Source organism: Kribbella sp. NPDC050470, assembly GCF_044458365.1.
In the GTDB taxonomy this organism is placed as follows: Bacteria; Actinomycetota; Actinomycetes; order Propionibacteriales; family Kribbellaceae; genus Kribbella.
In genome coordinates this window covers 337,575-395,245 of the sequence record NZ_JBITHV010000004.1, presented here as the reverse complement: position 1 = coordinate 395,245, position 57,671 = coordinate 337,575, and the positions used below count along the sequence as shown (strand labels likewise).

The following is a 57,671-nucleotide window of genomic DNA, read 5'->3' as shown; positions in this document are numbered from 1 at the left end:
AGCGCGCCGTACGCGAGCCGCTTGCCCCGGCTGCCGGTCCGCTTGATCCGGCGCAACGCGATCCCGGCCAGCACCACGGCGATCGGGACCAGCCCGGGCAGGCTGGTCACCAGCGCGGCCACGGCGTAGCGGTCCTGGCGCTGCTGTGCGGGAGTCGGTACACCCGCGAGCCAGGACTCGGCCGGCGGCAAGGATGGCCGGGCAGGCTGGATCGGGGGCGGTTGCGTCATGCAGTTCCGTTCGGGCAGGGCGCCGAGCGGTCTGCCCGGACACCCAGACATCGGACCGGCCGGTCTCGGTGTTACAGCCGCTGCCCGCTAACCGGACGCAGGTGTCACCCTTCGAACAGCGCGATCGTCATCGCCTCGAGAGCCAGCAAGGGTGCGACGTTGGTCTCGATCGCCTCTCGGCAGGCGGCCAGCGCGTCGATCCTTCGAATCGTCTGCTCCGGGGTGGTTCTGCCCGCGTATTGCTCGATGTTCGATCGGAGCTCGGCGTTGATCAACTCGGCGCCGGCCCGGGTCTGAACCATCAGAACGTCGCGGTACAAGGCCATCAGGTCAACCAGTGACCGGTCGAGCACGTCGCGTTCCCACCGCTTGGCCCGGGCCTTCTGCTGATCCTCGAGTTCCTTCAGCGCGGCGTTCGCTTCCCGGGGCTTGGCGCCCTTCGTGCCGACTCCGAGTGCCTGCTCGAGTGCGGCGCGTTCCTTCTCGTCGACCTTCGCCGCACTGGCCTTCGCCTCGTCCTTCGCCGCCTCGACCAGCTGTTGTGCGGCCTTCAGACAGGCGCCGAGGTCGCGGAGCGCGAACGGGACCTCCAGCACCTTCGTCCGCCGAGCCCGCACCTCCTCGTCGCGCGCCAGCGCCCGGGCCCGGCCGATGTGACCCTGCGCGGCCCGCGCGGCGAACCCGGCCAGCTCCGGATCGACGCCGTGCTTGCCGATCAGCATGTTCGCCACCGCGTCCACCGGCGGTGTGCGCAGCACCAGCAACCGGCAGCGTGACCGGATCGTCGGTACGACGTCCTCGACGGTCGGCGCGCACAGCACCCAGACCGTCCGTGGTGCGGGCTCCTCGATGCTTTTCAGCAGCGCGTCGGCGGCCTGCTCGGTCAGCCGGTCCGCGTCCTCGACGACCATCACCTGCCAGCGGCCCTGGGTCGGGCTCATCGCGGCCCGGCGGATCAGCTCGCGGATCTCGCTGACCCGGATCGACAGCAGCTCGGTGCGGATCAGCGACACGTCCGGGTGCGCGCCGGTGAGCGCCGTACGGCACTCGTTGCACTCGCCGCAGCCCTGGTTCTCGCACTGCAGCGCGGCCGCGAACGCCCGGCCCGCGTTCGACCGCCCGGACCCGGGCGGCCCGGTGATCAACCAGGCATGAGTCATCCCCGCGACCGCGGCACCCGTCTCCCCGCGCATGCCGGCCTCTGCACCCGCCACGGCCTTCTGCAGTACGGCGACCGCCGGCTCCTGCCCGACCAGGTCGTCCCAAACGGTCATGGGGCCTCCCGGCCTGGACTGAGGAGCGGAGGGAGCGAAGCGACTGGAGGGACGAGGGAAGGCCGGGAGTTACAGCCCCATGACCACGCCGGCGCCGGAGGCCCGGCCAAAAGCACCGTCATAGATCCACCTTCGGGAGCATGGGTTGGACACGGGCGCGGATCTGGGCGGCGATTTCGTCGCGGTCCTGGGTGGCGTCGACGACCAGGTAGTGCTGCGGCTCGGCCGCGGCCAGCTCGAGGAAGGCGTTGCGCACCCGCAGGTGGAAGTCGTGCGACTGGGCCTCGATCCGGTCCCGCTCGGTGAACCGGTCGAGCCCGCTCTTCGGCGGCAGGTCGAGCAGGATGGTCAGGTTCGGCCGGAGGTCGTCGGTCGCCCAGCGGTTGACCCGCTCGACGTCGGTCAGGTCGAGGTCCCGCCCGGATCCCTGGTAGGCCAGCGCGGAGTCGACGTACCGATCGGTGATGACGACGGCTCCGGCCTTCAGCGCGGGCTTGATCACCGAGTCCACGTGCTCGGCCTTGTCGGCGGCGTACAGCAGCGCCTCGGCGCGATGCGAGATGTCACCGGTGGCCGGGTCGAGCACGATCTGCCGCAGGGTCTTGCCGAGGTCGGTGGCGCCCGGCTCGCGGGTGAGCAGCACCTGCTGGCCCTGCTCCTTCAGCCAGCCGACCAGCAGCGCCGACTGGGTCGACTTGCCGGCGCCCTCGCCGCCTTCCATCGCGATGAACAGGCCGGTGGTCGGGTAGACACCGGGGGTCTTGCCGAAGCTTCGCCGCACGTCGCGCCAGAACGGGACACCCGGTCGGTCGTCCATCTGCCGCCAGGCGATCAGGCCGATCACGCCGGCCAGGATGGCCGCGATCAGCATCGTGAGCGCGGCGCCGTTGTACGTCCACGACTGCCCGCCGATGGACCAGGTACGGCGACCGATCGCGCCGGCGGCGAACGGGGCGATGGCCAGGGTGACTGCGAGGACGGTCCGGACCGCGGACTGAACGAACGCGAAGGTCCGGCCGCGGACCGCGTCCGGGACCTCGAGACCGAGCAGCGTGTAGCCGGAGACCCAGGATGCGCCGGCGCAGAAGCCGAGCAGGATCGCGATCATGGTGGCGATCTCGATCTGCTGGATCAGCGCCAGCCCGGCCAGGCAGATCCCGGAGCCGACCAGGCCGGCCGCGAACAACCGGCGCCGGGACAGGCCGGAGAACAGCCGGGGCGCGAACCCCATGCCGAGGGCCAGACCGCCGAACACCGCGCCGAACAGGACGCCGTACCCGGGATCGCCGGCCTTGAGGTCCTCGACGTAGGTGCGGCCGAGGCCGATCACGACCGCGCCGGCCGCGAACGCTCCGGAGATGCCGACCACCAGACCGCGGACGACCGGCGTCTTGGTGACGTAGGACCAGCCCTCGACCATCGTCCGCCACAGCGTCGGATGTTCCTCGTGCTCGTGGATGGCCCGGCCGATCTCGGACACCGACACGATCGCCAGCGCGGACACCACGAACGTTGCGGCGTTGACGTAAACGGCCAGATCGATGGCGAACTCGCCGAGCCCACGGGCGGCCAGGGTGATCGCGGTGAAGATCACGGCGGCCGGCAGCGCAGTGCCGTAGGTCGTGATCAGGCTGATCTGGTTGGCCGCCTCGAGGCGGTGCCGGGGCACCAGGTTCGGCACGCTGGCGTCCTTGGCCGGGCCCCAGACCAGGCTGACGATCTCGATCAGCACGGTCGCGACCAGCAGCCAGGTGAGCGTGCCGACGATCGGGATGGTGACGAAGAACGCGGCCCGGATCAGGTCGCCGAGGATCATCGTCCAGCGCCGGTCCAGCCGGTCCGCGACCCAGCCGGCCACCGGCCCCATCACCAGCGCGGGCAGCACCCGGAGGAACAGCACGCCGCCGATGGCGAAGTTCGCCGCCTGGTAGTCGTCACCGGCGAACGACTTCGCCATCGCGGTCAGCGCGAGCAGCCCGATCCAGTCGCCGAGGCTGGACAGCCCGAAGGCGATCCAGAGCCGCCGGAACGCCCGGATCCGCAGCACCGCGCGCACGTCATGCGCCGGTGCTGGATCAGTCATCGGGTCATAAACCTCCGGCACACCGCAAGACTAGTCGGCGGCATGGACAGCCTTGCGCAGTGCCGTCGCCAGCGCGTCCAGCGCGGCCTTCAGCTCGACCAGCGGCAGGAATCCGAACCCGAGCCGGAACACCCGCGACTCGTCGCCGAACCAGTCACCGTCGGCCAGCCGGACACTCAGCTCGGCAGTGGCTGCGCGGAACGCGTCGAGCGAGACGGCTGGTCGCACCCGGATGCAGCAGAGCGCGCCGGCGTCCGGCCGGACCCACTCGACCAGGTCCTGGTTCGCACGGACCCACTCGTCCGTCACGGCCAGCGAGTCCGCCAGCCAGCGACGCCGTACGCCGAGAATCTCGTCCTCCCGCTCGAATACCTTCACGGCCAGCGCCTCGGTGACCGGGGCACCGGTCACCACGGTGTTGAACTTCGCGTTCACGACCTGGTCGACGAGTTCGTCGTCGGTGCTGACCAGCCAGCCGACGCGCAGGCCGGCCGCGCCGTGACACTTCGACAGCGAGGCGACGACGACGACCTTGGACCCCAGGTGTACGGCGGTCTCCGCGATCGGATCGTCGCCGTACGCAGCCGTCCGATAGGTCTCGTCGACCATCAGGTAGGCATCCGGGCAGATCTCGCTCATCACGGCCACGATCTGCTGCAGCGTCTCGCGCGAAACCTCAACACCTGAAGGGTTCTGCGGAGTCGCGAGGCTGACCAGCTTGGTGTCGGGGGTGAGGTGGGCGCGGACGTGGTCCACGGTCAGTCGGTAGCCGTCGTCGAAGGACACAGGGATCTCGCGGACGTCGGCGCCCACGGACTCGTAGGAGTTGCGGGCCAACGGGAACAGCGGCGCGGTCGTCACGACCTGACCGCCGCCCTCCGCGACCAGATAGGCGAGCAGGAAGATCGCATGCATCCCGCCCACGGTGGTGACGACCTGGTCGGGACGTACGCCGTGGCGCTCGGCGAGCGCGGTCCGCAGCCGCAGGTCGCCGGACGCGGTGCCGTAGCCGAGCTCGAGGTCGCCGAGCTCCGGGGTCAGCAGGTCCGCCAGCCGCAGGTCAGGTCCATAGCTCTCGCCCAGGTCGTAAGTGGGCGTCACTTCGGTCAGGGACGCGATGTCGTTGCGAAGAAAGGTGGCCATACCGCCATCGTCCGAGCCCGGGTCTGGTCACCCCAGAGCCAATCCGGCACAATTGGTTCGCGAATGAGACCAATCGAGGTATGTGACCGTCTGGGCCGCTGGTCGTCCGGCCGCGGGCCGCTGTACGTGCTGCTCGCAGCCCGGATGCGCAGGCTGATCGACGACGGCGAGCTACCGCCGGGCGCGCTGCTGCCGCCGGATCGTGCGCTGGCGTCCGCGCTCGCAGTCGGCCGTACGACGGTGGTCGCGGCGTACGAGCTGTTGCGGTCCGAGGGCCGGATCACTCGGCGCCAGGGCAGCGGGACCCGGGTGGCGGGGAGTCAGTCGCCGGCGACGATCGAGGATGCGCCGGTCGACCCGATCTTCCTGGACTCGCTGGAGGCGCGGGACGACGACGTACTGCTCGCGATCTGCGCTGCGCCCGGCGATCCGCCTCCGCAGCTGGCCGAGGCGTACGAGCGGATCGTGCCGGCGCTGCGGGCGATCAGCGGGGACATCGGGTACTACCCATACGGTCACCCGGTCCTCCGGGAGGCGATCGCAGATCGGTACGGCGATCGCGGCGTACCGACATCTCCGGACCAGATCCTGGTGACGAACGGCGGCCAGCAGGCGCTGTCGCTGTTGGCGCATGCACTCGTGTCGCCCGGGGACCAGGTGCTGGTGGAGGCGCCGACGTACCCGGGTGCGTTGGAAGCGTTCCGCGAGGAAGCCGCCGTACTGCGTGGGCTGCCGGTCGGCCTGGTGGGGTTCGAGGCGGCGATGCGTGAGCGTCGTCCGGGGTTGGCTTATGTGATCCCGACGTACCAGAACCCGACCGGGTCGGTGCTGTCGCCGCTGGTCCGGGAGCGGCTGGCGCGGGCGGCCGCGGCAGCCGACGTACCGCTGATCGAGGACGAGGTGCCGGCCGACCTCGGCTTCCCGGGTACGGCGCCGCCGGCGCCGATGGCGGCGTACAGCGAGACCGTGATCTCGATCGGGTCGCTCAGCAAAAGCGTCTGGGGCGGCCTGCGGATCGGCTGGATCCGCGCCTCCGCCCCACTCGTCAACCGCCTCGCCCGCCTCCGCGCCGTCCACGACCTGGGCGGCAACGTCCCCGCCCAACTAGCCGCCGCCCACCTGGTCGCCCAACTGGACACCCTTGGCCTGGCCGACGAGCTCAAGCACCGCCACGACCACCTCAAGTCCCTCCTGGCCGAACACCTCCCCAGCTGGCAGATCCCAACCATCCAAGGCGGCCAGTGCCTCTGGGCCCGGCTCCCGCACGGCGACGGCAACTCCTTCGCCCAAACAGCCCTCCGCCACGGCCTGGCCATCCTCCCCGGCTCCGGCCTGGACGTCACCGGCGCGAGCGACCCCTACGTCCGCCTCCACTTCCGAGCCCGCCCCGAAGAACTGACCGAAGCGGTCCGCCGCCTGACCACCGCCTGGCAGTCCTACAACCCTCCACTCAACCGAGTACACCCCCGCCCAGCCATCGCGATCTGAGTGCGCGGGCGGGATCATCTGCCGCATGGACGATGTGGAGCAGTACTCGGACGAGAGCAGCGAGGGGTTGCAGCAGGCGACGACCGACCTCATCGGGGCGCTGCGAACCTACGCTGACGCGCTGCTCAGGCTCCGCGGCGGCGCAGCCGAGGCAGAGGAGTTGTTTGCTCGAAACGCGGCGATCGAGAGTGTGGTGGAGGCGTGGAACGAGGCTGTGTTCGAGCACACCGGGACGGCGCCGTTGCTCCTGGAGGTCATCGAGGAGCTCGACGAGGAGGCTGACGAGGAGCCGGTGGGTGGGGCGCTGAGCGTCATCACCCGGGTGGATCTGACACTCGAAAGTCCGGAAGCCTTGCTGGCGGCAGGGCGGGCCGCTTATCTCCGGCTGTGGCCGGATGAGACGGACGAGGATGCCGAGGTCGCGGTGGACGGGCCGGTGCAGGCGGTCTACACGATGGCGAATGAGGCGGGCGATCCCTGGCCGACCATGCCGGGGGCGGGCGTGCGCCGGGCGGTGCGGGCGTATGTCGTGCCCGAGAATCCCGACGACGTGGCCGTGGTCGAGGACGACCTGGACATGTTGCGGGAGGTCGTCCCGCCGCCGGGAACGCTGGTGTTCAGCGAAGCGTGGAGCTGATGCCCGGGTCGTGGATCGGCGCCGGAGCACCGATCCACGACCCGTATGGTCAGCTGGTGGTGAAGCGCACCGACAGGGTCGCCGGGGCGGTCTTCAGCTTGTCGCGGTCGGGGAGTTGGGGGCCGCAAGCGGCCGTGCCCACGCCGGTCTGGGCGATGTCCAGGGTCACGTAGGTGGTGTCACCGGGGACCAGGTCCGCGGTGTGCTTGGCGGTCTCGAGGTCGTGGCTGGTCCAGTCGCGGACGGTGAGGCCGAAGAGAGTGCCCACCGCCTCGAGGCGCAGACCGTCGAGGGTCGCCCAGCGAGTGTCGATGCGGTGGCCGTTCTCCTGCGGGCGGACGTACGGCGTCTGCAGCTCGGCGACCGTGGCCGAGTACTTGCCGACCGCGGCGGCCTCGCGGGTGTCGACGTACGCCTCGTTCGGGCCGGTGCCGAACCACTCGACCCGCTCCACCTTCGGCAGCTCGAAGGTGATGCCGAGCCGCGGCAGCACCTCCGGGAACTGACCCTCGGGTACGACGTTCAGGTCCAGAACGACGCCGCCGTCGACCGCGGTCCAGCGCCAGGTGCTGACCAGACCCCACTGCAGCTGCGGCGGCGCCGTACGGGTGACGACCTCCCAGGCCCCGTCGCGCTCGCCCTGCGAGACGATCCGGTGCTGCACGCGGTGCAGACCTTCCTCGCGCCAGGCGTTCGACCCCGGGGATGGCGTCGTTGTCGATCGGCGCACGCCAGACGTCCAGCCGAGCGTTCTGCACGCCCGCGACGCTGATCCCGCTCACACCGGCGACGCCGTCGGCCGGCGCACCACCGGTGACCGGCTCCACCGAAGCAGGCTCGTCCAGCCGGACCTGGCCCCACGCGATCCGGTGACCGGCCTCGGCCCACGCCGTCGCCGAAGCCAGCGACGCGGTGACCGTCACCCAGGTCTCCGGCTTCGAGCCATCCACCGCCGGCAGCTGCACTGTGGCCGTCGCACCGGGGGCGATCGCCGGCACCGACAGCTCACCGGCATCGACCTGCGATCCCTCGACCTCGACGACGTACGTGAAGGTCAGGTGGCTGGTGTCGAGCACCTCGTAGCGGTTCGTGATCGACACTCCACCGTTGCCATCAGCCACGATGCGGAGCGGCTCGATCACCTTGACGTACTCGAGCATGCCAGGCGACGGCGTCCGGTCCGGGAACAGCAGGCCGTCGCAGACGAAGTTGCCGTCGTGGATGGTCTCGCCGAAGTCACCGCCGTACGCGTAGACCTCGCGGCCGTCGATGGTGGTCCGGAGGCCGTGGTCGATCCACTCCCAGATGAAGCCGCCCTGGCAGCGCGGGTACTTGTCGAACACCTCGCGGTAGTCGAGCAGGCCGCCCGGCCCGTTGCCCATCGCGTGGCCGTACTCGCACAGGATGAACGGCAGGTTCCGGTACAGCTCCGGGTCCGCGCCGATCTCCGCGCAACCGGCCGGGTCGGTGTACATCCGGGAGTAGATGTCGACCCACTCGGCCTCGGTGTCGCGCTCGTAGTGCACCGGCCGGGACGGGTCGAGCTCCTTGGCCAGGTCGTACATCGCCTTCAGGTTGTCGCCCATCCCGCACTCGTTGCCGAGCGACCAGATGATGATCGCGGGGTGGTTCTTGTCCCGGTGCACGGTGCGCTCGATCCGGGACACCAGGTCGTCGTGGAACCGCGGGTCCATCACCGGGTTCGGCAGCTTCGGCGGCTGCGGCTCGTACCCGAACCCGTGCGTCTCCAGGTCGCACTCGTCGATCACGTACAGGCCGTACTCGTCGCACAGCGACAGGAAGTGCGGGTGCGGCGGGTAGTGGCTGGTGCGGACCGCGTTGATCCCGGCCCGCTTCATCAGCAGTACGTCGTCCAGCATGTCCTGCTCGGTGAGCGCCCGGCCGCGGTCGGGGTGGAACTCGTGCCGGTTGACCCCGTTGAACAGCACCCGGTTGCCGTTGACCGTGAGCACGCCGTCGGCGATCGCGACCGTCCGGAAGCCGATCCGCAGCCGCACCTCAACACCGTCGGTCCGGACCACCCCGTCGTACAGCCGCGGGCTCTCGGCCGACCACGGCTCGACCGCAGCGGTCACCTCGGTGCCGGTCGCGGTCTCGATCCCCAACTCGGGTACGACGAGAGTCCCGGCGACGTCGGAGTCGACCTTCAGCGTGCCGGTCCCGTCGGCGTAGGACGCGTGCACGAAGACGTCGGTGGGGGCGGTCGGCTTCAGCGCCAGCAGGTTGACCTCGCGGAAGATCCCGGACAGCCACCACATGTCCTGGTCCTCGACGTAGCTGCCGGCCGACCACTGGTGCACCCGGACCGCGATCCGGGCCTCCTTGCCGGGGGCAACCACGTCGGTCAGGTCGAACTCGGACGGCAGCCGGGAGCCGGACGACCAGCCGACCAACTCGCCGTTGACGTGCACCGCGAACCGCGAGTCGACACCCTCGAACCGCAGCACCACCCGCGCGCCGGCCCAGTCCGCCGGGACCGTGACGGTCCGGACGTAGTCACCGGTCGGGTTGTCGGTCGGCACGAACGGCGGCTCGAGCGGGAACGGGTAGACGACGTTCGTGTAGGCCGGGGCGCCGTACCCGCTGAGCTGCCAGTGACCCGGGACCGCGATGGTGTCCCAGCCGGTGGTGTCCGGGTCCTTCAGGTCGTCGGGGGCGTCGGCCACGCTCGGGGAAAGCCGGAAGCTCCACTCGCCGGTCAGCGGGAGCTTGGCCGAGTCGTCGTCGAGCCAGGCACGCGGAGGAAGCACGTTGGCGCCGGGAGCAAAGTCCTCGACATAACTGTGGTCATGGGTCACAGGCATCGAGCCTAAGCCCAAGCTGTTCACGAATCCACACTGATCAACAGATATGGACAGGACGGTGACCGGATCAGGTCAGGACTGGCACGCCTTGCACACGCCGATCAGGGCGACCTGCTCGGGGGCCAGCTGGAAGCCCAGCTCGCGCTGGACCTTGCGGCGGGCGGAGTCGAGGATGTCGCCCGGGGCGTCGTACACCGTGCCGCACTCCGAGCAGCGCAGGTGCAGGTGGCGCGGAGCCAGATCACCGGCCAAGTGGTACGTCGTCCCGGCCCGACCGAGGTGGACGTGCGTGACCAGGCCGAACTCACCCAGCGCGTCCAGCGCCCGGTAGACGGTGGCGCGGTGGATGCCGGGGCGCAACTGCTCGGCGCGCTCGCCGATCTGCTCGGCGCTCAGGTGCTCCTCGGTGCCCGCGAGCACCTCCACCACCGCGAGCCGGGCCGGCGTGACCCGCTCGCCCCGGTCCCGCAGCCGCTGCGCGGTGACTTCGACAGCACTGGTCACGTCGGCCCTCTCTCAGGACTACAAGCAGCCTCAGGACTTCTTGGCGGCCGTCTTCTTGGCGGTGGTCTTCTTCGCCGCGGCCTTCTTGGTGGTCGCCTTCTTCGCGGCCGTCTTCTTCGTCGTGCTCTTCTTGGCGGTGGACTTCTTGGCCGCCTTCTTCACCGGACCACGGGCCCGCTTGTCCGCCAGCAGCTCGGCCGCGCGCAGCAGCGAGATGGTCTCGACCGAGTCGTCCTTGCGCAGGGTCGCGTTCGTCTCGCCATCGGTGACGTACGGGCCGAAGCGACCCTCCTTCACCACCACCGGCTTGCCGGACTCCGGGTCCTCGCCCAGCTCCTTGAGCGGCGGCGCCGCGGCCCGGCGGCCGCGCTGCTTCGGCTCGGAGTAGATCTTCAGGGCCTCGTCGAGGGTGATGTCGAACATCTGCTCCTCGGACGACAGCGACCGCGAGTCGGTGCCCTTCTTCAGGTACGGCCCGTAGCGGCCGTTCTGCGCGGTGATCTCGTCACCGCTGTCCGGGTCCTTGCCGACCACCCGCGGGAGCGACAACAGCTTCATCGCGTCGTCGAGGCTGACGCTGTCCAGCGTCATCGACTTGAGCAGCGACCCGGTCCGCGGCTTGGCGCTCTTCGGCGCGTCCTCCGGCAGCACCTCGGTCACGTACGGACCGAACCGGCCGGCCTTCGCGACCACCTTCAGGCCGCTGTCGGGCGCCGTACCGAGCTCGTGCTCGACGCCGGACGGCTGGCTGAGCAGCTCGTGGGCCTTGTCGACGGTCAGCTCGTCCGGCGGCAGGTCCTCGGGCACGTTGGCGCGCCGCTCGTCCTTGTCCTCGACGTACGGCCCGTAGCGGCCGACCCGGACCACGATCCCGCTGTCGTCACCGCCGACACCGAAGGTGGACATCTCCCGGGCGTCGATGTCGCCGAGGTCGTTCACCATCGAGTGCAGGCCCTCGAGGTCGTCGTCGCCGAAGTAGAACCGGGACAGGACGCCCTCGCGCTGCAGGTCCCCGGCGGCGACCTCGTCGAGCACGTCCTCCATGGTCGCGGTGAACGCGTAGTCCACCAGCCGGGTGAAGTGCTCCTCGAGCAGCCGGACGACGGCGAACGCCAGCCAGGCCGGCACCAGCGCGGAGCCCTTCTTGTACACGTACCGGCGGGCCTGGATGGTGCCGATGATCGACGCGTACGTCGACGGCCGGCCGATCTCGCGCTCTTCGAGCTCCCGGATCAGCGTCGCCTCGGTGTAGCGGGCCGGCGGCTTCGTCTCATGCCCCGACGCCAGCACCTCGACTGCGGGCAGCACGTCGCCCTCGGCCACGTCGGGCAGCCGGGTCTCCTGGTCGTCGGTCCCGGCGGACGGGTCGTCCGCGCCCTCGACGTACGCCTTGAGGAAGCCGTGGAAGGTGATCACCCGGCCGGACGAGGTGAACTCGCACAGCTCGCCCGACGAGGCGGTCGCGTCGATCTTGATCGACACGCTGCGGCCCTCGGCGTCCTTCATCTGGGACGCGATGGTGCGCATCCAGATCAGCTCGTAGAGCCGGTACTCGGCACCGCTCAGCCCGGTCTGCGCCGGGGTCTGGAAAACCTCGCCGGCCGGCCGGATCGCCTCGTGCGCCTCCTGCGCGTTCTTCACCTTGGAGGTGTAGACGCGCGGCTTGTCCGGCAGGTACGACGCGCCGTACAGCTCCCGGACCTGGGCCCGGGCGGCGGTGATCGCGGTGTCCGACAGCGTCACGCTGTCGGTACGCATGTAGGTGATGTTGCCGTTCTCGTACAGCCGCTGGGCGATCTGCATCGTCTGCGAGGCGGACATGCCGAGCTTGCGGCCGGCCTCCTGCTGCAGCGTGGTGGTCCGGAACGGCGCGTACGGCTTGCGGGTGTACGGCTTGGACTCGATCGACCGGACGGTGAACTGCGAGTCGCGCAGCGCGCCGGCCAGCGCGGTCGCGGTCTCCTCGTTCAGGTGGACCGTGTTCTGGCCCTTCAGCTCACCGCTCGAGCTGAAGTCGCGGCCCTGGGCGACCCGACGGCTGTCCACCGAGACCAGCCGGGACGGGAACTGCCGCGGCGTCCGGCCCTCGCCGGCGTCGAGCGTGGCGTCCAGGTCCCAGTACGACGCGCTGCGGAACGCGATCCGCTCGCGCTCACGGTCGACCACCATCCGGATCGCGACCGACTGCACCCGGCCCGCCGACAGCTTCGGCATGACCTTCTTCCACAGCACCGGCGAGACCTCGTAGCCGTACAGCCGGTCCAGGATCCGGCGCGCCTCCTGGGCGTCGACCAGGGACTCGTTGATGTCGCGGGCGCTGCCGACCGCGTCCTGGATCGCCTTCGGGGTGATCTCGTGGAACACCATCCGCTTGACCGGGACCTTCGGCTTCAGCTCGTCCAGCAGGTGCCAGGCGATCGCCTCGCCCTCGCGGTCCTCATCGGTGGCCAGGTAGAGCTCGTCGGCGGACTTGAGCAGGTCCTTCAGCTTACGGATCTGGGCCTTCTTGTCGGCCGGGACGACGTACAGCGGGTCGAAGTGGTCCTCGACGTTCACGCCGAGCCGGGCCCAGGGCAGGCCCTTGTACTTCGCCGGGATCTCGTCCGCCCCGCTGGGCAGGTCGCGGATGTGACCGAAGCTGGACTCCACCACGTACCCGGACCCCAGGAAACCGGCGATCATCCGCGCCTTCTTCGGCGACTCGACGATCACCAGCCTGCTTGCCGATGTCTTCGTCCCTGCTGCCCCTGCCACTGCGCTCCTTGCCTTAGCACTCTCTCGCCCTGCCGACAACGCCCGAGATCAGGCGTCTGTTCCCCCGGACACAGACCGACCCCGCCCGAGGACAGGGTACGGCCGACGGCAACGCATTTCTCAACGCACGGTAACCGGTCGCGCCGCTCGTACACCTCACAGGGTTTCAGAAAGGTCCGACAACCCCGCTCACCGCGCGTCGCAGCACGACCACCGAGCGGCAGAACCCCGCCCCTCACGTCGTGACGAGGGTACGCCGTCCCGCGGGCGGCAGCGGTGGTAGGAGTCACAACGTGGTCAGCGGGCGAAGTGGACCTCCGGGAATTTCGGCGAGTCGCCGCGGAGCAGCAGCTCGGGCCGGCCGCGCAGGTTCTGGTCGAAGAAGGCGGCGATGTACTGCCGCTGGGCGTGCACGCTGCGGTCCGGCTGGACCGCGCCGACCAGGGCAGTCATCACCGAGGTGATGATCTCGTCCTCGCCGTAGATCTCCCGGAACAGCTGGTCGAAGACGAACTGGAAGTCGGTGAACGCCTTCTGCTTCGCGCCGGTCAGGCCGAGGTTCAGCTTCCAGCCGCGCTGCTCCTCCCAGAACCGGGCCCACGACTTGTCGTAGTACTCCTTCCCGGCGTCGGTGCGCTGGCTGGTGTCCGAGCCGAACAGCAGGAACGGCTGGTCGAGCCCCTTCCGGGCCACCTCGCCGAGCGGACCCTTGGCCGGGTCGTCCTGGAGGGTGCCGTCCAGGTCGAGGCCGGCCGCGAACCGGCGGTCCTCGAGCAGCGTGTTCGCGGTCGCGTAGCCGCCGAGCGAGAAGCCGAACATGCCGATCCGCTGCAGGTCGAGGCCGCCGGCGAGGCCTGGCGGCAGGTTCTTGCTGTCCATGTCCGGGTTGTCGCCACGGACGATCCGCTCGAGCTGGTCCAGGACGAAGCGCGAGTCCGCCGTCCGGGTCTCGACCGCCTTGCGGGTGAACTCCGGATCCGGCAGCTGGCTGGCCGGCACACCGGGCAGGAACCGCCCGCCCGGGAACTCGGTCGGCGTCTCGTGGGTGTGGTCCATGGTGACGACGACGTACCCGCGACTGGCCAGGTCCTCGACCTGGGCGGTGTTCACGAACCGGCTGTACTGGTAGCCGGGAGAGAACAGTACGACGGGGTGCGGGATCGGCTGCATCGGCGCGTCCACGCGGGAGTGCGTCTCGGTGTTGGCGAAGTCGAACGAGCCGGTCGGCACCGCCAGGCCGTACTCCCCGGTCCAGGCCTCGTCGACCTCGACGGCGGTCCGCTTCGGCATGTACCTGGCCAGCGGGGCGGCGGCGGCCACCGAGCCGGGGTACCAGAGGCTGACCACCAGTTCGCGTTTGCCGCTGGGCATGGTCGGGTCCGGGCGGGACTGGTCGATCAAGTGCAGGGCGGTCGTGCCGAGCGCCTTCCGGCCGGTCGGCGCGGGCAGCCGGAACGTCACGGGGTGGAAGTTGGGGTCGTCCTGGGCGGTGAAGCGGTCCGGGTCGAGGGGGTAGGCCTGGGCGAGGGCCGGGCTGGTCAGCGCGACACCGAGGCCGAGACCGCCGGCCAGCACCGCACGTCGGCTCAAGGTTCGACTGTTCGCCATGCGAAACATCGTCATGGCCCGGGTTCACCCCGCGATGGCGACGGCGTCTCAACTTCATGACGGCCGAGCTGATGACAAGGCGCAGTCCGTGCGCTTCAATGAGCGCACTCTTGTTCATAGATGCGTGAAGTGAGGCACTCGTGAGCATCTTTGTCCGCATGAAACGTTCAGTCACCGCCCTTGCTCTGATAGCGGGCGCGCTGGTGGCTGTCAGCGCGCAGGCGCAGGCCCAACCCACCGCCGACACCACGCTGGGTGACGTCACCGGGTTCTCCGCCGACCAGGCGACGTACACGCTCAGCGCCGGCGCCGCGAAGGTGCGGGTGGCGTTCCTGAAGGACGACGTGTTCCGGCTGTGGCTGGCGTCGGACGGAAACTTCACGGATCCCGCCAACACCCCGCCGACCGACCCGAACGCGCCCGCGTCGAACATCGTCGTCAAGACCGACTACGGCACCCCACGCACCTCCTGGCGCGATCGCGGCAGTTACTACTCGATGACGACCGGGAAAATCGAGGTCCGCGCGCAGAAGTCACCGCTGCGGTTCTCGGTGCACCGGTCGAACGGCCAACTGGTCTGGGCCGAGACGGCGCCGCTGGCGTGGAACGACACCTCCACGACGCAGTCGCTGGGCCGCGGGCCGAGTGAGCAGTTCCTCGGCGGCGGCATGCAGAACGGTCGGTTCTCGCACCGCGACGAGACCATCAGGATCTCCCGCGACTTCAACTGGGAGGACGGCGGCAACCCGAACGCCTCTCCCTACTACATGAGCACCGCGGGGTACGGCGTACTGCGGAACACGTTCAGCCCGGGCAGCTACAGCTTCACCGAGCCCGTCGTCACCAAGCACGACGAGCAGCGGTTCGACGCCTACTACTTCATCGGCGACCTCAAGACCTCGCTGGATCGCTACACCGAGCTGACCGGCCGGCCGTTCATGCCACCGATCTACGGGCTCGAGTACGGCGACTCCGACTGCTACAACCGCGGTCATTACGCGAAGGACCCGGACACCAGCAACGACTGGAAGGTGCACCCGGACAAGGTGACCACGCTGGACGCGGTGAAGATCGCCCAGCGGTTCAAGGACGAGGACATGCCCGGCGGCTGGATGCTCGTCAACGACGACTACGGCTGCGGGTACTCCGATGACACCGACTTCGAGCAGGTCGACGGCACCTGGTGGGGCAAGCGCGAGATCCCGCCGCTCAAGCAGACCGGTGACGAACTCCGGCAGCGCAACATCCAGATGGGTCTGTGGACGCAGTCGTCCCTGGACCGGCAGCCGGCCGAGGTCGGCGAGGCAGGCGTCCGGGTTCGGAAGCTGGACGTCGCCTGGGTCGGTCCGGGCTATCGGCATGCGCTGAGCGCGTGCGACACCGCGCACAGCGGTATCGAGCAGTACAGCAACGCCCGCGGCTTCGCCTGGATGGTGGAGGGCTGGGCCGGCGCACAGCGGTGTGCAGTGCAGTGGACCGGTGACCACAGCGGTTCGCTGGACGCGATCAGGTGGCAGGTCCCGGCGATCCACGGCTCCGGCAACTCCGGTATCGCCTACACCGCGGGCGACGTGGACGGCATCTTCGGCGGCTCGCCCACGTCGTACGTCCGGGACATGCAGTGGAAGGTCTTCAACCCGGCCTTCATGACGATGTCCGGCTGGGCCACCCCGGCCTTCAAGCAGCCGTGGGCGTACGGCGACCCCTACACGTCGATCAACCGCAAGTACCTGAAGCTGCGTGAGCGCCTGCTGCCGTACTTCTACACGTACGCCGCCGAGGCGCACCGGACCGGCGCACCGCTGAACCGGTCGCTGGTCCTAGAGTACCCGGACGACCCGAAGACCTGGGACGACACCACCAAGTACGAGTTCCTGGCCGGCAAGGAGTTCCTGGTCGCACCGATGTGGGGTGCGGACGAGGTGAAGAACGGCATCTACCTGCCGAAGGGCAACTGGGTCGACTACTGGACCGGCCGTGTCTACCAGGGCCCGACCACGGTGAACGGGTACAACGCACCGCTCGACACGCTTCCGCTGTTCGTGAAGGCGGGCGCCGTCGTACCGATGTGGAAGGCGGGCATCAACACCGCGGCCGAGCAGGGCTTCGGCGACCCGCTGACGGTCGACATCTACCCGCAGGGCAAGTCGTCGTTCAGCCTGTTCGAGGACGACCGGGTCACGCGGTCCGGGAAGTCCGCTACGCAGGTGTTCACTGTGGACGCGCCGACGCAGGACCGCGGTGACGTGACGGTCAAGATCGGCGCCAGCGTCGGCACCTACACGGGCAAGCCCGCGTCTCGCCCGTACGAGCTGACCGTCCACACCGGCACCGCGCCGCGTGAGGTGCGCGTGGACGGCCGCAAGGTGAGCGGCTGGACGTATGAGAACGGCGTCGTGCAGGTGAAGACCGCACCGATCTCCACCTCCCGCGCTGCAGTGGTGCAGCTCATCGGTACGTCGTCGGTCGGCGGCCCCGATGTCGCGAACACCTTCGGCACGCCGGAGCTGACGTCGCCGTCGCTGTGGAACGCTCCCGGCCAGGCCACCGAGGTGACCGCGACCTTCCACAACGGCAGCAAGGAGACGATGCGGAACGTCCGCCTGGATGTGCAGGTCCCGAGCGGTTGGACGGTCACCGGTCAGAAGGACTTCGCCAGTGTCGAGCGCGGCAAGACCGTGACGACCAAGCTGCAGGTCACGCCCGGCGCCGACGTGCAGCCTGCGGCGTTCACGCTGAAGCTGGTGGCGACCTACCTTGCCGAGGGGAAGAGCTACTCCAACAGTGCGGCGGCGACTGCTCAACTGCCGTACGCGTCGTTGTCTCAGGCAGCCAATGTGGTCGGCATCAGCGACGCGTCGACGTACGCCCAAGGGAATTTCGACGGGTCGGGCAACAGCTTCAACGGTGAGGCGCTCGCGGCGGCCGGTTACACACCCGGCGCGACGGTGACTGTGCAGGACGCGCAGTTCACCTGGCCGTCCGGTGCGCCCGGAACGCCGAACCTGGTGAAGAACCAGCCGGCGCCGATCCTGGTCTCCGGCACCGGCTCGCACCTCGCCCTGTTGGGAGCTGGAGCCAGCCTCAACGCCCGTGGGGCCGTCACGATCATCTACACGGACGGCTCGCAGTCGCAGGCGACGTTCCAACTGCCGAACTGGTGCTGCCAGGACCCGGCCACGGGCGGCGCCAAGCTCGCGGTGTCGGTGAAGGGCCGCTACACGCAGGCGGGCCTGAGCAACACCACGACCGACTACCGGGTCTTCTACACCGCCGTACCGCTCGAGCCGGGCAAGACGGTCAAGGCGATCAAGCTGCCGGGTGGTGGACTCGGCTTCTTCGCCGCCACGATCGCCGACAAGCCGTTGCCGCCGGCACCGACCGGTGAGAAGTGGGTCAGCGACCTGGAGTTCCTGGACTCGACCAATGGCTGGGGCCCGGTCGAACGGGACCGCAGCAACGGCGAGGACGGGGCTGCCGACGGCAACCCGATCACCCTCGACGGGGTGCAGTACGCGAAGGGCCTGGGCACGCACGCGCCGTCCACGGTCAGCGTGCGGATCGGCGGGAACTGCACGACGTACACCGCGAAGGTCGGCGTGGACGACGAGATGGAGGACCGCGGCAAGGTCAGCTTCAAGGTCCTCGTCGACGGAGTCGCGAAGTACACCTCCGACCTCCTCACCGGCACGTCCCCGACCGCCAACGTCTCCGTCGACATCACCGCCGGCCAGACACTCACCCTCCAGGTAACCGACGGCGGCGACGGCATCACCAGCGACCACGCCGACTGGGCCGAAGCCAAGGTGACCTGCAACCCGTAGGAAATCGAAGGAAAAACCTGGTACGGGCGTGGACGCTGCAACTGGCGTCCACGCCCTTCCGCACGCGGCATCCCGCACTGCTTCGGGCAGCTTGGAAGCCGAGGTGGAGTACCCATCCATAATGGCTGTATGGGTGAACTGACGGGGGACGACTTGGAGGCGTTGCGGCAGGCGTTTGTGGCTGCTGGGTACACGGTTGATGGGGTGGCTGCACGGCTTGGGGCTCAGGCCAGTGATGCGCTGGGGCGGAATGAGACGACTCTTGCGGGGCGGCGGACTGGGTCCGGTGATGCGCTCGACACGATGATCCGGTTGTTCCTGCTGCAGCGCGCCGTACCGGAATCCCTTGTCGCGCAGGCGTTTCCGGGAATCGATTTAGTTGCTCTGGGCATCATTGATACTGCCGGGAAGGCTGTGCTGGACATCCGGCCGTATGCCGAGGATGGGCGGGAGTGGTGGGTGGTTGCGGACCTCACGCCTGGGCTGGACGGGCGGCGGGAGGCGATGCGGTCCGACTACGTGCTCGGGATCGCGCCGGCCAGTTTGAGCCTCATCCACCTGACGGTCCCGATCAAGGCCGAGCGGGCGCTCGACATCGGCACCGGGTGCGGGATCCAGTCGCTGCACCTGGCCGACCGGGTCAACCAGGTCGTCGCCACCGACGTGAATCCGCGGGCGCTGCAGCTGGCGCGGTGGACGGCCGCGCTGAACCGGGTCGACCTCGACATCCGGTCGGGCAGCCTGTTCGAACCGGTCCGTGGCGAGCGGTTCGACCTGATCGTGAGCAACCCGCCGTACGTGATCTCACCGGGCGACGGGCGGCTGACGTACCGGGAGACCGGGTTCGCCGGTGACTCCGTGGTCGAGCAGCTGGTGCGACAGGCGCCGTACCACTTGACCGAGGGTGGCTGGTGCCAGCTGCTGGCCAACTGGACCTGCGTGCGTGGCGAGGACTGGCGGGACCGGATCGCCGGTTGGACGGGCGACCGGTCCGCGTGGGCGGTGCAGCGCGAGCAACTCGACCCGTCCGAGTACGTCGAGCTGTGGCTGCGGGACGCGGGTCTGCACGGGTCCCCGGAGTACACGGACCGGTACGACGCATGGCTGCGCTGGCTGGAGGACCAGAGCGTCGAGGCGATCGGCATGGGCTGGATCACCCTGCACAACGTGGCTGGCAAGCTCGAGGCCGAGGAGTGGCCGTACGAGATCGAGCGACCGATCGGTCCGCACGTACTGCGCCGGTTCGAACGCTCGGAGGGACTGCCTGACGACCTGACCGGGTTGCATCTGGTGGTGGCGGACGACGTCGTCCAGGAGACGAGTGGGCAGCCGGGAGCTGAGGATCCCGCGTCGATCGTGCTCCGCCGGCAACGTGGCATGCGGCGAGCGGAACAAGCGGACACCGTGCTGGCCGGGTTCGTTGGCGCGTGCGACGGGGACTTGAGCGTCGGCCAGATCCTGGCCGCGCTGGCGGACCTGTTGGGGCAGCCGCTGGAGGACGTGCTCCGGGAGTACCTCCCGCAGGTCAGACGCCTTGTGGTGGAAGGGTTCCTGGACTACTAGGTCCGGCGTCGGCGCTTGTCGGCGTACATGCGCTGGTCGGCCTTGGTGAGTAGGTCGCCGACCGGCGTACCGTCGGTGCTGCTCGCCTGCCCGATGCTGAGCCGCAGCATGCCGAACCACGGCTCGTCCGCCGACGCTGCGACCCGGTCGGCCGCGACCTTGATCCGCTCCACCAGCTCTCGCGCGCCACGCTCGTCCGGCTTGTCCAGTACGACGACGAACTCGTCTCCACCGGCTCGCACCACCACGTCCTCGGCCCGGCACTGCTCGGTCAACAGCTGCCCGACCCGTCGCAGTACGTCGTCGCCGCTGGCATGCCCGTAGCTGTCGTTGATCACCTTGAGGTTGTCCACGTCGATGGCGATCACCGCCACCGAACGACTGGCGTCGTGCGCGACCGACATGCGCTCGTCCAGCGCTCTGCGGTTGCCTACACCGGTCAGCGGATCCTCACGTGCCGCCCGCCACTCCGCGTCGTGCCGGATCGAGAGCTCGTGGTTGGCCAGTGCGGAGCGTACGGCGTACAGACCGCGCAGCCGCTCGGCCCACCAGCCTCTGGTGATGGCACGCGCGTACTGCAGCCCGGTGACCGCTCCGATGTCGCCTGACTCCGCCACGATCTGCACAGCGGTATGCCGGACCAGCGCCTCGACCGGCGGATCCGATGTCGGCGGCAGATCGCTCCCGGCCCGCTGTGCGGCCTCTGCGGCGTCCTCCAGCCGGCCGATTGCTGCGTACGCCTTCGCCAGGTAGCTGCCTGCGATCGCGGCCAGCTCCAAGTCGCCCAGCTTCGCCAGCTGGTCCCGGCAGTCCTTGAGGATCGCCACTGCCTCGGCGGCGTCGGTGCCGTCGTTGCTCGCGGCCAGCCACATCCGCCCGGCGATCGGCCAGTACCCGAGCAGGTCGTCCCGGACGATCACCTTGACCGCTTCACCCGCCCACTGGTGCGCGTCCCGCCGGCGCTCGCGGATCTCCGCGTCGTACGACGTGTCACCCAGCCGCTCGAGCTCGTGCGCCCAGCGTAGGTTCGACTCGGCCAGGTTGAGCCGGTTGATGGCCGGCGCCTCGGCGAGGCCGAGCGGGTCGTGGTCACCCTCGGCCGCGAGCTCGAAGTGCGGGATGCACAACTCGTACAGGCGGAGCAGGTCGTAGGCGTACCCGAGGCCGGTGTGCGCCCAGCCGGCCAGGCCGAGGTCGCGGGTCCGGGACAGCGCGTTCTCGGCCGCGACCAGGTCGGCGACCGAGTCACCGCCCTCGCCGGTGCGGATCAGCGTAACGATCCGGATCGCGATCGCGTTCGCCTCCCAGCCGGGCTCGTCGATCGCGCGGGCCGTCCGGATACAGGCGTCGACCGCGTCCAGCGCCTCGCCGGCGTCGGTGGCGTGGTGCGCTGCGACGGCCCGCACGTACTCGGCGGCAGCCCGCTCCGGGCTCGGCTCGGACCCCAGCTCGGCCAGCAACCGGTGCAGCTCGGTCGCCGCCTCGGCCGGGTTGCCCGACTGGGCCCGCGTCATCGCCGTCGCGATCCGCGCGGTCACCCCCGACGTGTCGCGCACCTCACAACCCCCTGTCGCCTCACCGCCTGCGGCGCTTGTCGTCGTACAGCCGACGGTCCGCCGTGGCGATCAGCTGATCGACCGCGACTCCTTCGGCTGTTGCGGCGTACCCAATGCTCAGCCCCAGCCGACCGAGCCAGGGCTTCGACGTCGACGCCGCGATCGCCGCGGCCGCCGTACGGATCCGCATCGCCAGCTGGGCGCCGCCCTTGGCGTCCGGCTGGTCCAGCACCACGATGAACTCGTCGCCACCCGATCGAATCACGGCATCGGTCGCTCGCGCCTGTTCTACCAGGAGATTTGCCACAACCTGCAGCAATTCGTCCCCGCAGGCGTGCCCGTACGTGTCGTTGACAACCTTCAAGTCGTCGACATCGATCGCCAGCACTGTCACCGCGCGGCCCGAGTCCCGGGCCGCGGTCAGCCGCTCGTCCAGTGCCCGGCGGTTGCCGATCCCGGTCAGCGGATCATGCCGCGCCGCGTGCCACTCCGCGTCGTGCCGCTGCGACAGGTCATGCGTGGCAAGCGCATGCCGTACGGCGTTCAGCGCTCGCTGGCGCTCCTTCCACCAGCCGCGCGCCACCGAACGCGCATACTCCAACCCTGCAACGGGTCCCGGCCCGCCCGTGCTGGCCGCGAGCTCCGCCCGGGTCTGCAGCACCAGCACGTGGGTCGCCGGATCCGCCAACGGAATAAGGTCGTCCGCGGCCCGGTCGGCTGCCGCCTTCGCCGCATCGTGCTTGCCGTCGGCCTCGAGCGCCTTGGCCAGGTAGGTGCCCGCGATCGCCAGCCGCTCGGTCTCACCCAGCTTGCTGATCTCGTCCCGGCACTCCGTCAGCTCGGCCACCGCCTGCGCCGGATCGTCGGTTGTGGCAGCCGCCGCCAGCCACAATCGGGCGCTCAGCCGCCAGAAGTCCTGGTTCTCGTCGTCGACGATCACCCGCTCCGCCGCCCGCGCCCAGTACGCCGCCGACGCGCGCCGCTCCAGGATCTCCTGCTGGTACGACGGATCGCCCAGCCGCTCGAGCTCGTGCGCCCACCGCAGGTACGTCTCGGCCAGGTTCAGCCTGTCGATCGCCAGCGACTCGGCCAGCTCGAAGACGTCCGCGTCCAGCTGGGTGGCGAGCTCGTAATGCGGAATGCACAGTTCGTAAAGGCGCAGGACGTCGTACGCGTAGCCGAGGCCGGTGTGCGCCCAGGCGGTCAGGCCGTCGTCCCTGGTCCTCTTCAGGGCGTGCTCGGCGGCGACCAGATCCTTCACCGTGTCCCCGCCGCGGCCGCTGCGGGCGAGGTTGATGATCCGGATCGGCAGCGCATTCGCTTCCCAGCCCGGCTCGTCGATCGCCTTCGCGGCGGCGATACATGCGTCGACAGCCTTCAGTGCCTCGTCCGCGTCACTCGCGTGATGAGCAGTGACGCCGCGAACGTACTCCGCCGCGGCCAGGTGGTAACTCGGCACACCACCGAGCTCCGCCCGGACCGCCTCAATCTCGGCAGCCGCAGTCGCGTGCCCACCCGTCTGGGCCAACGTCATCGCGGCGGCGATCCGGGCGGTCAGCGCGCCCCCGGTCGCCATCTCGCCACTACCCATAACCCCGCCGGCGGCCTTTCCCTCACCAACCCGCACCTCGGGCCGGACCGCCCATTGTGACCACCCACCCCCACATCTGTCACGACCCGAACCCGCCACGACCACCTAGTGCCACGACTCGCTCACCCCCGCACCGCCCGGGGACTTCCCCACGCGGCACTACGCCCGCTCCTACGTCGCGTGCTCGCCACCGCTCCCACCCGCCCGGCCTTCCCGAGCGGACTGCCGCCCAACGTGCCGGCTGCCGCCGGCGAACACGCGTGCTATCGCCCGCTTCGCTTGAAAGCAGCTGGCCGGATGCGGTCCCGGCAAAGCGAGTTGTGGTCGCAGGGGAATGACGGTTCTCCTGTCTGATGTGTGAGTCGGCTTGGTGCCTCAGTTCGCCACCCATGGCAGTCGAGCGCACCGCACCCATGCCACCCCGACCACCCGCGAACGGGATCCCGATGCCGCGGACCGCCAGGCCATCACAATCACCACCCACCACCCGGCACCCCGCCTGGCACCGCCGACACCAGCCGATTGTGATGGCCCGGCGGTCCGCCCTCGACGCCTACAACCCCAACACCCAACGGCGTGCGCCCGCTCCACGCGCCCACAGATCCGTCACATGAGGCGGAATGACCCAGGAGCGGCGCTCCGGCGTCGTGGCGCTCGCCACCGCTCCCGACCACCCATGAACTTGTGAGCTACCGCGCGGTTCGCTGAAAGGCGGCTGGCCTCCGCCGGGATGTAGCCGTAGGGCCCGCCTCGCAGCGAGACGTGACCTCAGCCAGCCCAGGTGACGTCGTAGATTCGGAGCCCCTCGCGATCGTGGTCGACGTAGAACGACAGCAGGCCGAAATCACCAAATGTGCACTGCCGGAAGGCCGGCACATCTCGGTCGAGGCTCTGACTGTCCCACGGCGCGCCGACCAATTTGCCAACACGATCAACCAACGCGTCGAACGCCGACGGAGGCAGACCGTGTAGCTGGGCCAATGCGGACGCGTGGAAGTCCACGCGATAGTTCATTGCCTGTCTGACCAGCCTGGGATCACTTGCTCAGCCGGGACGAACTCTTCGTCCCGTCCCTCCCGAGCCGCCTGCATGGCCTCGTCATAGCGCGGATCGGAGTACGCGACTGCCCGAAGCCTCCAGAGGTGCAAGACGTCTCGCAACTGCTGGAAGCGCCACACCTCGTGTGCCGCGTCGAGGGCACCGTGATACTCCTCCAGAAACTGCGCATGCCACTTCGCCGGCAGCAGGCGAAGAATCTCGCTGGGGTCCTCCGGCGACCCGTGCATAGGCTGCGCAGTCATGTCGCAAGACTACCGGAGCGATCCCCCGGGTCCGAGTTATCCACAGGGCCAACGGCCCGCAGCCAGGCCGCAGAGTGCTTGAGCCGGGCGGCGAGACGATTTGAGGCGATCCCTCTTGTGTGTCAGCCGGCGATTTTCGGGAATTGCGGGTCTCCGAAAACGACGTCGGTGAAGGGCGGGCAGGCTTCAGCGCCCACACCGTTGCGTTGCAAATCCACCAGGTACTACGGTCCCGGCTACGGTTTGCAGACGGCCAGCGGAAGGAGCCACCCGTGCTGAGGCAAGTCGCGGAGGGCGTGCTGATCCACCAGAGCGAGTTGCTCGCGAACAACACCGTCGTCGTACAAGGCAAGAACGGCGTGCTCCTCGTCGACGCCGGGATCACGGGCACTGAGATGACTTGCCTCGCGAACGACCTGTCGGAGCTGGGCCAGCCCGTGGTGGCAGGCTTCTCGACACACCCCGACTGGGATCACGTGCTCTGGCACGCCGCGCTCGGCGAAGCGCCGCGTTACGGTACCGCTGGCTGCGCGGCCTTTATGCGAGATCTGCGCTCGAACGCGGACTGGAAGGAACGCGCTGCCGGCGGATTACCCCCGGAAATCGCCGATGACACACCACTGGACCTGTTCGGCCTCATCACCGCTCTGCCCGCTGAAACTTCGCAGATTCCCTGGGATGGCCCTGTAGTCCGGATTATCGAGCATCCGGCACATGCCCAGGGTCATGCCGCGCTGTTCGTCGAGGAGAGCAGGGTCCTCGTCGCCGGCGACATGCTTTCCGACCTCTTCGTTCCGATGCCCGACTTCGAGGGCGCCGCGGACCCGATCGGGGACTACCTCGCCGGTCTGCAACTGCTCGAGGCCGTGGCGGACGACGCCGATTTCGTCGTACCGGGTCACGGGACCGTCGGTGGAGCAGGTCAAGCACGCGCACGGATCGAACTGGACCGCGCGTACATGCACGCCCTGCGCGACGGCGGCGCCTTCGACGACCCGCGGATCGGCCCAACAGCCAAGGAAGGCTGGGAATGGGTCAGCGACATCCACGAAGGCAACGTGCACCAACTAGCCAACAGCCGCAGCGAACACGACCAAACCCCCAGCTAACAACCCGCTCCAACGAACTAACTCCGACGCAAGACCGCGCACACCACCGAAACACCTAGAGCTGCCGTCGCCCAGTGCTGCGCGCTAAACAAGATCTAGGCCAGCCAGCGCCACCACACCGCCCCGGGACGCCGACACGCGCACGCCCCCGAAGGCGGCCAAGGGACTGCCGCCGCGCAGCGGTGTCCTTTCCGCGAACTGGAGGTCGGCCGGCGCCGATCACGCCCAGCCGGGAGCCGGGCTCGCGCGCACCGCCGAAGGCGGCCAAGGGACTGCCGCCGCGGAGCGGTGATCTTGGGGGTCGGCGCGTGGTGGGGCGTGGCGTGGGGAGCGGCTGTCGCCCTAGAGTGAACGTTCGATCGCCGAGGGTTCCTGGGGGCTTAGCGATGAGGCATGACGGGCCGGCCGCGGAATCGAGGCGTGCCGGTGAGCGGATGGCGCTCGAGCAGGAGTGGCACGAGGTGCTCGCGGAGATCCGCGCACTGGACGGGTTCGCCGACTTCCTCCGGCCACCGCGACTGGACAGGCTCCGACTGGCGGCGACAAGCGGGCCAGTAGTGATGGTGAACGTCAGCCAATGGCGCTCCGACGCACTGATCGTCACCCCCGACGGAGTCCTGCCGCCTCTCGAACTACCAGAGGCCTCAAAGCAAGACACCACCGAATGGGCCGCCCAGTACCTCGAAGCCGTACACCGCTTCCAGACAGCCGAGCAGCAGACATACGAGGCACAGCGCCGGTTCCGCGAGGGAGACCAGTCGCCGGCGGCGTTCCAGGAGTTCCACGCGGCGGCGCAGCGCCTGCACGCCGAGCGGCTCCTGATGGAGCGTGTCGTCACCGAGGTCCTCGACTGGTTGTGGACGGCGATCGCCGACCCGGTACTGACCCGCCTAGGCTTCACCGAAACCCCACCGGACGACGCCTGGCCGCGGCTGTGGTGGTGCCCGACCGGCCTGCTCACCGCCCTCCCCCTGCACGCCGCAGGCCGGCACGGCGACCGGCAGTCGGTGCTCGACCGCGTCATCCCGTCGTACACACCCACCCTCCGAGCGTTGCTCGAGGCAACAAACAGGCCCAAGCCGTCACCAACCCCGGAGATCCTCGTCGTCGCCGTGCCGAACGCGCCCGGTCAGACCCCGCTCCCCAACGTCGACCGCGAGGTCGACCTGCTGGCCAGCCTGTTCCCGAGCGACCGGAGCACAGTCCTGTACGGCGCAGAAGCCACGACCACCCGGGTCCGCGAGGAGCTCGGCCGGCATCACTGGGCCCACTTCAGCTGTCACGGCCACCAGGACCTGACTGACCCGTCGAACGGCGGACTTCTGCTGCACGACGGCACGCTGACCGTCCAGAGCATCAGCAGCCGCACGTACCAGGGCGAGTTCGCGTTCCTGTCCGCCTGCAAGACCGCGACCGGTGGACTCGACCTCGCCGACGAAGTGATCACCCTCGCCGCGGCGCTCCACTACGCCGGTTACCGCCAGGTCGTCGCGACCCTCTGGTCCGTGTACGACCCAACCGCGGCCGACGTGGTCGACAGCGTCTACAGGGAGCTCTGCGCCGACGGGCAGTCCACCGACGGTACGGCGGCAGCCCTGCATCGCGTCGTACGGCGCCTGCGCGACCAGCACCCCGCGAGTCCGAGCGTATGGACTCCCTTCGTCCACCTCGGCCCGTGACGACCAAGGAGACCCTGACGATGAACGACGTTCGCCCCGGCGGACCGGTGCCGTACCGCGAGGTGAGCGAACCCGGGTACGCCGAGCAGGCGGCCGAGACGTTCGTGATCGAGACCTTCGGCGTCGGCATGTCCCTGCTCGGCGGGGTCTGCCCGCGGTGCCAGGCGGCGATCGAGGTGCCGTTGGTCGACGGTGTCTTCCGGGCCCTGTCTGCCACTGAGCGCGCCGAGGGCGGCCACCACGCAGTGCCGGTCATCTGCACCTGCTCGGAAACGCATCCCGGTCGGCCGGACGATCGCGTCGGCTGTGGCGCGTACTGGATCTTCAACCTCCCGGCCAACGCGTGAGCACCCCAGCACCAGGCCGACCGGCGCCGGGCCAACCGACACCAGGTCAAGCGCCGCCAGGTCAACCGACACCGGGCCGGCCAGCGACCCCGGCCGACCTGCGACGCGCCCAGCAGGTCGACCTGATGCGCCGCACCGAACTCCCAAGAGTCCGGGCAGCCGCCACCCAATGGCGCAACGGCCTAGCCGGCCTCCTGATCGCCCTGATCGGGTTCAGCCTCATCAAGGGCCGTTCAGACATCACCGAACTGACCCCGCTGGCCGCAGCGATGGTCGGCGTCCTCCTGCTGCTCGCCCTACTCGCCGGCGCGGCCGCAGCGCTCTACCTGCTCCGAGCCTCGAACGGCCGCCCCGCTGTCGTCCCCGTCGCCGAACTAGCGCCCGGCCCCATCGCGGAGCACCGCGAAGCCCAAGAGTCCGCGCGAGCGCTACGCCGCGGGATCGCGTTGAGCCTGGTCTGCGCGGCGCTGCTGGTGGCTGCCGTCGCGAGCACCTGGTACGGCCCGGCCCGGAACCGGCCCAAGGTCGAGATCACGACCGACAGCCGGACCATGTGCGGCTCGGTGCTCCGGATCGACGCCGGCCGGATGACGATCCAGACGCAAGCCGGAGAGATCACCGTCGAGCTGAGCAGGCTCACGTCTGTGGAGGCGGTGGACTCATGTCCCGCGAACTGATCGAGTCGCTGTACGGCCGGGTCGAGCACTGGAAGCAGGATCCGCGCGCCCGGTCGGTGTTCGGCCCGGCCGCCGACGCGGAAGTGGCGCGCCTGTTCGAGACCCCGGGCTTCGCCGAGAACCTGGAAGGCCGACATGCAGCCGGGATGCTGTTCTGGTGCCGGTTCCTCGCCTCCGGGTCGACCGACCAGGACACGTTCCGGACGGCGGTCGGGCTGCTCGAGCCGATCGTGTTCGCACAGCCGAACGCCGTACCGGACCAGGTGCGAGAGGTCGTGCAGGCCAGGGAAAGCACCACGGCTGCGTCCGACGAGGCCATCGACCTGTTCGAGCAGTACCAGCAGACCGGCGAGCTCGCGCAGCTGGACCGCGCGATCGAGCTGATGGCCGGCGCTGTGAACATGGTCCCCGCAGGCGCAGCGGCGGCCGTCACGTTCCGCTTCAACGTCGGCAGCTTCTGCTGGGCCCGCTACCGCCATCTCGGAGATCCGGACGACCTCGCCACCGCGGTCGAGCAGTTCACGACAGCCACCGACAGCGCCCACGACGGACAGCTCGCTGGGGCCGCGCCGTCGCTCTATGACCACGCCAGTCAGCTCCTCAGCGCGTATGAGGCGAGCAACGTGCTGGACTTCCTGCTGTACGCGATCCAGGTCCAACGGTGCTCGGCTGAGCTCGCGACCACGAACAAGTCGTCGTACGGCGCCTTCCTTGCCGACCTGGTCCAGCTGGCCTACGAGCGCACGGCCCGACTCGAGATGCTCGACGACGCAGTGACGGCAGCGGAGTGGGCGCTGTCCTTCGACCCGGCGAACCCCTGGCCGCAACGCAGCCTCGCGCTCTCCCTCGTGCACCGCGCCACCACGAGCAACGATGCCGAAGCCGCGGACCGGGCCGTCGACCTCGCCCGGCGCGCGGCTGCCACGGACGGCGAGAGTAGAACACTCCAGGTGCTAGGTACGGCGCTGCGCACTCGCCACCTGCTCACCGGCGACCACGCCGCGATCACCGAGGCCGTCGCCGTACTGCGGCAAGCGGCCGACGCCACCGATCCCGCGGATCCGGACCACGTCCGCCGGCTGATGGCCCTCGCCGACATCCTCCGGGCCGCGGCCGACAACCCAGAGCTCGCGGCGGAAGCGGTGACCATCGCCCGTCGGGTCGTCGAGATCTCCGCGCCGTCGGATCCGGAGTACCCGATGCGCCGGGCGATCGTCGTCATGGCGCTGCTGAAGCAGCACGAACTCACCGGCGATCCCGCAGTACTCACCGAGGCCGTCGCGGAGGGCCGCAGCGCACAGCGCGCCATGGCCGTGACCGAGCCGACCTACCCAGCCGTGGTCCGGTCGCTGGCCGCGGCGCTGGTCCACGGTCCGGTCGGTGACGACACGATCGAGCTGACCGGCGAGGCGATCGCGCTCGTCCGCGACTGCCTCGCGCAACTCCCGGAGTCGCACCCGGAGAACGCGAACCTGCAGAACGATCTCGCAAGCCTGCACGCCTTCGACGGCCACTGCCGGCTGCGTCGCTTCCTCCGGACCACCGACGATTCCGAGCTCGACCGGATCATCGAGGCGAGCGAGCACGGCATGGCGGTAGAACCGACCGCTCTCACCGACTTCTGCTCGGCGTTGCGGCTCAGGTTCGAGGCGGGCGGCGAGCGGGCCGATCTGGATCGGTCGATCGCGGCGGGTCTGCAGGCTGTCGACGTCCTCACCGACCCGGACCACCTCGCGCGGGCCCAGAACGCCGTGGGCTTCGCGCTGCGGCTCCGCTACGAACAGACCGAGCACCTGGCGAGCCTCGACGACGCCATCGACCTCCTGCAGGCCGCGAACGAACAGGCCGAGGACCCTGACCTGCGGGCAGCGGTGCTCAACCAGTTGGGCAACGCGCGCTGGGCACGTCATCTGCGCACCCGTGAGGCCGGTGAGCTGGAGTCCGCCCTCGCTGAGCTGCGTCAGTCGGTGCAGGTCGGAGCCGAGAACGGCGGCGTGGACCCCGGGCATCTCAGCAATCTCGCTCTGGCCCTCGCCACGCAGTACGAGCGGACCCATGAGCGCGACGTACTCGACGAGATGGTGTCGGTCCTTCAACGGGCGGTTCAGGAGTCGGGGCCGGACAACAATCGGCTGCCCGTGTTCCATTCCAACCTGGGACGGGCGCTGTTGAGCCGGTACCAGCGCGACGCCGTACTGGCCGATCTCGATGCCGCGATCGTCGCGCACCAAGAGGCGATCGCGTCCCCGGCAGCCGGGTCGCGGTTCCGGACGGCCGCCGGGTTCAACCTCGGTGCTTGCTGGTTGCAGCGGTACCGGCGGACGGGCGATTCGGCGGACTTCAGCAACGCACTGACCGCCTACCAGTCGACGGCGCGGTCGTCGACGGCGACGCCGCTCCTCCGGGCGCAGGCCGCCGGCGACTGGGGCCAGCTCGCCGCCGAGGCCGGGGACTGGGCCGAGGCGCTCGACGGCTACGCGACCGCGCTGGAACAACTCCCGTACGTCGCACCCCGCTTCCTGGACCGCTCCGACCAGGAACACGGCCTACGCCAACTGAGCTCGTTAGGCGCCGACGCAGCCGCCTGCGCCCTCCACACAGCCGACCCCGCCCGAGCCGCCGAACTCCTGGACCAAGGCCGAGCCATCCTCCTGACCCAACTCTTCGATTCCCAAGGCGACCTCTCCCGCCTCCGAACCCAAGCCCCGACCCTAGCCACCAAATTCGAATCCCTAAGAACCCAACGAAACCAACCCACCGTCTAACCGCCAGTCGCGTTCCCCGGGAACTGGCTGCCCGGAACCACCTGCAGGCGATGGCGCGCGCGTCGGGGAACCTACCCGGCGACCTGCTCAGTCGCGTTGGCGTGGAGTTGGACCGGGAGGGCCTCGACGCCGTACACGATGGAGAAGTCCCGGAAGCGGAGTTGTTCTTCGGGCACGGCCAGCGACAGGTCAGGAAAACGGTGCGCGAGCGCCGTGAACGCGGCCCGGAGCTCCATCCGCGCCAGTTCGGCGCCGACGCAGCGATGCATTCCGTGGCCGAAGGCGAGGTGCGCAGACGAGACGGTACGACGGGGGTAGAAGTCCTCGGCGTCCATGCCGAACACCTGCTTGTCCCGGTCCGCCCCGGACAGCGACACCGCGACCAGATCCCCCTTCTTCACCTGCTGCCCGAACAGCTCCTGGTCATGCCGCGCGAACCGCGGGAACGCGACCTGCACGACGGTCAGGTACCGCAGCAGCTCCTCGACGATCACGTCGACCGCGCCCGGCTCGTTCCGGATCCGCTCGAAGTTCGACGGGTCGCGGAGCAGCACCAGGGTGCCGAGCGCGAGCATGCTCGCCGACGTCTCGTACCCGCCGAGGAACACCCCGTCGGCCAGCCCGCCGAGCTCGATGTCGTCGATGGTGTCGCCGTGCTCCCGGATGATCGACCCGATCAGCCCGTCACCGGGTTCGGCGCGCTGCTTGCCGACGATCTCGAACAGGAAGTCCCGCGACTCGCTCGCCGACCCGAACACCCCGATCCCGCCGCCGGACAGGTCGAACCGGGCCGGGCCGAGTGCGCGGAACCGGTCGCGGTCGGACTCCTCGACGCCGAGCAGGTCGGCGATCAGCAGGAACGGCACGTTGAACGCGAAGTCCGCCACGATGTCGACGACCGGCCCCTTGGTCTCCATCAGGTCGAGCTGGTCGTTGACGATCTTCTCGATCACCGGCTCCAGCCGGGACAGCCGGCGCTTGGTGAACTCCGGTGTCAGCAGCTTGCGTAGCCGGGTGTGGTCCGGCGGGTCGGTGAACCCGAGGCCGCCGATTCCTTCGGACGGCTTGTTCGGGTCGGAGCCGACCAGCGGCCGGATGTCGTTGCTGAAGTTCGTGGTGTCGGCCAGCACCGCCTTCGCCTCGGCGTGCCCGCTCACCACCCAGACATTGAGCCCGAACAGGTGGGCCAGCTTGTGCACCGGCTCGGTCTCGCGCACCCGGCCCAGCGCGGGCACCGGGTCCACGCCGTGCCGGCGCAGCGGCATCGAGACCGAGCTCGGGAACATCCGCATCTTCGACAGATCAAGACCACCCTTGCGGGTGGTCCTGTTCAAGATCCGGCTGCCGACCCATTTCTTCAGGTATGTCGCAACCATGACTCCACGCGCCCTCTCTGAACTGCTGCCCCCGACGGCTCTCGTCAGCCAGAAAACTAACGTCGCCACGGACCAGATCCGATGGTGTTTGCACTACTGCGGTAGTGGCGTTGGCACCACCATGGGAGGGGTCCACGGCGTCACCAGCTCAGACGATCCCACGACAGGGGTTCGGCATCCACCGGAACCCACCTGTACCGTGCCCTGGACCACACCACGCCGTGGATCGGGGACACTTCAGGGGAACCCCAGCCGAAAGTCGGATGCGCCGTCCACCGACGGTCTGACGCTCAGAGGTAGTACGGCGTGACGATCCGAACGACGTCGGCGAGCTTCGTCTTGACCTGGTCCCGGTGCGGGATGCGGGTCAGCGTAGTGGCCTCAGGCAACCGCAGTCCGTGGTCGATCAGCAGGTACGTCGCCCGCAGCGTGCGGATCGTGTTGGTCACCTCAGGGGTGATGCCCTCGGCAGGCGGATTCGAGAGCACGCGGATCGCGGGGTCGAGCCACTCGGTCGCGTCGGTCTCGGCGAGGTCGGAGCGGGTGAGGGTGGCGGCGAGGGCGTAGCCGAGGCGGTCGTCCTCCATGTCGCGCAGCACGTACGGCGTCGGCGTCAGCAGCCGTCCGATTCCGAGCCGGAGCATCTGGACCGGCTCGACCGCGGAGTGCAGGCCGAGTGTCCCCAGCAGGTCGGCGCCGTGGGCAACGGCGTGCAGCCAGCCGAGCTTGGCGTCGTACCCGCGCAGGTCCTCTTCGGCGACGTACCAGCGCTCGAACGGCGGCACCCAGGTCGGCTCGAACACCCCGGCCGAAACGATCGCGCGGAGGATCAGCGGCGCGAACGTGCGGGCCTGCACTTCCGGGTCGGCGAACCGGGTGACCATCTCGTCGCCGAGGCTGCGGAGCTGGTCGGTGGACAGGTCCCCGCGACGGATCCAGGTGGCGAGCACGGTGTAGGCCTGGACGTCGCGCTGCACCGGGTCAGGTGAGCGCAGCAGGCCGGACAGCTCGGCGACGAGATCGGTGAGCGGACGATCGGTCGGGACGGCGAAGCCGTCGGCGCGCACCCGCGCCCAGTCGGTCATGCGCGGCAGGCTAAACGCTTCCCACCACGACCCGCCAGCCCTGCCGACCGGTTCCGGAACGGGGAACGGCCCGTGGTCCATCCGGTCTCCCGGATGTGCCACGGGCCGAAGCGGCCAGGACCCCTCAGCCCGGCCGGGCCCTCGCGTCCCCGGCCAGGGCCCCTCAACCAGGGCCGGGGACGACGTCAGGTGCTCAGGCGTCGCGCTTGCTGGCGGTGACCAGGGCGATGATCAGCAGGCCGACACCCCAGGCGGCGAAGTAGGCCAGCGCCCACCACGGCGACAGCGCCGTGGAGGGACCTGCGGCTTCGGCGCCGGCCGAACCCATGTCCTGGCCGCCGTTGATGAACTGGCCGCCGTTCGTGAACGGCGCCCACTTCTGCAGGTCGTCCCCGACCTTCGGGATCAGCACCACCAGGCTCTCGATCAGCAGCGGCCAGACGAGCAGGATGGCGATCGCGCCCGCGCTCTGCCGGATCAAGATGCCGACCGCGATCGCGAAGATCGCCGCGATCGCGTAGACCAGGCCCTGACCGAAGATCAGCCGGTACTCGCCCGACGTGTCGATCGCCATGTCGGCGCTGCCGCCGGCCAAGAGGTAACCGACCCCCCAGGAGCCGACGGAGGCGACCAGACCGACGACGGCGGCCAGCGTGGCGACCACGACGGTCTTGTTCAACAGCAAGGCCGTGCGCTGCGGGACGGCTTGGAAACTGGTCCGGATGGTACCGAACCGGTACTCGGTGGTGACGGCCAGCGCGGCCATCACGATGATGACCATCTGCCCCAGGTTGACGCCGAACTGCGACATCGCCGGAGTCACCTCGGCATCGTCGGGGGCCAAGCCGGTGGCGAGCGCGGCCAGGCCGATCGACAGCACGGCCGCGACGATCATGCACCACCACGGTGAGCGGGTGGAGAAGAGCTTGATCCGCTCGACGGTGATCAGCGACATGTCAGTTGTCCTCCTTCGGACCCGAGACGACCTCGACGTTCGACGGTGCGTCCAGGTTCACGTCGCCGACGTGGGCGAGCTCGTCGTGTGCGTGGTACTGGACCGAGTCCCCGGTCATCTGCATGAACGCCTGCTCCAGCGAGCCGCGCTGCAGGGTCAGCTCGTGCAGCACGATGCCGTGCGCGGCGGCCGCCTCACCGACCTGGTCGGTGGTCAGGTCGCCCTCGACGAACAACACCTTGCCTTCCTTCTCGACGTCCTCGATCCGGGTGACCAGCTGCTGCTGGTGCAGGACGCCGGCCAGCTGGTCCAGCTGCGGGGTCCGCACCTTGACGGTGGTGCCGCTGGCGCGGTCGACGAACTCCTGGGTGGAGCTCTGCGCGATCAGCTTGCCGCGGCCGATGACGATCAGTTCCTCGGCGGTCTGCGCCATCTCGGACAGCAGGTGGCTGGAGACCAGCACGGTCCGGCCCTCGGCGGCCAGCCGGTGCATGAAGTTCCGGATCCAGAGGATGCCCTCGGGATCGAGGCCGTTGACCGGCTCGTCGAACAGCAGCACCTCCGGGTCGCCGAGCAGCGCGCCGGCGATCCCGAGCCGCTGCGACATGCCCAGCGAGTAGGCGCCGGCCCGCTTGTTCGCGACCGAGGTCAGGCCGACCATCTCCAGCGCCTTGTCGACACTCTCCTTCGGCAGCTTGTTGGAGGCGGCCATCCAGGCCAGGTGGGACCGGGCGGACCGGTTCGGGTGCACCCACTTGGCGTCCAGCAGCGCGCCGATCTTGGTCAGCGGCTGGTGCAGGTCGCGGTAGCGCTGGCCGTCGATCCGGACGTCGCCGGAGGTCGGGGTGTCCAGGCCGAGGATCATCCGCATGGTGGTGGACTTGCCGGCCCCGTTCGGGCCGAGGAAGCCGGTCACCTTGCCCGGTTTCACCTCGAAAGACAGGTTGTCTACGGCAACGGTTGCGCCGTATCGCTTGGTGAGGCCCATTGCCTCGATCATCGCCGTACTCCTCGTTCGGTGACGCGCCAGTGCTGCACTTCGTCGGGCGGTGCTGTCCAGATCAGTATCGAGGTCCGACCGGGCCGGATCATCGGACCCGGGGCGGATCCGCTGTGTCCACCCCTGGGTTGATTCTGCCGTCCGGCCGGAGCACGCTGCCATCGGTTAAAGCCCTGACCACGACCCCGACGATCCCCCATCGACCCCACCGGCCGCATCAGCCGAAAGTCGACGTACGGCGGTACTTCCGGATAACCGTGGAAAAGATGGAAGTCACCACCGAATGACGGCAACGCGTGGTTTAACGCGAAACGGCGTCAGTCCACGGGAACGCCGTACAGCACGAGATTGTGGCTGTAGCGCCGAGTTGTCTGGTTGTACGTGCCGATGCAGGTGACCAGCGCCAGCCGAGGCTTCGCGGCGCCGTGGAACAGGTCGCTGGGCAGGTCCTGCTGCCGGTAGGTGCGGCGAGCCACGATCCGGTACTGGTGTACGTCGCCATCCCCGGACGTGACCGCGACCTTGGCTCCGACCGGCACCTGCGACAGCGCAGCGAACACCGCGCGCCCGTGGCGGGCGGAGTCCACATGGCCGGCGAGCAGCACGGTGCCGCCGGACGCGCCCGGCGCGGCGCCAGCAGCCCACCAGCCCACGTCGACGGGCGACTTGGGCATCTGCAGCAGGCCGTCGACGCCGGTCGCGACCGGGGCCACCGATGCGTCCAGGAAGCCAGGCACCGAGAGCCGGACCGGTGGAATGGCGGCTTCCCGCTCCGCCGCGGTGGTGCCGGCCTTCGGAACCTCACCGGTGTCACCCGGCAGCCCGCCGAACACCATGAACAACCCTGTTCCCAGCGCTACGACGCCGACGAGGCGCCGACGCGCCGGGACCGACTTACCTCGGAGGAGGAGTACGCCGAGGCCGAGCAGGGCCAGCGCGGTCAGCGAGCGAGTCCGCTGGGCGTCTGCGACCTGGCCACCGTCGCCGGTGGGCACCACGGGAGAGCCGCTGATGATGCGACAGCTGGGTGACACCATCCGCAGATGCATCTGGACCACGGGCTGGGCGCCCTTGGCCACGGACACGACGGCTGGCTCTGTGCCGTTCTTCAGCTCGGTGGCAATGAGCGTCAGGAGCTGCTGGTGCTGTTGCCGTTGCAAGGCCAGCCAGGCGGCGTCGTACCCAGCCGTCCCCGCTTTCGCCTCGAGGGCGTCGAGCTGCTGGCGCTGGGCCTGCGAAGGGATGGTTACCAGCCCGACGCCGAGTTGGCTGGCGGCCTCGAGGTCCTGCGCGGCCAGCCTGCGATGGTCGCGTTCCATCAGGGCGCCGACCTGTTGCACGCACCTGGTCCGGCCCTGGGTCTTGGCCGCCTGGGCGGCCTGAATGATCGTCAGATGGGTCTGGTGGGCGGCGTTGAGGTAGGTGACGTCCTCCTGCGTCGTCGCGGCGCTGGCGGGCTGTGCCGCACCCAGCACGCCCGCCGCGACCAGCAGCAGAAGCGCCGACAGCCGGGCGATCGCCGTCAGTCGGGGAGAGGCAGAACCGTTGCTCTGTCGCCGAGGCACCCCCCTTACCTCCCTGCCCTCAGACGTCAGCACCTACCGACGACACTAAAGCGGTCGACTGTCTGGGTCCATGCGAAACGGCCCGCCGGATGACCGGCGGGCCGTTCTGCTGCTTGCCTGGATCAGGCGGCGGCGTTCACCTCGGCGGGGGTGTCGGCGATGACCGACTCCCGGCGCTTGGAGACGATCACGGCCGCAGCCAGGATCACCACCGCGGCGACGGCGATGCCGATCCGCAGCGGGGTGTTGGTGTCCTCGCCGATCGCGGACATGCCCACGACGGCCGGGGCGATCAGCACCGAGACCAGGTTCATCACCTTGATCAGCGGGTTGATGGCCGGGCCGGCGGTGTCCTTGAACGGGTCACCGACGGTGTCACCGATGACGGTGGCCTCGTGCGCGGGCGAACCCTTGCCACCGTGGTTGCCGTCCTCGACGAGCTTCTTCGCGTTGTCCCAGGCGCCACCGGAGTTGGCCAGGAAGACCGCCATCAGGGTGCCGGACGCGATCGCGCCGGCCAGGTAGCCGGCCAGCGCCGAGGCGCCGAGGCCGAAGCCGACGGCGATCGGCGCGGTGATCGCGAGCAGACCCGGGGTGGCCAGCTCACGCAGCGAGTCGCGGGTGCAGATGTCGACGACCTTGCCGTACTCCGGCTTGCCGGTGCCCTCCATGATCCCGGGGATGTCGCGGAACTGGCGACGGACCTCGTAGACGACCGCGCCGGCGGCCCGGCCGACGGCGTTGATCGCGAGACCGGAGAACATGAACACCACAGCCGCGCCGATGATCAGGCCGACCAGGGTGGACGGGTCGAAGACCAGCGCGTCCGCGTTGAAGGCCCGGTCACCCGCGTCGTCCAGCACCGCGTAGATCGAGTCCGTGTAGGAGCCGAACAGCGCGGTCGCGGCCAGCACGGCGGTCGCGATCGCGATGCCCTTGGTGATCGCCTTGGTGGTGTTGCCGACGGCGTCCAGCTCGGTCAGGATCTGGGCCGCCTCGCCGTCCACGTCACCGGACATCTCGGCGATGCCCTGGGCGTTGTCGGAGACCGGGCCGAAGGTGTCCATCGCGACGATGACGCCGACGGTGGTCAGCAGACCACAACCGGCCAGCGCGATCGCGAACAGCGCGACGACGCCGGAGCCGCCGACCAGGAAGGCGCCGTACACGGCGGCCGCGATCACCAGCGCGGTGTACACGGCGGACTCGAAGCCGACCGAGATACCGGACAGGATGACGGTCGCGGCGCCGGTCAGCGAGGTCTTGCCGACGTCCTTGACCGGCTTGTCCTCGGTGCCGGTGAAGTAGCCGGTCAGGGCCAGGATGATCGCGGCCAGCACGATGCCGATCAGCACCGAGACGGTGGCGATCAGGCGCGGGTCGCCGTCGTGGGCGGCGATCGCCTCGGTCGCGCCGGTCAGGTCCCCGAAGTTGCTCGGCAGGTAGACGAATGCCGCCACGGTGCAGAGCACCGCGGAGATGATCGCGGACAGGTAGAACGCCCGGTTGATCGTCCGCAGGCCGTTCTCGCCGGTGCGCGGGCGGGTCAGGAAGACGCCGATGACCGCGGTGATCGCACCGATGGCCGGCACGATCAGCGGGAAGATCAGGCCCTGCTCGCCGAAGGCGGCCTTGCCCAGGATCAGCGATGCCACCAGCATCACGGCGTACGACTCGAACAGGTCTGCCGCCATACCGGCGCAGTCACCCACGTTGTCACCGACGTTGTCGGCGATGGTGGCCGCGTTGCGCGGGTCGTCCTCGGGGATGTTCTGCTCGACCTTGCCGACCAGGTCGGCGCCGACGTCGGCGGCCTTGGTGAAGATACCGCCGCCGACACGCATGAACATGGCGAGCATGGCGGCGCCGAAGCCGAAGCCCTCGAGCACGGTCGGGGCGTCACCCTTGAACAGCAGGACGACGAGTGCGGCGCCGAACAGGCCGAAGCCCACCGTCGCCATCCCGACCGTTCCACCGGTGCGGAACGCGACCCGCATGGCGGGGTCGCGGCCCTCGTCCCGGGCCGCCGCGGCGACCCGGACGTTGGCGCGCGTCGCGAGCCACATGCCCAGGTAGCCGATCAGGGCGGAGAAGCCCGCACCGACCAGGAAGAAGACGGACCGGAAGATCTTCAGCGTGGTCTCGTTGTCGCCGTCACTGTGCGCGGGCAGCAGGAACAGCAGCAGGAACGCCACCACGGCGAAGATCGACAACGTCCGGAACTGCCGGTTCAGGTAGGCAGAGGCGCCTTCCTGGACCGCAGCAGCGATCGTCTTCATGTTCTCGGTGCCATCGTTCGCGGCAAGCACCTGGCCCCGGAAGACCATCGCAATGGCGACCGCGAGGATCGCGATCACTCCGACGACGATCACCAGTGTGGTGTTGCTCGACGAAAGATCCACCGCTTGTGCAAGCAGCGCGGACATCCGTCCTCCTTGTAGGCAACCCTTCCGGGCTTGACGGCCCCCGTTTGCCGCAACCGAAGGGTTGGGAAAATACGACACAGCGCCAATGACTGGCGCGGTGGGTCACTCTAACGGGTATCCGACCAGACCTGACGACAGGGTGGTCTACGCCATACCCGCGATGTCAGGCAAGAACCGCCATACCGTTGCTACCCCTCCCCACCGCCCCAGTCACTCTTCGTAGTTCTGTGGATACCTTTTCGCATGCTTCAGATCGCCGAGGCGACGTCCGGGTGGATGTCGAAGACCTTCGTCAGGCCGGTGATCCGGAAGATCTTGAGCAGCCGTTCCTGGGTGCAGACCAGGGACAGGGATCCGTCGTGGGTGCGCACCCGTTTCAGTCCGCCGACGAGGACGCCGAGACCCGTGGAGTCCAGGAACTCCACACGTTCCAGGTCGATCACCAGGTGGTGGACACCTTCGTCGACGAGGGCGGCGATCTTCTCGCGGAGCTTCGGTGCGGTGTAGACGTCGATCTCCCCCGCCACCTCGATGACGGTACGCCCGCCCTCGGCGCGGGTGTTGAGCGACAGATCCACTTCGGCCTCCGATCCCGTGAACTGCTGCATTCAACCATGTACGGACCGTGAGTAGGACCGTTCCCGAAAACTCTTTCATCTCGTTACACCTGAAGTCGATCTCAGTGCCCAAAATGCCGCGTGCATCCGCATCTGCACAAGATGGGCCCGACCGGATCAGCACTGTCCGAGGGCGTAACTAAGCTCAGAGTCATGCGTGTGGGTGGTGAGGCGACGACTGTGCTGAAGCGCCTTGCCCTGGGCCGCGACGACCGACTGACCCATGTCGAGTCCGTGCCGCCTCGTCTCGGGCAGACCTGCGACTGGCCGCGCTGGGCGCCGCCGGAGGTGCTCAGCCAGCTCGCGGACGCCGGCATCACGGCGCCTTGGACGCACCAGGTCGCGACGGCGGAAGCGGCGTACGCAGGTAAGCATGTGGTGGTCGCGACGGGGACGGCGTCGGGCAAGTCGCTCGGCTACCTGCTGCCTGCCTTCGCCACGTTGAGCATCGCGCAGGCCGCCTCACCAAATCGCCGTACGGCATCCGTGCTGTATCTGTCCCCCACCAAGGCTCTCGCGCACGACCAGCTCCGGGCGGTCTCGTCGTACACGGTGCCCGGCCTGCGGGCGACGACGCTGGACGGCGACTCCGAGCGCACCGAGCGCGACTGGGCCCGTGACCACGCGACCTATGTACTGAGCAACCCGGACATGCTGCATCGCTCGGTCCTGCCGAACCACCAACGCTGGGCCCGCTTCCTGAGCTGCCTGCAGTACGTCGTGGTCGACGAGTGTCACCACTACCGCGGTGTCTTCGGTGCGCACGTGGCCGGTGTCCTGCGGCGGCTGCGCCGAGTCTGCGCGCAGTACGGCGCTCACCCGATCTTCGTCTGCGCATCAGCGACCGTGGCCGAGCCTGCGGTGTCCGGTGAGCGGCTGACCGGCCTGCCGATGGTGGAGGTCGTGGACGACGGCTCACCCCGCGGCGGCGTCGCCTTCGGGCTGTGGGAGCCGCCAATGACGACCTTGCGCGGCGAGAACGGCGCACCGGTACGCCGCTCCGCCACAGCCGAGGTCGCCGACCTGCTGACTGATCTCGTTGTCACCGGCGTCCGGACAGTGGCCTTTGTCAGGTCAAGGCGCGGCGCCGAGCAGGTCGCGATGACCGCCCGGGAGAACCTCGCTGACGTCGATCCCGGGCTGACCGACCAGGTGTCGGCGTACCGGGCCGGCTATCTGCCGGAGGAGCGCCGCCGGCTCGAGGGCATGCTGCAGAGCGGTGAGCTCACCGGAGTCGCGGCGACGAACGCGCTCGAGCTCGGCATCGACATCGCCGGCCTGGACGCCGTGCTGCTGTCCGGCTGGCCGGGCACTCGGGCGTCCCTCTGGCAGCAGGCCGGACGCGCTGGACGTGCCGGTGGGGACGCGCTGGCTTTGCTGATCGCACGCGACGACCCGCTCGACACCTACCTCGTGCGGCACCCGGCCGCGATCTTCGGGCGGCCCGTCGAGGCAACGGTCTTCAACCCGGAGAACCCGTACGTGCTCGGCCCTCAGCTCTGCGCCGCCGCCCAAGAGCTCCCGCTGACCGCCGCCGACTACGAGATCTTCGGCAGTACGACGCCATCGGTCATCCAGCAGCTCGTCCGGCAAGGCCTGCTCCGGGAGCGGCCGCACGGCTGGTTCTGGACCCGGCGGGAGCGGGCGGTGGACGCGATCGACATCCGCTCGGCGGGCGGCAAGACAGTGCAGATCGTGGAAGACCAGACCGGCCGCCTGCTCGGCACTGTCGACGGCGGCTCGGCGCACGCGTCGGTCCACGAGGGCGCGGTCTACGTGCACGCCGGGGAGTCTTACCTGGTCAAGACGCTCGACCTGGAGGGGTACGCCGCCGTCGTGGAGCCGGCCGCCCCCGACTACACCACCTTCGCCCGGGACGTGACGGAGATCAGCATCCTGGCGACCGAGGAGACCTGCTCCTGGGGTACGGCGGAGCTGTCGCGCGGCTGGGTCCAGGTGACCAGCCAGGTCGTGTCGTTCCAACGCAAGCTGATCGCGACCGGCGACGTACTCGACGAGCAGCCCCTCGACCTCCCCGAGCGGACCCTGCGGACCAAGGCGGTCTGGTGGACCATGCCCGACACCACGGTGGCCGCTCTCGGGCTGGACGACGTACCGGGCGCGGCACACGCGGCCGAGCACGCGTCGATCGGCCTGCTGCCGCTGTTCGCCACCTGCGACCGCTGGGACATCGGCGGCGTCTCCACCGCCCGGCACGCGGACACCGGCTGCCTCACCGTCTTCGTGTACGACGGCCACCCGGGCGGAGCCGGATTCGCCGAACACGGCTACGCCGCGGCGCGCGAGTGGTTGACCGCGACACGTGAGGCGATTGCACACTGTGAATGCACGGATGGGTGTCCGTCCTGCGTACAGTCGCCGAAGTGTGGGAACCAGAACAACCCACTCGACAAGAGCGGCGCGGTAGCGCTGCTCACCGCACTACTCAGCAGTGAGGCCTGAACAGCCAGCCCGGCTGGCGGAGAGGCAGCTCGCCATGGCCGTCCTCGGAATCGTCCTGATCGTCCTCGCCGTCCTGTTCGCCCTGGGCGTCCTGGTGACGTCCGGCGCCTCCACCACGATGGAGGTCTTCGGCGTCGACTTCGGTGTCTCGGTGGCCACCGTGTTCGTGCTCGGCGCGCTGGCCGGCGCGACCCTGATCTTCGGGCTGTGGCTGACGAAGAAGGGACTCGGTCGCGGCTACCGCCGGCGCAAGGAGATGCGCGACCTCCGCGCCCAGGTCACCGAGAGTGACAGCAGTGCGGACACCCGGCCGGAACTCACCACCGACCGCGACGAGGCGCCGACTGCCGAAGAGCCCACCACCGTGGATCCGGATCAGTCCAAACAACCGCACTGACAACTCTGTTGCCAACGGCCTCAAACGATGCCCTGAGTCCCCCGGATATCCACAGATTGCCGTAAGATCTCGATCGAAGCACGGCTGCCGCACGACGAACCTCCAGCCAGGTTTCGATGCCCTGCGCAACGACTTCGACTTGGCAGTTAGTTGCCAATGGCATCAAGTTCCCGGGTCTGGCCGTAACCACGCGTCAGCCTCCTGTGCCTTACTGGTTGTGGCGTCAACGTCGCGTTGAGTCACTGTCGCCTTCCGTGCCACACCGCCTCCTCACGGGGGATCGACCCGCACCTCACCCTTCGCGCAAGGGGTGTCGTCGCGGTTCCCGGGGCCGGGTCCGGCTCACCGCGGTCGGGGTCCCGACGACCTGACGCGAGCTGCGATGGCACGACCTCTGGAGGTTGTCTTGATCATCCGTAAGCTGTTGAGCCGTACCGGCGTGACGGTGCTTGCCGTCAGCGTCGCTCTGGCGACCGCCCTCCCGGCGGAGGCCGCGAACGTCTCGCCGCGCGAGTCGGCGCCTCCGGGCGTCGAGGTGGGCGTCGCCAAGCAGATCGCCACTCGTTCCGACACGCGCTACTGCCTCACGTTCGTCGCGGCTGCCAAGGTCCCGATGGCGGTCATGATGGCCTGCGCGCCGGGCAAGGAGGGCAAGACCCAGGAGTGGATCTACACCGGGTCCGGCCAGCTGCAGGTCGCGATGAGCAGGAGCGTCGGTGGCGCCCTTGCCAAGACCGGCGCCTGCCTGGACAGCGGTGCGGACCTGGCCAAGGTTCCGGCCTCGGCGCCACTGCTGGTCCTGCCGTGCCGTGACGGCGACGGGCAGAAGTGGAGCTACGACGAGAGCGCGGGCACGTTCGTGAACGCCGCCAGCGGTCTCGCCCTCACCTCTCTGCTGGGCAAGGGGAAGGCCAAGCAGGCACAGCCGACCGGCAGCATGGCCGCGTCCGGCACACCGGTCCAGGGCTGGAGCGCGCTGCCGCTCCCGGGCCTGGACATCCTGGGTGCGGTCCTGGCACTCGTGAACGCGCTGCTCGCGGCTCTGGGCCTGGCCCTGCCGTTGCCGATCGCGAACGCCGCATCCAGCCTGCTCGAGCTGGTTCGCCCGAAGACGGCGATCCCGGCGCAGATGACCGAGCTGCCGAAGCAGATGATCCAGCTGGCTCAGCGCTGATCCGAGGAGGATCCTCAGCCACACAGAGGACAGCCGGCCCCGACGATGTCGGGGCCGGCTGTTTCTCACTCCTTCGGTGTGATCGACACTCCTTCAGTTGTGGGTCTGGTGATCTCGTCGGTTCGGAACCGGTGCTCGGGGTCCGGCGCTGCGGATCCCCGCTGCTTGCGCGTCAGCGGGAGCCTCGCGTCGGGATCACCGTCCTCCCCTGTCGTCCGCGGCCGTCACCAGGCGGCCGGGCCGGTCACCACCAGCAGTGGTGATGGCAGTGCCAGAGCAGGTCGTCGAGAAGGCAAGCCAGTCCGTGCAACAGCATGTCTTTCACCTCCGATCCACTGAACCGATCGGCAAGACCGTACCTCCTGCTGTCACAGTATGTATCTAATCAACTACCAGCTGCCACAGAACCTTGAGGATGCTTTAACTGGTCCGCAATGCGCCGGGCGGGATCCGGACTTGACATGGTTGCTCGCAGCATCTGACAACGTTTACCCCGGGTTCGGAAAAAGTCTTCACATAGTCGCTCGCGAGTGCCAATGTTTGACCGGCACTCGCTGCACCGACCCTCGCAAGGAGACCCCTGATGCGATCACTCACGCGGTTGACCAGCACCGCAGTCCTCGGCGCTGCCGCGCTCGCGCTGCTGACCGGCTGTCTCGGCTCGTCCGACACCGGCGGCGACCAGGACACCAGCCGCAACGCCGACGCCAAGAAGGTCGAGCTGACCATCGGCTCGAACGCGGTCAAGGGCGGCAAGAGCAGTGCCGGCGCGACCTTCATCGAGGACGTCCTGATCCCGAAGTTCGTCGCCGAGCAGAAGGGCAAGGGTGTCGATGTCACGGTCAAGTTCCAGGGCGACGGCTCCGACGACGAGGTCTACAAGCAGAAGCTGTCGCTGGACCTGTCGAACAAGTCCGGCCCGGACCTGATTCAGATCGACGGCATCTGGGTCGGTGAGTTCGCCCAGGCCGGCTACATCAAGCCGCTCACCGACACCGTCGGCGACACCGCCAAGGTGGACGACTGGGACGGCTGGAAGCAGATCCCGGAGGCGGTCCAGCAGCTCGGCAGCTTCGACGGCAAGCGGTACGGCGTCCCCGGCGGGACCGACGGCCGGGTGCTGTACTTCAACAAGAAGCTGTTCCAGCAGGCCGGCCTGCCCGCCGACTGGCAGCCGAAGTCGTGGGACGACATCATCTCGGCCGGCCAGGCGCTGAAGAAGCTGTCCGGCGTCACCCCGATCCAGATCAACGCCGGTACGGCGATGGGCGAGGCGACCACCATGCAGGGCGTGCTGCCGCTGCTGGTCGGCACCGGCACGACCATCTACCCCGACGGCAAGTGGCTGGGCGACACCCCGAAGCTGCGCCAGGTGCTCGACTTCTACCACCAGATCTACTCGACCGGTCTCGGCGACCCGGTGCTGCAGCGCGAGGCCAAGGGCCGGGACAAGTCGTTCGCCCAGTTCGCCGCGAACAAGATCGGCATCCTGCTGGAGGGCGACTACTTCTGGCGCAGCGTGGTCGAGCCCAAGGAGGGCGTGGCCAAGATGGCCGACCGCGACACCGCCGTCGGCTACGCGCTGATCCCGGCCGCCCGCCCGGGCGGCGGCGTCGACGGCCAGGACTTCGTCTCGATGTCCGGTGGCGGCGCGACCGTGATCAACCCGAACACCAAGTTCCCGCAGCAGGCGTGGGAGCTGCTCCAGTTCATGAACTCCGCGGAGATGGTGAAGGAGTCCCTGAACGGCGCGGCGAAGATCACCCAGCGCACCGACGTCAACAACGAGGTGCTCGCCGGCGACCCGATGCTGAACTTCGTGTCCACCAAGGTGCTGCCGATCACGCAGTACCGGCCTGGCCTGGCGGAGTACCCGAAGATCTCGGCCGCCTTGCAGCAGGCCACCGCGGACGTGGTCGGCGGCAAGACCACCGACGCCGCCGCGCGGGGCTACCAGAAAGCGGTCGAGGCGGCGGCCGGCAGCAAGGACAAGGTCGCCGGCAACTGATGAGCACACGGCTACGGAGTCCGGCGGCGGACGTCGCCGGACTCGGTGTCGGGCGGGCGTTCGGCTTCGTCGCACCGGCACTGCTGCTGATCGGCGCGTTCCTGGTCTTCCCGGCGTTCTGGACGATCTACATCGGCATCACCAACTACCGGCTGACCGGCGTCGAGGCGGTGTCGCCGTCGATCGTCGGCCTGTCCAACTACACCAAGGCGCTGAACGACGCGCTCTTCCACAATGCGTTGTGGCTGACGATGCTGTTCGTGCTCGGCTCCGCGATCATCGGCCAGAACATCCTGGGCTTCACGCTGGCCTGGGTGATGCGCCGTACGCGTCCCGTCGTACGCCGTACTGTCGAAGCGCTGGTGCTATTGGCCTGGATCCTGCCCTCGACGGTGGTCGCGTACCTGTGGGTCGCGTTCTTCGACCGCGACGGCGGCACGCTGAACAGCCTGCTCGGCACACCGGGGACGGCCTGGCTGATCGACTACCCGATGGCGTGCCTGGTGGTCTTCAACACCTGGCGCGGTACGGCGTTCTCGATGATGCTCTACTCGTCCGCGCTGCAGGCCGTGCCGCCGTCACAGCTCGAGTCGGCCCGGATGGTCGGGGCCTCGGGATGGCAGACGCTGCGCGACGTGGTGTTCCCGCACATCCGGGGTCACGTGCTCACCAACACGCTGCTGATCTCGCTGTGGACGGCGAACGACTTCTCGCCGTTCCTGCTCACCAAGGGCGGGCCGAACCACGAGTCCGAGACGGTGCCGGTCTACATCTACAACGTGGCGCTGCAGGGCGGTGAGCTCGGCTACTCCTCGGCCATCTCGTTCCTGCTGCTGATCGCGAACCTGCTGGTCTCGCTGATCTACCTGCGGCTGCTTCGGAGGCGCTCATGAGTCCGGCCTACGTGGTACGGCGGATCGGCTTCTACGTGCTGATCTGCGCGATCATGCTGTTCTTCGCCGTACCCATGCTGTGGATCGCGTCGGCGCCGTTCGACGCTACGCCCGGTCTGGGGGTGAGCTGGCCGGACTGGACGCTGGACAACCTCCGCAAGACCCTCGAGCACCCGTACGCGATGCACTCGATGGTGAACTCGCTCGTCATCTGCGTGACCACCGCGGTGGCAGTGACCGCGTTCGCCGCGCTGGCCAGCTACGCGCTGTCGCGGGTCCGGGTTCCCGGCCGGGACGCGCTGCTGTACGGGTTGCTGCTGCTGTCGTCGGTCGTCACCGGGACGGCTGCGATGGTGCCGATCTTCGTGATGATCTACCAGCTCGGGCTGATCGACTCGCGGTTCGGCGTCGCGCTGGTGATGACCAGCGGGCTCTTGCCAGCGGCAATCTTCATCCTGAAGGACTTCGTGGACGCGGTGCCGCGGTCCTACGAGGAGTCGGCTCGGGTGTTCGGCGCGTCCACGGGCCAGATCCTGCGCGACGTCGTACTCCCGGTGGCGCGGCCGGGCCTGGCCACCATCATGGTCTGGGCGTTCGTCAACTCGTGGGGCAACTTCCTGGTGCCCTTCCTGCTCATCCGGTCGATCGACCTACAGCCCGGGGCGGTGCTGATGCAGACCCTCACCGACGAGGGCGGCAGCGTGAACCTGCAGGTGCTGCCGGTGTTCTCGCTGCTGTTCTCGATCCCGGTCGTCGTGCTGTACCTGCTGGTGAACTCGCGGTACGGGTTCCGCTTCCATGGAGGGATCAAGAGCTGATGGCGGGCATCGACATCGAAGGCCTCGCGACCGTCTACCCGAACGGCGTGCGCGCCGTCGACGGGCTGGACCTGCACGTGGCGGACGGCGAGTTCTTCGCCCTGCTCGGCCCGTCCGGCTGCGGCAAGACCACGCTGCTGCGGACGATCGCGGGCCTGGAACAGGCGACCGAGGGCAAGGTCCGGATCGACGCCGCAGACGTGACCCGCACCGAGCCGGGCAAGCGCGGCGTGGCGATGGTCTTCCAGGACTACGCCCTGTTCCCGCACATGAACGTGTCCGAGAACATCACCTACCCGTTGAAGGTACGGCGGGTTCCCCTGTCGACTCGTACGGCGACAGCCGAGCGGACCGCTGGTGAGCTGTCGCTGCACGGCCTCCTGGAACGCAAGCCGGGCCAGTTGTCAGGTGGTCAGCAGCAGCGGGTCGCATTGGCCCGTGCGATCGCCTCCGAAGGCAAGGTGCTGCTGCTGGACGAGCCGTTGTCCAACCTGGACGCTCGGCTGCGGTTGGAGGCGCGCACGTTCCTGAAGAAGCTGCAGCGCGACCTCGGCATCACGACGGTCTTCGTCACACACGACCAGGCCGAGGCGCTGGCCCTGGCCGACCGCATCGCCGTCATGGAGTCCGGCAAGCTGCGCCAACTCGGGTCTCCGCGCGAGGTGTTCGCCCGCCCGGCCAACACCTTCGTGGCCAACTTCATCGGTTCCACTCCGATGAACCTCCTCCCGGGAACGGTTGGATCGAACCTCTCGTCGGACGAGGTCGGCGTGGTCTCGGTGGCCGGTGGATCGTTGCCTGCGACTACGTATTCGACACCGACGGGTGCCGAGGTGACCGTCGGCATCCGGCCTGAGTACCTGACTCTGGCTCATGGCGATGTGACCGGTCCGTCTTTGCGCGGCCAGGTCGTCGTTGCGGAGAACCTCGGCACCCAGTCCCTGGTCAGCGTCGACTGTGACGGCACGCTGATCGGTGTGACCGTGCCGGAAGAGGCGGAGCCCGAGCCTGGCGCCACAGTTGTCATTACGGCCCCCGCTTCACGGGTGCTGCTGTACGACCGGGAGTCGGGCGACCTGCTGGCGCGTCAGCCGGCTGCGGTCGGCTGATGGCGGTCACGTCGTACCGGCGCCGTTGGACGCTCGACGATCGTGCGGAGTCGGTCTGGCACTCGCTGCCGGTCGACGTTCCGGCCGGGTGCCCTGGTCTGCTGGTTACGTTGACGGTGCCCGAGGTCGAGGGAGCCGTGATCGACCTTGGGTGCGAGGGTGCTGCCGGCTGGCGCGGGTGGTCTGGCGGCGCACGCCGTACGTTTGCGATCACTCCGACCGCGGCGACCCCGGGTTATCTCGCGGGTGACCTCGAGCCGGGGACGTGGTGGGTGGTCATCGGGCTGCATCGGTTGCCGGTCGACGGGGCCGAGCTCATCGTCGAGGCGGTCACGGGTCCGGTCGACGTGGTGCCTGGTTTGGCGGCGTACGCCGAGGCTTCTGCTGCTGTCGCCGTACCGGCTCGGCCTCCTCGCCGTACGTTGCCTGCGGCCCCTGGGATGAAGTGGGTCGCTGGTGACTTCCACGCGCACTCGCTGCACTCCGACGGGTCTACGCCGGTCGCCAATCTCGCGGCGCTCGGGATTGCGGCCGGGTTGGACGTGCTGGCGGTGACTGACCACAACACGGTCTCGCACCACCTCGAACTGCCGGTGGTCGGGAAGCAGTTCGGGATCGGGTTGATTCCCGGGCAGGAGGTGACGACCGAGTCCGGGCATGCGAACGCGTTCGGCGACATCGGGGTGATCGACTTCCGCCGTCCGGCTTCTACCTGGGTGTCCGAGGTGGCCGCGCGCGGTGGACTGTTGTCGATCAACCATCCGCTCGGCGGTGACTGCTCCTGGCGTCAACCGCTCCCGGACCACCCACCGCTCGCCGAGGTCTGGCACTCGACCTGGCTCGACCGCACCTGGGGCGGCCCGATCGCCTGGTGGCAAGCCTGGGGCCTGACCAGTACGACGCCGATCGGCGGCAGCGACTGGCACGACCTGACCTCCATCTCGTTGCCCGGCACCCCCACCACCTGGATCGCCGTCGACGCCGCCGCCTCCGGCCCCGACGAACTCCCCCAAGCCGTCCTAGCCGGCCTCGCCGCCGGCCGCACCGCGATCTCCGCCTCCTACACCGCCCCCATCCTCCTGCGCGTCGAAGACTCCTTCATCGCCCTGGACGCCCCCAACACCGTCCTCATCTCCCCCGACGGCACCCGCCGTCCAGTCCGCACATCCCACGAATCCCTCCCGGCGGTTCCAGGCCCGCACTACCTGGTCACCCACGAAGGCCGCATCATCTCCCTCTGCGCCTGACCCCCATCCCGCATGCCCGCCTCGCCTGCCCGCCTAGCCTGCCCGCCTCGCCTGCCCGCCTCGCGTGCTCAGCGCTGTGCCTTGCGATGATGCCGCCGGTGACGACCAGGCCGAATGACTTGCTGACAGACTGACGGCATGACCGATCAACGGCGCCAGGTGATCGTGGTGGACGCGGCCAACGTGGTCGGCTCCCGCCCGGACGGCTGGTGGCGCGACCGCGCCGGAGCCGCCCGCCGCCTCCTCGTGAAGCTCGCCGCTCTCCAGGCACGCCTTCAAGACACCACCGACATCATCGTCATCCTCGAAGGCGCCGCCCGCGCAGCCGTCTCGGGCCCCGACGCCCCCGACGTCGGCACCCTTCGCGTAGTCCTCGCCGACGGCTCCGGCGACGACACCATCGTCGCGATCACCACCGAGTCGGCCTCCCACGACGCCAATCCCGAGGTCACCGTCGTAACCGCCGACCGCGGCCTCCGCCACCGCATCGAAACCACCGGCGCCACCCCCACCGGCCCCCGCTGGCTCCTAGACCAACTCGACACCTAGCGCATGAGGCCAGCACGTCGCTGGCGCCGCTCGGCAGGGCAATGCAGGAGGGGTGCTGCCAGCGGTTCTGCGCGGCCGGTGATAGTTGTAAACCACTCGTCGGCGCCCCTCGACACCGAGGGCGCGCTGGCGTGGGTCATCGAGCAACCCGCTGTCCAGCACGCCCGGTCGGAGTCATCCGAAGCCGTCGACGCGCCGCGGGTTCCGGGGACCGACGAGCGGCTCGAGAGACGTACTCATGCCGCGAGGAACCGGTGAATGGAGTCCGCCAGCGCCTTTGGGTTCTGGACCATCGGGAGGTGCCCCGCATCGATCTTGTCCTCCCAGTTCGCGTCAAGTCGTCGTGCGAACCGTTCCTGCAGGGACAGAGGTAGTTCGCGATCCCGGGTCGTCGCGACGTAACCCCGTCGGGCAGGCCATGAAGGCGCCGCTGCCTTGTCCAGGTACAGGCCCCGCGACTCGGTCCTGAACTCAGCCACCACGCGTTCGACGACGTCATCCGGCAGTTCGTCACCAAGACCCCGACGGATCACCTTGTCGGGCGGCCGCGTGCCGACGAGGCGCATGGCTGCCGCAAGCACCCATCGGTTGGGGAGGGGCATCGCCGAGGTGAACGACTGTCCTGCCTCCGGGATGGCCGCTGTCACGGCCAAGAACCCACTGACGCGGTCGGGAACAAGCCGGGCCACTTCTGCGCCAACGACGCCTCCGACGGAATGGGCGACCACTGCGAAGATTCCTCGCGGTGCCGCCGCGATAGCCGCTTCGGCATAGCGAAGGAGCGTTGCCGACGTGCCCTCCGCGGGTCGAGGGGCGACCGTCGTCCCGACGTCGAGTAAGTCGCGCACTTCGTCCCACACCCAAGCTGGAAGGCCTGCGCCACTGATGAACAAGATCGGGTCTCGTGGAATGGTCACGTCCGAATCGTTGCTCCCCGCCATGTCACCGGTATGTCACCATTTTGTGGTGAACCGCACCGACCGGCTCTACGCCATTCGCGAGGAACTTCGAAGGGCGGGCAAGGCAGGACGAACGGCCGAGCAACTGGCGCGAACCTTCGAGGTCAGCATCCGCACGATCAAGCGGGACATCACCACCCTGCAGCACGGCGGATTCCCCCTCTGGGCGCGCCCCGGACCCGGCGGTGGATACGTGGTCGACCCACAAGCGACCCTGCCGCCGGTCAACTTCACCGAGGCAGAGATCCTCGGACTTGCAGCCGCAGTCGCTTCTCACCGTGGGCAACCATTCGAGCAGCACGCCCGTGCGGTCCTGACCAAAATCCTGAGCGTCGTGGATCGCCCCACGCGGGATCGCGCGAGTGCTCTCACCGACCGCGTCTGGACCGACCTCACCGGTAGCCCGGGGAATGCCCGGGTCAGGCGCTCGATTGAGCGGGCGCTTCAGGAACGCCGCGTGCTGGTGCTGCAGTACCAGGACCATCACGGAAAGCACACGATCCGCAAGGTCGACCCAGTGTTGATCGCTCATACCGAAGCACAGTGGTACCTCGTGGCGCACTGCCAAACCCGGGACGCGATCAGGTGGTTCCGCTTCGATCGCATCCAAGCTGCCCAGTTGACTGCGAAGAGCGCGGCTTCCGTGCCCGTCGAGTCGGTGGGCACGCCACCAGAAACGGCCCGGGCTCTCACTGACGTCTGATCCCGTCGCGCTCCCGGCAACAACGTCTCATCCAGCAACGCCTAACCAGACAGCGTGCGGGGTCGTGCACCGCGACAGCACCCGCGTCCGAGTCGGACGACCTGACCCGGCTGCGGTTGTCCGACACCGGCTCGCTCGCCGGGTGCCTCGCGTACATGGCAGAACCTGGAACCCGAGGGGCGGGAATCCAGGCGTCGGGGGGATGTTCTCAGTCGAGGAGCCAGCCGTTGCGTTCGGCTATGTGGATGGCGTCGGAGCGGGTGCGGGCGCCGGTCTTGCCGATCGCGGACCAGAGCCGGGTACGAACGACCCGCTCGGACACCTCGAGTTTGCGCGCCATCAACGCGACCGACCCACCGTCGCGCGCCGCCCGCAGGGTGTCCGTCTCGTCGTCATTGAGCGGCGTCTCGGAGTACCTGAGGTTCTCGGCCGCCAGATTGGCGTCGACCACGCGGAGTCCGAGGTGCACACGCCGTACCGCATCCGCCAACTGCGGCGCCGGGCTCCCCTTCAACGCGATCCCCTTCGCACCTGCCTCGAGCCCGCGCCGGAAGTGAATCGGCCGCCCGTACGTCGTCAGCATCACGACCCGGCACTCCGGCATCGACGTACGCAGCGTCGTGGTCACCTTGATGCTGTCCTTCCCCGGCCCCGCCGCGTCGAGCAGCGCGACGTTCGCCCGGTGCCGTTTCGCGGCGCCCACCACGTCGTCCGAACGGTTGAGCTCGGCAACGATCTCCAGGTCGCGCTCGCGCTCCAGTCCGCTTCTGAGCACGCCTCGACTGAGGATCTGGTCGTCGACCAGCAACAGCCGGATGCGTTCGGGCAAACGAGCCTCCGGGGTAACCGTCCGGGCGCCGGGGAAGTGCGTCCGGGAGGATGGGCAGGACTTCGGTTCCAGATCATGGAGTCAGCCGACACACCACGTCCAGATCAACGCCCCATCTCTACCAGATTGCGACCAGATCGCGACCGCCCAGACCCCATCCTCACGACCCGACAGCCGCCGCGAGTTTCGTACGGCCCGAGACAACGCGCCCGCACACGCTGACGTCTGGTCGGGACCACGTGATCAACGCTCGACAGGCCTGCACGAACACGGTCACGGCGAGCACAGCGCACGCCAACGAAAGCCGCAGGCACACCAAGCCGAGCCAGCTGATGTCGAGGTGCAATGCGCGATGGGCCGCAGTGAGGCGGTCGCACGTCTCGCTAGGGGCGAGGCGGGCGTACGTCGGCGAGGTGGCAAGGCGCGCGTACATCGACAGGCGGCGAGGCGGGCGCACATCGGCAGGCGGCGACGCGGGCGTACGCCGGCGGGTGGCGACGCGGGCGTACATCGACAGGCGGCGACGCGCACGTATATGGGCGGGTCGCGAGGTAGGCGTACGTCGGCGGGTGGTGAGGTCGGCGTACGTCGACGGGTGGCGAGGTCGGCGTACGTCGACGGGTGGCGAGGTCAGGGGTTGGGTTAGGCGGGGCCGGCTTGGGCTTGGGTGGTGAGGGTGGGGGTGCCGAGGGCTGGGAGGGTTAGTTGCTTGGTCACGCGGATGGTGACGGTGTCGGCGGTTACGTGACAGGCAGTGAGGTTTACATGGTGGGTGGCGGCTATTCGGTGGGCTGTGGTGCAGGGGTCGGCGGTGCCGGAGGTTAGGGAGTGGGCGGCGCTTAGGGCGGTTAGGTCGGCGGCGGCTGCTAGTTGGTGACGGGCTGTGGAGATGGATGTCCAGAGGATCGCCATGGCGACGGCCGTTGCGAGGATCAGGCAGGCGAAGAGCGTTAGGAGACTGCCGCTGCCACGCTCTGACTTCACGCGTCGCTGGGGATTGGGGTGTGTCGTCATTGGGGTGGGCTCTCGGTGGAAGGTTCGGCCTGGAGGGTGGCTTCGGCTGTTATCTGCGTTGTGGGGAACGGGGCTAGGAGGGGGCCGGAGCGGTTGGGAGTGGCGGTGACTTTGACGTGGATATCTGTGGGGGTTCGAGTGATGGTGATCGTTGCGTTCTTGGGGCCTGTGCGGCGGCCCAGCTCTTGAGCTGATTCGGGGGATTCGCCGCGGGCTACTGCGCGGGCTACGTCCCGCGCGGCGTCGGTGCACTGGATGTTGAGCACGACGGTGCCGATCAGCCAGATGCCCAGGACGAGCATCGTAAGCAGGACGGGCAGCGTAATGGCCACCTCCGCGGTCACCGCACCACGCTCACCACACCGCCGGGCCTGGTGGCGCTCGACATGCCTGTGAGTGCGGTTGCTCTGTTGCTTGGCGGGGGTGCGAGCTGGGTGGCTGGTTGTCGTCAGGTGCTGCGGGTTCCGGCGTGGCATCTGGGGTCCCCTTGCGTTGGCCGACGCGGCGAGCGCTGGAGTGGTGTCGTGGCGGCGCTTGGATTGGTGGGGTGGGAGCGCTTGGGCTGGTGGCGCGGCGGCCCTTGGGTTGGGAGGTTGTCTCCGCCCTGGTTGGAGATCCGTCGCGGAGTCTTGCGGGTGGCCCGGATCCGTCGGGCCGCTGTCGCGTCGTACTGCGGCGCGCGCTGTGGTTGTGGTCGCCGTTCGGGGATTGGTACGGCGGGGGTTATGCCCTGGTGTGGTTGGGGTGGGGTCGGTCGCGGGGAGGGGGGTGCGACCGACCCCGGTCCGGTTAGAGCTGGACGCCTTCTACGCCGGCTAGTTGGAGGGCGTAGTTGATGAGGGCTTTGAGGGCGTTCAGCATGGCGTCGGACTTGAGGAGGGCTACGAGGATTCCGCCTAGGCCGCAGACTGCTACGACGCTGACGGCGTACTCGGCGGTGGCTGCTCCGCGTTCCGAGCGGCGGAGGGATCGGCGCTTGGTGGGAAGGCGGAGGGCTTTGTGGGCGGGGTGGGTGGAGGTGGGGGTCGGCTCGGCGGTTTGCATTGGTGCCTCCAGGGTTCGTGTCCGGGTGTCCGGATCTGTTGCTGACAAGGTGCCGTTGTTGGAGGCCTTTTTTTCAAGGAGATTCTGGGTTGGGGACAACTTGTTGCCTGTGGCTCCTATTGGCGGGTTAGGTACGGGATCAGGGCGTCGGCGATGGTAGGGACGATGGACAGGAGGATGAAGGCTGGGAGGAAGCAGAGGCCTAGGGGCAGGGCAGTTCGGGACTCGATGGCGCGGGCCGCTTGGTCGGCGGCGTGGTGGTGGGCCTGACGGGTGTCGTCGGCCAGGTGTTCGAGGGTCTTGGAGAGCGGGGCGCCCGAGCGGAGGGAACGGTCGATGGCTCGTGCGAAGGGGGCGCAAGCTGGTTCGGCGCGCAGGTGGGACCAGGCGTCGATTGGGTCGGCGCCTAGGGACAGGTGATGGGCGACCTTGGTGAAGAGGTCGGCCAGGGGGCCGCGGATGGCGGCGGCGACTGTGGTGAGGGCTTGTTGGGGTGGGCGGCCGGCGCGGAGGCAGGCGGCTAGGAGATCTACGGCCAGGGGGAGATCTCGGGTGAGTTGTGCGGTTCGTTGCTTGGTGGCGGCTGGTTCAAGGCGGGCTAGCGCCTTGGGGATGAGGTAGACGGCCGCGGCGGCGAGCGGGATGGACCACGGCATGCCGAAGAGGAAGAGGAGGCCGAGAGCGGCGAGGGTGGCTGCTAGTTGGTGTCGGCGGGGCGGGCGGGGTCGGGGGCGGCGGGGTCGGTGGGTGAGACGGCGGAGGGATGGTTGGGCGGGCAGCAAGAGGTACGACGCGAGTGCTGCGGCTGTGGCTGCCAGGACAGTGCTCATGGGGTCAGGGCTCGCTAGGTGGCTGGGAGTTTGGCTAGGTGGGTGGTCCAGTGGAGGCCGGCGGTCGTCAGGGCTAGGCCGACGGTTAGGCAAAGCCAGCCGGTGGGGGTTGTGGTGAGGAAGGTGAGGGGGTTGGCGCCCAGGGAGTAGCCGAGGGCAATGCCGAAGATGGGGAGCAGGGCCAGGATGCGGGCGGTGGAACGAGCACCGGCGAGGCTGGCGGCGGTTTGGCGGTGGATGGACTCGTCGGCCCGGAGGGATTGGGCGAGGCGGTCGGTGAGGGTGGCGAAGGCGGCGCCGGATTCGTCGGCGACTCGCCAAGAGGCTGCGAGGGCGCGGAGGCCTTCGGCGCCGGGGGATTCTGCGGCGAGCTCGAGGGCGCCGGGGATGTCTCCGCCGAGTTTGGCGGCGGCGTGGGCGACTTGGAAGTCGGGGCAGATGGTTGCGGCGCCTTCCAATGCCTCGATGGGTGGGCGGCCGGCGGTGAGGTCGGCGGCGAGTACGTCGAGGGCTTCGATGATGTTGGCGCGGCGGGCGGCGGTGGTTGTGCGTTGGCGGTGTTGGGTTCGTTGGTTGTGGACGAGCCAGGTGATGGCGGCCAGGGCGGCGACGGACACCAGGAACTGCATGCCAAAGATCAAGCTGGTGAGTGCGGCTGGTGGCGCGAGGAGCCACACGCGACGTTGCTGCGAGCGGGCGACGGCGAGTCGGGGGAAGCGTCGCCGGGCGGCCGCGGGTGTTGGGGTGGCTGCGGCAGGCGGAGGGACCGCGGAGGCGCCTTGGGGTGGATGAGGGGTCAGGCGGTGGAGGGCTCGATGGCGGGCGGGGAGAAGTAGGTGGAGGGTGAGGAGGACCAGGAGGCTGGAGAGCAGGGCGGGAGTCATGCGGCGGCGGGGTGGGGGTTGGTGAAGCGATGGGCGGGCGGGTGGAGGGTGAGGGTGTTGTTGGGGTGGTGGAAGGTGACGGCTGGGCGGGTGACTACTTGGCCGGTCGGGAGGCGGTCGAAGACTTGGATCTCGGCGATTCGGCGGGGGCCGTCGGCGGGGCGGGTCAGGTGGATGACGGCGTGGAGGGCGGAGGCGACCTGGCTGTGGACGGCTTCTCGGGTGAGGCCGGCTAGGGCGCCCAAGGCTTCCAGACGGGCCGGGACGTCGGTGGCCGAGTTGGCGTGGACGGTGCCGCAGCCGCCTTCGTGGCCGGTGTTCAAGGCGGTCAGCAGGTCGACGACCTCGGGTCCGCGAACCTCACCGACCACGAGGCGATCGGGGCGCATGCGGAGGGCCTGGCGGACCAGGTCTCGGAGAGAGATCTCGCCGCTTCCCTCTACGTTCGGTGGTCGTGCCTCGAGGCGGACGACGTGGGGATGGTTCGGGCGCAGCTCTCCGGCGTCCTCGACGAGGACGAGCCGTTCCGAGGGATCCACCAAGGACAGCAGGGAATTCAGCAGCGTGGTCTTCCCAGTACCCGTGCCACCGCTGATCAGGAAGGCCAATCGCGCATCGACCAAGTCACGCAGGATCGTCGCACCGGCCGGCGGCAGCGCACCTGCAGCGACCAAGTCGTCGAGCGTGAAGACCTTCCTGGACGGGACGCGCAACGACAGACAGGTGCCTGGCGCGGCGACCGGCGCAAGTACGGCGTGGAAGCGGGTG

46 protein-coding genes and 1 pseudogene (2 of these 47 cut by a window edge) are annotated in these 57,671 nt (G+C 69.0%); 19 read left to right on the top strand and 28 right to left on the bottom strand.

Annotated features, from left to right (window positions below):
- The 4 genes from ACIBGM_RS13890 to ACIBGM_RS13875 form a co-directional block, all read right to left on the bottom strand.
- Window positions 1–230: the start of a DUF4190 domain-containing protein gene (locus ACIBGM_RS13890; RefSeq protein WP_360524558.1), read on the bottom strand. The gene continues 436 nt to the left of window position 1, outside the view; the window shows 230 of its 666 coding nt (coding positions 1–230); it begins with the start codon at window positions 228–230; its stop codon lies beyond the left edge, outside the window.
- A 104-nt stretch (window positions 231–334) separates the two neighbouring features.
- Window positions 335–1,504, bottom strand: a complete 1,170-nt coding sequence (locus tag ACIBGM_RS13885; protein WP_396385645.1) for a DNA polymerase III subunit delta' — start codon at window positions 1,502–1,504, stop codon at window positions 335–337.
- Between the two features lie 118 nt (window positions 1,505–1,622).
- Complete coding sequence (tmk, locus tag ACIBGM_RS13880) at window positions 1,623–3,587, bottom strand: dTMP kinase (protein WP_396385643.1); 1,965 nt, start codon at window positions 3,585–3,587, stop codon at window positions 1,623–1,625.
- 30 nt (window positions 3,588–3,617) lie between these two features.
- Window positions 3,618–4,730 (bottom strand): pyridoxal phosphate-dependent aminotransferase, encoded by a 1,113-nt coding sequence (locus ACIBGM_RS13875; RefSeq protein ID WP_396385642.1) that lies wholly within the window; start codon window positions 4,728–4,730, stop codon window positions 3,618–3,620.
- Window positions 4,731–4,793: 63 nt separating this feature from the next.
- Here ACIBGM_RS13875 and ACIBGM_RS13870 point away from each other — a divergent pair, with 63 nt between their 5' ends.
- A complete protein-coding gene (locus ACIBGM_RS13870; RefSeq protein WP_396385641.1) occupies window positions 4,794–6,218 on the top strand; it encodes a PLP-dependent aminotransferase family protein in 1,425 nt (474 codons plus the stop codon).
- A gap of 25 nt (window positions 6,219–6,243) precedes the next feature.
- Window positions 6,244–6,855: a hypothetical protein gene (locus ACIBGM_RS13865; protein ID WP_360539013.1), complete on the top strand. Its 612-nt coding sequence runs from the start codon at window positions 6,244–6,246 to the stop codon at window positions 6,853–6,855.
- Window positions 6,856–6,904: 49 nt separating this feature from the next.
- On the opposite strand, the gene ACIBGM_RS13860 is transcribed toward ACIBGM_RS13865, so the two are convergent.
- From ACIBGM_RS13860 to ACIBGM_RS13840, 5 genes and pseudogenes are all read right to left on the bottom strand, one after another.
- Complete coding sequence (locus ACIBGM_RS13860) at window positions 6,905–7,519, bottom strand: beta-galactosidase small subunit (protein WP_396385835.1); 615 nt, start codon at window positions 7,517–7,519, stop codon at window positions 6,905–6,907.
- Between the two features lie 238 nt (window positions 7,520–7,757).
- Window positions 7,758–9,680: pseudogene (locus ACIBGM_RS13855) on the bottom strand (glycoside hydrolase family 2 TIM barrel-domain containing protein); the annotation flags it as partial.
- 72 nt (window positions 9,681–9,752) lie between these two features.
- Complete coding sequence (locus tag ACIBGM_RS13850) at window positions 9,753–10,184, bottom strand: Fur family transcriptional regulator (protein ID WP_360537676.1); 432 nt, start codon at window positions 10,182–10,184, stop codon at window positions 9,753–9,755.
- A 30-nt stretch (window positions 10,185–10,214) separates the two neighbouring features.
- Window positions 10,215–12,938, bottom strand: a complete 2,724-nt coding sequence (topA, locus tag ACIBGM_RS13845) for a type I DNA topoisomerase (RefSeq protein ID WP_396385640.1) — start codon at window positions 12,936–12,938, stop codon at window positions 10,215–10,217.
- Between the two features lie 297 nt (window positions 12,939–13,235).
- The gene (locus tag ACIBGM_RS13840) at window positions 13,236–14,528 is read right to left on the bottom strand and encodes an alpha/beta hydrolase family protein (protein ID WP_396385639.1); all 1,293 of its coding nucleotides are present in this window, start codon (window positions 14,526–14,528) and stop codon (window positions 13,236–13,238) included.
- Window positions 14,529–14,704: 176 nt separating this feature from the next.
- Between ACIBGM_RS13840 and ACIBGM_RS13835 the strand changes: the two genes are divergently transcribed.
- Window positions 14,705–18,370 (top strand): NPCBM/NEW2 domain-containing protein, encoded by a 3,666-nt coding sequence (locus tag ACIBGM_RS13835; protein ID WP_396385638.1) that lies wholly within the window; start codon window positions 14,705–14,707, stop codon window positions 18,368–18,370.
- A 129-nt stretch (window positions 18,371–18,499) separates the two neighbouring features.
- Window positions 18,500–19,933: a methyltransferase gene (locus tag ACIBGM_RS13830; protein ID WP_396385637.1), complete on the top strand. Its 1,434-nt coding sequence runs from the start codon at window positions 18,500–18,502 to the stop codon at window positions 19,931–19,933.
- On the opposite strand, the gene ACIBGM_RS13825 is transcribed toward ACIBGM_RS13830, so the two are convergent.
- The 4 genes from ACIBGM_RS13825 to ACIBGM_RS13810 all read right to left on the bottom strand — a co-directional run bounded on the left by ACIBGM_RS13825 (window position 19,930) and on the right by ACIBGM_RS13810 (window position 24,381).
- The gene (locus ACIBGM_RS13825) at window positions 19,930–21,489 is read right to left on the bottom strand and encodes a diguanylate cyclase (RefSeq protein WP_396385636.1); all 1,560 of its coding nucleotides are present in this window, start codon (window positions 21,487–21,489) and stop codon (window positions 19,930–19,932) included. The genes ACIBGM_RS13830 and ACIBGM_RS13825 overlap by 4 nt on opposite strands.
- 19 nt (window positions 21,490–21,508) lie before the next feature.
- Window positions 21,509–23,065, bottom strand: a complete 1,557-nt coding sequence (locus tag ACIBGM_RS13820; RefSeq protein ID WP_396385634.1) for a diguanylate cyclase domain-containing protein — start codon at window positions 23,063–23,065, stop codon at window positions 21,509–21,511.
- 783 nt (window positions 23,066–23,848) lie between these two features.
- Entirely contained in the window at window positions 23,849–24,094 is a 246-nt protein-coding gene (locus ACIBGM_RS13815; protein WP_396385633.1) for a hypothetical protein, read from the bottom strand.
- Window positions 24,091–24,381, bottom strand: coding sequence for a DUF6247 family protein (locus ACIBGM_RS13810; RefSeq protein ID WP_360537662.1), 291 nt, complete (start codon window positions 24,379–24,381; stop codon window positions 24,091–24,093). Before ACIBGM_RS13810 ends, ACIBGM_RS13815 begins: the two co-directional genes overlap by 4 nt.
- Window positions 24,382–24,653: 272 nt before the next feature.
- Between ACIBGM_RS13810 and ACIBGM_RS13805 the strand changes: the two genes are divergently transcribed.
- The 5 genes from ACIBGM_RS13805 (at window position 24,654) to ACIBGM_RS13785 (ending at window position 30,958) form a co-directional block, all read left to right on the top strand.
- Window positions 24,654–25,490, top strand: a complete 837-nt coding sequence (locus ACIBGM_RS13805; protein WP_396385632.1) for an MBL fold metallo-hydrolase — start codon at window positions 24,654–24,656, stop codon at window positions 25,488–25,490.
- A gap of 386 nt (window positions 25,491–25,876) precedes the next feature.
- Window positions 25,877–27,169 carry a CHAT domain-containing protein gene (locus ACIBGM_RS13800; protein WP_360537658.1) on the top strand — a complete coding sequence of 431 codons (1,293 nt, stop codon included), beginning with the start codon at window positions 25,877–25,879 and terminating at the stop codon, window positions 27,167–27,169.
- 20 nt (window positions 27,170–27,189) lie between these two features.
- The gene (locus ACIBGM_RS13795; protein ID WP_396385631.1) at window positions 27,190–27,516 is read left to right on the top strand and encodes a hypothetical protein; all 327 of its coding nucleotides are present in this window, start codon (window positions 27,190–27,192) and stop codon (window positions 27,514–27,516) included.
- 125 nt (window positions 27,517–27,641) lie between these two features.
- A complete protein-coding gene (locus tag ACIBGM_RS13790; protein ID WP_396385630.1) occupies window positions 27,642–28,193 on the top strand; it encodes a hypothetical protein in 552 nt (183 codons plus the stop codon).
- Window positions 28,178–30,958, top strand: coding sequence for a hypothetical protein (locus tag ACIBGM_RS13785; protein ID WP_396385628.1), 2,781 nt, complete (start codon window positions 28,178–28,180; stop codon window positions 30,956–30,958). Before ACIBGM_RS13790 ends, ACIBGM_RS13785 begins: the two co-directional genes overlap by 16 nt.
- A gap of 71 nt (window positions 30,959–31,029) precedes the next feature.
- Here ACIBGM_RS13785 and ACIBGM_RS13780 read toward each other — a convergent pair whose 3' ends face one another.
- From ACIBGM_RS13780 to ACIBGM_RS13750, 7 genes are all read right to left on the bottom strand, one after another.
- On the bottom strand, window positions 31,030–32,334 hold the full coding sequence (locus ACIBGM_RS13780) for a cytochrome P450 (protein WP_360537650.1): 1,305 nt from the start codon (window positions 32,332–32,334) through the stop codon (window positions 31,030–31,032).
- 290 nt (window positions 32,335–32,624) lie between these two features.
- Window positions 32,625–33,419 carry a DUF2785 domain-containing protein gene (locus ACIBGM_RS13775; protein ID WP_396385627.1) on the bottom strand — a complete coding sequence of 265 codons (795 nt, stop codon included), beginning with the start codon at window positions 33,417–33,419 and terminating at the stop codon, window positions 32,625–32,627.
- Between the two features lie 193 nt (window positions 33,420–33,612).
- A complete protein-coding gene (locus tag ACIBGM_RS13770) occupies window positions 33,613–34,374 on the bottom strand; it encodes an ABC transporter permease (protein ID WP_396385626.1) in 762 nt (253 codons plus the stop codon).
- A gap of 1 nt (window position 34,375) precedes the next feature.
- Window positions 34,376–35,374: an ABC transporter ATP-binding protein gene (locus ACIBGM_RS13765; protein WP_360527258.1), complete on the bottom strand. Its 999-nt coding sequence runs from the start codon at window positions 35,372–35,374 to the stop codon at window positions 34,376–34,378.
- A 317-nt stretch (window positions 35,375–35,691) separates the two neighbouring features.
- A complete protein-coding gene (locus ACIBGM_RS13760; RefSeq protein ID WP_396385625.1) occupies window positions 35,692–36,939 on the bottom strand; it encodes a DUF4142 domain-containing protein in 1,248 nt (415 codons plus the stop codon).
- A gap of 122 nt (window positions 36,940–37,061) precedes the next feature.
- Window positions 37,062–39,365: a sodium-translocating pyrophosphatase gene (locus tag ACIBGM_RS13755; protein WP_360527251.1), complete on the bottom strand. Its 2,304-nt coding sequence runs from the start codon at window positions 39,363–39,365 to the stop codon at window positions 37,062–37,064.
- 248 nt (window positions 39,366–39,613) lie between these two features.
- On the bottom strand, window positions 39,614–39,943 hold the full coding sequence (locus ACIBGM_RS13750; protein WP_360527270.1) for an STAS domain-containing protein: 330 nt from the start codon (window positions 39,941–39,943) through the stop codon (window positions 39,614–39,616).
- A 192-nt stretch (window positions 39,944–40,135) separates the two neighbouring features.
- Between ACIBGM_RS13750 and ACIBGM_RS13745 the strand changes: the two genes are divergently transcribed.
- The 9 genes from ACIBGM_RS13745 to ACIBGM_RS13705 all read left to right on the top strand — a co-directional run bounded on the left by ACIBGM_RS13745 (window position 40,136) and on the right by ACIBGM_RS13705 (window position 50,640).
- Complete coding sequence (locus ACIBGM_RS13745) at window positions 40,136–42,445, top strand: DEAD/DEAH box helicase (protein WP_396385624.1); 2,310 nt, start codon at window positions 40,136–40,138, stop codon at window positions 42,443–42,445.
- A gap of 34 nt (window positions 42,446–42,479) precedes the next feature.
- Window positions 42,480–42,842 (top strand): hypothetical protein, encoded by a 363-nt coding sequence (locus ACIBGM_RS13740; RefSeq protein ID WP_396385623.1) that lies wholly within the window; start codon window positions 42,480–42,482, stop codon window positions 42,840–42,842.
- Window positions 42,843–43,248: 406 nt separating this feature from the next.
- On the top strand, window positions 43,249–44,016 hold the full coding sequence (locus tag ACIBGM_RS13735) for an RICIN domain-containing protein (RefSeq protein ID WP_396385622.1): 768 nt from the start codon (window positions 43,249–43,251) through the stop codon (window positions 44,014–44,016).
- Window positions 44,017–44,599: 583 nt separating this feature from the next.
- Window positions 44,600–46,024, top strand: coding sequence for an extracellular solute-binding protein (locus tag ACIBGM_RS13730; protein WP_360527240.1), 1,425 nt, complete (start codon window positions 44,600–44,602; stop codon window positions 46,022–46,024).
- Window positions 46,024–46,917 carry a sugar ABC transporter permease gene (locus ACIBGM_RS13725; protein WP_360527237.1) on the top strand — a complete coding sequence of 298 codons (894 nt, stop codon included), beginning with the start codon at window positions 46,024–46,026 and terminating at the stop codon, window positions 46,915–46,917. Before ACIBGM_RS13730 ends, ACIBGM_RS13725 begins: the two co-directional genes overlap by 1 nt.
- Window positions 46,914–47,735 carry a carbohydrate ABC transporter permease gene (locus ACIBGM_RS13720; RefSeq protein WP_360527234.1) on the top strand — a complete coding sequence of 274 codons (822 nt, stop codon included), beginning with the start codon at window positions 46,914–46,916 and terminating at the stop codon, window positions 47,733–47,735. Before ACIBGM_RS13725 ends, ACIBGM_RS13720 begins: the two co-directional genes overlap by 4 nt.
- Window positions 47,735–48,844, top strand: coding sequence for an ABC transporter ATP-binding protein (locus ACIBGM_RS13715; protein WP_360527231.1), 1,110 nt, complete (start codon window positions 47,735–47,737; stop codon window positions 48,842–48,844). Before ACIBGM_RS13720 ends, ACIBGM_RS13715 begins: the two co-directional genes overlap by 1 nt.
- A complete protein-coding gene (locus tag ACIBGM_RS13710; RefSeq protein ID WP_360527228.1) occupies window positions 48,844–50,091 on the top strand; it encodes a CehA/McbA family metallohydrolase in 1,248 nt (415 codons plus the stop codon). Before ACIBGM_RS13715 ends, ACIBGM_RS13710 begins: the two co-directional genes overlap by 1 nt.
- Before the next feature lie 138 nt (window positions 50,092–50,229).
- Window positions 50,230–50,640, top strand: a complete 411-nt coding sequence (locus tag ACIBGM_RS13705) for a hypothetical protein (RefSeq protein WP_360527225.1) — start codon at window positions 50,230–50,232, stop codon at window positions 50,638–50,640.
- Window positions 50,641–50,876: 236 nt separating this feature from the next.
- On the opposite strand, the gene ACIBGM_RS13700 is transcribed toward ACIBGM_RS13705, so the two are convergent.
- Window positions 50,877–51,557, bottom strand: a complete 681-nt coding sequence (locus ACIBGM_RS13700) for an alpha/beta hydrolase (RefSeq protein ID WP_360527222.1) — start codon at window positions 51,555–51,557, stop codon at window positions 50,877–50,879.
- A gap of 49 nt (window positions 51,558–51,606) precedes the next feature.
- Between ACIBGM_RS13700 and ACIBGM_RS13695 the strand changes: the two genes are divergently transcribed.
- A complete protein-coding gene (locus ACIBGM_RS13695; RefSeq protein WP_360527219.1) occupies window positions 51,607–52,302 on the top strand; it encodes a WYL domain-containing protein in 696 nt (231 codons plus the stop codon).
- A 208-nt stretch (window positions 52,303–52,510) separates the two neighbouring features.
- On the opposite strand, the gene ACIBGM_RS13690 is transcribed toward ACIBGM_RS13695, so the two are convergent.
- From ACIBGM_RS13690 to ACIBGM_RS13660, 7 genes are all read right to left on the bottom strand, one after another.
- On the bottom strand, window positions 52,511–53,131 hold the full coding sequence (locus tag ACIBGM_RS13690) for a response regulator transcription factor (protein WP_360527216.1): 621 nt from the start codon (window positions 53,129–53,131) through the stop codon (window positions 52,511–52,513).
- A gap of 642 nt (window positions 53,132–53,773) precedes the next feature.
- A complete protein-coding gene (locus ACIBGM_RS13685; protein ID WP_360527213.1) occupies window positions 53,774–54,145 on the bottom strand; it encodes an Rv3654c family TadE-like protein in 372 nt (123 codons plus the stop codon).
- The gene (locus ACIBGM_RS13680; protein WP_360527210.1) at window positions 54,142–54,489 is read right to left on the bottom strand and encodes a TadE family type IV pilus minor pilin; all 348 of its coding nucleotides are present in this window, start codon (window positions 54,487–54,489) and stop codon (window positions 54,142–54,144) included. The genes ACIBGM_RS13685 and ACIBGM_RS13680 overlap by 4 nt, the downstream gene beginning before the upstream one ends.
- A 445-nt stretch (window positions 54,490–54,934) precedes the next feature.
- Window positions 54,935–55,189 carry a DUF4244 domain-containing protein gene (locus ACIBGM_RS13675; protein WP_360527207.1) on the bottom strand — a complete coding sequence of 85 codons (255 nt, stop codon included), beginning with the start codon at window positions 55,187–55,189 and terminating at the stop codon, window positions 54,935–54,937.
- A 116-nt stretch (window positions 55,190–55,305) separates the two neighbouring features.
- On the bottom strand, window positions 55,306–56,019 hold the full coding sequence (locus tag ACIBGM_RS13670) for a type II secretion system F family protein (protein ID WP_360527204.1): 714 nt from the start codon (window positions 56,017–56,019) through the stop codon (window positions 55,306–55,308).
- A 14-nt stretch (window positions 56,020–56,033) separates the two neighbouring features.
- Window positions 56,034–56,648 (bottom strand): type II secretion system F family protein, encoded by a 615-nt coding sequence (locus ACIBGM_RS13665; protein WP_360527200.1) that lies wholly within the window; start codon window positions 56,646–56,648, stop codon window positions 56,034–56,036.
- A gap of 251 nt (window positions 56,649–56,899) precedes the next feature.
- A protein-coding gene (locus ACIBGM_RS13660) for a TadA family conjugal transfer-associated ATPase (RefSeq protein WP_360527197.1) crosses the window boundary here: on the bottom strand, window positions 56,900–57,671 show its 3' portion. The gene runs 389 nt beyond the window's last position; 772 of the gene's 1,161 nt are visible here — the last part of the coding sequence; the start codon falls outside the window, past its right edge — the gene reads right to left on this strand; the stop codon is at window positions 56,900–56,902.

Coding starts and splice junctions, on each gene's coding strand:
- ACIBGM_RS13765 (WP_360527258.1), bottom strand. CDS start 35,374: ATGATCGAGGCAATGGGCCTCACCAAGCGATACGGCGCAACCGTTGCC.
- ACIBGM_RS13705 (WP_360527225.1), top strand. CDS start 50,230: ATGACCGATCAACGGCGCCAGGTGATCGTGGTGGACGCGGCCAACGTG.
- ACIBGM_RS13815 (WP_396385633.1), bottom strand. CDS start 24,094: ATGAACTATCGCGTGGACTTCCACGCGTCCGCATTGGCCCAGCTACAC.
- ACIBGM_RS13885 (WP_396385645.1), bottom strand. CDS start 1,504: ATGACCGTTTGGGACGACCTGGTCGGGCAGGAGCCGGCGGTCGCCGTA.
- ACIBGM_RS13730 (WP_360527240.1), top strand. CDS start 44,600: ATGCGATCACTCACGCGGTTGACCAGCACCGCAGTCCTCGGCGCTGCC.
- ACIBGM_RS13820 (WP_396385634.1), bottom strand. CDS start 23,065: ATGGCGACCGGGGGCGCGCTGACCGCCCGGATCGCCGCCGCGATGACG.
- tmk (WP_396385643.1), bottom strand. CDS start 3,587: ATGACTGATCCAGCACCGGCGCATGACGTGCGCGCGGTGCTGCGGATC.
- ACIBGM_RS13835 (WP_396385638.1), top strand. CDS start 14,705: ATGAAACGTTCAGTCACCGCCCTTGCTCTGATAGCGGGCGCGCTGGTG.
- ACIBGM_RS13685 (WP_360527213.1), bottom strand. CDS start 54,145: ATGACGACACACCCCAATCCCCAGCGACGCGTGAAGTCAGAGCGTGGC.
- ACIBGM_RS13785 (WP_396385628.1), top strand. CDS start 28,178: ATGTCCCGCGAACTGATCGAGTCGCTGTACGGCCGGGTCGAGCACTGG.
- ACIBGM_RS13670 (WP_360527204.1), bottom strand. CDS start 56,019: ATGAGCACTGTCCTGGCAGCCACAGCCGCAGCACTCGCGTCGTACCTC.
- ACIBGM_RS13665 (WP_360527200.1), bottom strand. CDS start 56,648: ATGCAGTTCCTGGTGTCCGTCGCCGCCCTGGCCGCCATCACCTGGCTC.
- ACIBGM_RS13710 (WP_360527228.1), top strand. CDS start 48,844: ATGGCGGTCACGTCGTACCGGCGCCGTTGGACGCTCGACGATCGTGCG.
- ACIBGM_RS13865 (WP_360539013.1), top strand. CDS start 6,244: ATGGACGATGTGGAGCAGTACTCGGACGAGAGCAGCGAGGGGTTGCAG.
- ACIBGM_RS13780 (WP_360537650.1), bottom strand. CDS start 32,334: ATGGTTGCGACATACCTGAAGAAATGGGTCGGCAGCCGGATCTTGAAC.
- ACIBGM_RS13720 (WP_360527234.1), top strand. CDS start 46,914: ATGAGTCCGGCCTACGTGGTACGGCGGATCGGCTTCTACGTGCTGATC.
- ACIBGM_RS13675 (WP_360527207.1), bottom strand. CDS start 55,189: ATGCAAACCGCCGAGCCGACCCCCACCTCCACCCACCCCGCCCACAAA.
- ACIBGM_RS13830 (WP_396385637.1), top strand. CDS start 18,500: ATGGGTGAACTGACGGGGGACGACTTGGAGGCGTTGCGGCAGGCGTTT.
- ACIBGM_RS13810 (WP_360537662.1), bottom strand. CDS start 24,381: ATGACTGCGCAGCCTATGCACGGGTCGCCGGAGGACCCCAGCGAGATT.
- ACIBGM_RS13745 (WP_396385624.1), top strand. CDS start 40,136: ATGCGTGTGGGTGGTGAGGCGACGACTGTGCTGAAGCGCCTTGCCCTG.
- ACIBGM_RS13870 (WP_396385641.1), top strand. CDS start 4,794: ATGAGACCAATCGAGGTATGTGACCGTCTGGGCCGCTGGTCGTCCGGC.
- ACIBGM_RS13800 (WP_360537658.1), top strand. CDS start 25,877: ATGAGGCATGACGGGCCGGCCGCGGAATCGAGGCGTGCCGGTGAGCGG.
- ACIBGM_RS13775 (WP_396385627.1), bottom strand. CDS start 33,419: ATGACCGACTGGGCGCGGGTGCGCGCCGACGGCTTCGCCGTCCCGACC.
- ACIBGM_RS13795 (WP_396385631.1), top strand. CDS start 27,190: ATGAACGACGTTCGCCCCGGCGGACCGGTGCCGTACCGCGAGGTGAGC.
- ACIBGM_RS13770 (WP_396385626.1), bottom strand. CDS start 34,374: ATGTCGCTGATCACCGTCGAGCGGATCAAGCTCTTCTCCACCCGCTCA.
- ACIBGM_RS13725 (WP_360527237.1), top strand. CDS start 46,024: ATGAGCACACGGCTACGGAGTCCGGCGGCGGACGTCGCCGGACTCGGT.
- ACIBGM_RS13740 (WP_396385623.1), top strand. CDS start 42,480: ATGGCCGTCCTCGGAATCGTCCTGATCGTCCTCGCCGTCCTGTTCGCC.
- ACIBGM_RS13790 (WP_396385630.1), top strand. CDS start 27,642: ATGCGCCGCACCGAACTCCCAAGAGTCCGGGCAGCCGCCACCCAATGG.
- ACIBGM_RS13875 (WP_396385642.1), bottom strand. CDS start 4,730: ATGGCCACCTTTCTTCGCAACGACATCGCGTCCCTGACCGAAGTGACG.
- ACIBGM_RS13755 (WP_360527251.1), bottom strand. CDS start 39,365: ATGTCCGCGCTGCTTGCACAAGCGGTGGATCTTTCGTCGAGCAACACC.
- ACIBGM_RS13715 (WP_360527231.1), top strand. CDS start 47,735: ATGGCGGGCATCGACATCGAAGGCCTCGCGACCGTCTACCCGAACGGC.